This window comes from Faecalibacillus intestinalis (assembly GCF_003024685.1).
Lineage (GTDB): Bacteria > Bacillota_I > Bacilli_A > Erysipelotrichales > Coprobacillaceae > Faecalibacillus > Faecalibacillus intestinalis.
This window is the reverse complement of the sequence record NZ_PYLQ01000022.1, coordinates 1-44,303: the sequence shown is the minus strand read 5'-3', so window position 1 is coordinate 44,303 and position 44,303 is coordinate 1. Positions and strand designations below refer to the sequence as shown.

At 29.1% G+C, this 44,303-nt stretch carries 37 protein-coding genes and 1 other annotated feature; of the genes, 26 read left to right on the top strand and 11 right to left on the bottom strand.

Annotation, left to right across the window (positions count from 1 at the left end):
* Positions 1 to 306: 306 nt before the first annotated feature.
* On the bottom strand, positions 307 to 942 hold the full coding sequence (locus C7U54_RS12185; protein WP_107030481.1) for a DUF4230 domain-containing protein: 636 nt from the start codon (positions 940 to 942) through the stop codon (positions 307 to 309).
* A gap of 101 nt (positions 943 to 1,043) precedes the next feature.
* Positions 1,044 to 1,616, bottom strand: coding sequence for a PduL/EutD family phosphate acyltransferase (locus C7U54_RS12180; protein ID WP_022001384.1), 573 nt, complete (start codon positions 1,614 to 1,616; stop codon positions 1,044 to 1,046).
* A 270-nt stretch (positions 1,617 to 1,886) separates the two neighbouring features.
* Here C7U54_RS12180 and gltB point away from each other — a divergent pair, with 270 nt between their 5' ends.
* From gltB to C7U54_RS12160, 4 genes are all read left to right on the top strand, one after another.
* Positions 1,887 to 6,392, top strand: a complete 4,506-nt coding sequence (gene gltB / locus C7U54_RS12175) for a glutamate synthase large subunit (RefSeq protein ID WP_107030480.1) — start codon at positions 1,887 to 1,889, stop codon at positions 6,390 to 6,392.
* Between the two features lie 3 nt (positions 6,393 to 6,395).
* Entirely contained in the window at positions 6,396 to 7,868 is a 1,473-nt protein-coding gene (locus tag C7U54_RS12170) for a glutamate synthase subunit beta (protein WP_022001386.1), read from the top strand.
* Positions 7,869 to 8,084: 216 nt separating this feature from the next.
* Positions 8,085 to 9,518, top strand: coding sequence for a 6-phospho-beta-glucosidase (locus tag C7U54_RS12165; RefSeq protein WP_107030479.1), 1,434 nt, complete (start codon positions 8,085 to 8,087; stop codon positions 9,516 to 9,518).
* A gap of 231 nt (positions 9,519 to 9,749) precedes the next feature.
* The gene (locus C7U54_RS12160; protein ID WP_162297521.1) at positions 9,750 to 13,859 is read left to right on the top strand and encodes a family 16 glycosylhydrolase; all 4,110 of its coding nucleotides are present in this window, start codon (positions 9,750 to 9,752) and stop codon (positions 13,857 to 13,859) included.
* Between the two features lie 128 nt (positions 13,860 to 13,987).
* Here the strand turns inward: C7U54_RS12160 and C7U54_RS12155 are convergent, their stop codons facing one another.
* Positions 13,988 to 14,779: a tyrosine-protein phosphatase gene (locus tag C7U54_RS12155; protein WP_107030477.1), complete on the bottom strand. Its 792-nt coding sequence runs from the start codon at positions 14,777 to 14,779 to the stop codon at positions 13,988 to 13,990.
* 202 nt (positions 14,780 to 14,981) lie between these two features.
* Here C7U54_RS12155 and C7U54_RS12150 point away from each other — a divergent pair, with 202 nt between their 5' ends.
* The 11 genes from C7U54_RS12150 to C7U54_RS12100 all read left to right on the top strand — a co-directional run bounded on the left by C7U54_RS12150 (position 14,982) and on the right by C7U54_RS12100 (position 25,529).
* Entirely contained in the window at positions 14,982 to 16,736 is a 1,755-nt protein-coding gene (locus tag C7U54_RS12150) for a polysaccharide biosynthesis protein (RefSeq protein ID WP_107030476.1), read from the top strand.
* Positions 16,737 to 17,010: 274 nt separating this feature from the next.
* Positions 17,011 to 17,874, top strand: a complete 864-nt coding sequence (locus C7U54_RS14805; RefSeq protein WP_193448618.1) for a transposase — start codon at positions 17,011 to 17,013, stop codon at positions 17,872 to 17,874.
* Positions 17,875 to 18,036: 162 nt separating this feature from the next.
* On the top strand, positions 18,037 to 19,053 hold the full coding sequence (gene mutY, locus C7U54_RS12140; RefSeq protein WP_107030475.1) for an A/G-specific adenine glycosylase: 1,017 nt from the start codon (positions 18,037 to 18,039) through the stop codon (positions 19,051 to 19,053).
* 42 nt (positions 19,054 to 19,095) lie between these two features.
* Positions 19,096 to 19,860, top strand: coding sequence for an SseB family protein (locus C7U54_RS12135; protein ID WP_107030474.1), 765 nt, complete (start codon positions 19,096 to 19,098; stop codon positions 19,858 to 19,860).
* Positions 19,838 to 20,596, top strand: coding sequence for a ChbG/HpnK family deacetylase (locus C7U54_RS12130; RefSeq protein WP_022000944.1), 759 nt, complete (start codon positions 19,838 to 19,840; stop codon positions 20,594 to 20,596). Before C7U54_RS12135 ends, C7U54_RS12130 begins: the two co-directional genes overlap by 23 nt.
* Positions 20,589 to 21,128, top strand: a complete 540-nt coding sequence (locus tag C7U54_RS12125) for a DNA-3-methyladenine glycosylase I (RefSeq protein ID WP_032089481.1) — start codon at positions 20,589 to 20,591, stop codon at positions 21,126 to 21,128. Before C7U54_RS12130 ends, C7U54_RS12125 begins: the two co-directional genes overlap by 8 nt.
* A gap of 53 nt (positions 21,129 to 21,181) precedes the next feature.
* Entirely contained in the window at positions 21,182 to 21,958 is a 777-nt protein-coding gene (locus C7U54_RS12120; protein ID WP_107030473.1) for a hypothetical protein, read from the top strand.
* Positions 21,959 to 22,095: 137 nt separating this feature from the next.
* Entirely contained in the window at positions 22,096 to 23,181 is a 1,086-nt protein-coding gene (serC, locus tag C7U54_RS12115) for a 3-phosphoserine/phosphohydroxythreonine transaminase (RefSeq protein WP_107030472.1), read from the top strand.
* A 10-nt stretch (positions 23,182 to 23,191) separates the two neighbouring features.
* Positions 23,192 to 24,352, top strand: coding sequence for a phosphoglycerate dehydrogenase (locus tag C7U54_RS12110; protein WP_107030471.1), 1,161 nt, complete (start codon positions 23,192 to 23,194; stop codon positions 24,350 to 24,352).
* A 406-nt stretch (positions 24,353 to 24,758) separates the two neighbouring features.
* Positions 24,759 to 25,127, top strand: a complete 369-nt coding sequence (locus C7U54_RS12105; RefSeq protein WP_162297520.1) for an Rpn family recombination-promoting nuclease/putative transposase — start codon at positions 24,759 to 24,761, stop codon at positions 25,125 to 25,127.
* A gap of 27 nt (positions 25,128 to 25,154) precedes the next feature.
* The gene (locus C7U54_RS12100) at positions 25,155 to 25,529 is read left to right on the top strand and encodes a hypothetical protein (protein ID WP_107030469.1); all 375 of its coding nucleotides are present in this window, start codon (positions 25,155 to 25,157) and stop codon (positions 25,527 to 25,529) included.
* A gap of 31 nt (positions 25,530 to 25,560) precedes the next feature.
* On the opposite strand, the gene C7U54_RS12095 is transcribed toward C7U54_RS12100, so the two are convergent.
* A complete protein-coding gene (locus C7U54_RS12095) occupies positions 25,561 to 26,346 on the bottom strand; it encodes a polysaccharide deacetylase family protein (protein ID WP_022000735.1) in 786 nt (261 codons plus the stop codon).
* Between the two features lie 60 nt (positions 26,347 to 26,406).
* Complete coding sequence (locus C7U54_RS12090) at positions 26,407 to 27,663, bottom strand: patatin-like phospholipase family protein (protein ID WP_107030468.1); 1,257 nt, start codon at positions 27,661 to 27,663, stop codon at positions 26,407 to 26,409.
* A 108-nt stretch (positions 27,664 to 27,771) separates the two neighbouring features.
* On the opposite strand from C7U54_RS12090, the gene C7U54_RS12085 reads away from it, so the two are divergent.
* Positions 27,772 to 28,146 carry a RidA family protein gene (locus C7U54_RS12085; protein ID WP_022000733.1) on the top strand — a complete coding sequence of 125 codons (375 nt, stop codon included), beginning with the start codon at positions 27,772 to 27,774 and terminating at the stop codon, positions 28,144 to 28,146.
* A 41-nt stretch (positions 28,147 to 28,187) separates the two neighbouring features.
* Here the strand turns inward: C7U54_RS12085 and C7U54_RS12080 are convergent, their stop codons facing one another.
* Positions 28,188 to 29,030 (bottom strand): undecaprenyl-diphosphate phosphatase, encoded by an 843-nt coding sequence (locus C7U54_RS12080; protein WP_107030467.1) that lies wholly within the window; start codon positions 29,028 to 29,030, stop codon positions 28,188 to 28,190.
* A gap of 101 nt (positions 29,031 to 29,131) precedes the next feature.
* Here C7U54_RS12080 and C7U54_RS12075 point away from each other — a divergent pair, with 101 nt between their 5' ends.
* Entirely contained in the window at positions 29,132 to 29,716 is a 585-nt protein-coding gene (locus tag C7U54_RS12075) for a hypothetical protein (protein ID WP_032089489.1), read from the top strand.
* Positions 29,717 to 29,723: 7 nt separating this feature from the next.
* Here C7U54_RS12075 and trpS read toward each other — a convergent pair whose 3' ends face one another.
* Entirely contained in the window at positions 29,724 to 30,719 is a 996-nt protein-coding gene (gene trpS / locus C7U54_RS12070; RefSeq protein WP_107030466.1) for a tryptophan--tRNA ligase, read from the bottom strand.
* Between the two features lie 33 nt (positions 30,720 to 30,752).
* Positions 30,753 to 30,953, bottom strand: a binding site (T-box leader).
* A gap of 98 nt (positions 30,954 to 31,051) precedes the next feature.
* Between trpS and spx the strand changes: the two genes are divergently transcribed.
* Genes spx through C7U54_RS12055 form a run of 3 tightly spaced genes read left to right on the top strand, consistent with a single transcriptional unit; the run spans position 31,052 to position 34,044 of the window.
* Positions 31,052 to 31,519 carry a transcriptional regulator Spx gene (gene spx / locus C7U54_RS12065; RefSeq protein ID WP_022001087.1) on the top strand — a complete coding sequence of 156 codons (468 nt, stop codon included), beginning with the start codon at positions 31,052 to 31,054 and terminating at the stop codon, positions 31,517 to 31,519.
* A 24-nt stretch (positions 31,520 to 31,543) separates the two neighbouring features.
* Entirely contained in the window at positions 31,544 to 32,374 is an 831-nt protein-coding gene (locus C7U54_RS12060) for a hypothetical protein (RefSeq protein WP_107030465.1), read from the top strand.
* A gap of 20 nt (positions 32,375 to 32,394) precedes the next feature.
* Positions 32,395 to 34,044: a GGDEF and EAL domain-containing protein gene (locus C7U54_RS12055; protein WP_107030464.1), complete on the top strand. Its 1,650-nt coding sequence runs from the start codon at positions 32,395 to 32,397 to the stop codon at positions 34,042 to 34,044.
* 18 nt (positions 34,045 to 34,062) lie between these two features.
* On the opposite strand, the gene C7U54_RS12050 is transcribed toward C7U54_RS12055, so the two are convergent.
* On the bottom strand, positions 34,063 to 34,632 hold the full coding sequence (locus tag C7U54_RS12050; protein WP_032089493.1) for a CYTH domain-containing protein: 570 nt from the start codon (positions 34,630 to 34,632) through the stop codon (positions 34,063 to 34,065).
* 63 nt (positions 34,633 to 34,695) lie between these two features.
* Between C7U54_RS12050 and C7U54_RS12045 the strand changes: the two genes are divergently transcribed.
* Together C7U54_RS12045 and C7U54_RS12040 are read left to right on the top strand one after the other, a co-directional pair.
* Positions 34,696 to 35,475, top strand: coding sequence for an NAD kinase (locus C7U54_RS12045; RefSeq protein ID WP_107030463.1), 780 nt, complete (start codon positions 34,696 to 34,698; stop codon positions 35,473 to 35,475).
* Positions 35,472 to 36,281 carry an RluA family pseudouridine synthase gene (locus tag C7U54_RS12040; RefSeq protein ID WP_107030462.1) on the top strand — a complete coding sequence of 270 codons (810 nt, stop codon included), beginning with the start codon at positions 35,472 to 35,474 and terminating at the stop codon, positions 36,279 to 36,281. Before C7U54_RS12045 ends, C7U54_RS12040 begins: the two co-directional genes overlap by 4 nt.
* Positions 36,282 to 36,444: 163 nt before the next feature.
* Here the strand turns inward: C7U54_RS12040 and C7U54_RS14475 are convergent, their stop codons facing one another.
* Complete coding sequence (locus tag C7U54_RS14475; protein ID WP_117347462.1) at positions 36,445 to 36,654, bottom strand: hypothetical protein; 210 nt, start codon at positions 36,652 to 36,654, stop codon at positions 36,445 to 36,447.
* 512 nt (positions 36,655 to 37,166) lie between these two features.
* Complete coding sequence (locus tag C7U54_RS12030) at positions 37,167 to 38,360, bottom strand: FtsW/RodA/SpoVE family cell cycle protein (protein ID WP_107030460.1); 1,194 nt, start codon at positions 38,358 to 38,360, stop codon at positions 37,167 to 37,169.
* 76 nt (positions 38,361 to 38,436) lie between these two features.
* Here C7U54_RS12030 and C7U54_RS12025 point away from each other — a divergent pair, with 76 nt between their 5' ends.
* From C7U54_RS12025 to C7U54_RS12010, 4 genes are all read left to right on the top strand, one after another.
* Positions 38,437 to 38,784, top strand: coding sequence for a hypothetical protein (locus C7U54_RS12025; protein WP_022000671.1), 348 nt, complete (start codon positions 38,437 to 38,439; stop codon positions 38,782 to 38,784).
* 28 nt (positions 38,785 to 38,812) lie between these two features.
* Positions 38,813 to 40,789: a tetratricopeptide repeat protein gene (locus C7U54_RS12020; RefSeq protein WP_162297519.1), complete on the top strand. Its 1,977-nt coding sequence runs from the start codon at positions 38,813 to 38,815 to the stop codon at positions 40,787 to 40,789.
* A complete protein-coding gene (locus tag C7U54_RS12015; protein ID WP_022000669.1) occupies positions 40,786 to 42,021 on the top strand; it encodes an aminopeptidase in 1,236 nt (411 codons plus the stop codon). Before C7U54_RS12020 ends, C7U54_RS12015 begins: the two co-directional genes overlap by 4 nt.
* A gap of 194 nt (positions 42,022 to 42,215) precedes the next feature.
* Positions 42,216 to 43,802, top strand: coding sequence for a peptide chain release factor 3 (locus C7U54_RS12010; RefSeq protein WP_107030458.1), 1,587 nt, complete (start codon positions 42,216 to 42,218; stop codon positions 43,800 to 43,802).
* A gap of 174 nt (positions 43,803 to 43,976) precedes the next feature.
* Here the strand turns inward: C7U54_RS12010 and C7U54_RS12005 are convergent.
* Positions 43,977 to 44,303, bottom strand: a 327-nt coding sequence (locus C7U54_RS12005) for a transposase (RefSeq protein WP_146137638.1), incomplete at its 5' end; no start/stop codon positions are given.

The window sequence follows — 44,303 nt, the reverse complement described above, 5'->3', positions numbered from 1 at the left end:
TTATTGCCTTTACTAATGAAATGAGTGCTGCCACATGTAGGACATGAAAATCTAGATGGCTTGAATCTAATATCGATTTCATAATTAGATTCTTTATGATCTACAGTAAATGTTTCAACAACATCATCCTTGATATCAAATAGTTTTAATAATTCGTTGTTCATAATAATAATTTAATCAGGACCAGACAGTAAAATTGTATCAAAAAAGGGGATGATTCACATCCCCGCGAGAATTTAGAGGGTACTCCGCCTAATAATTTAGAGTGAACCTCTAAGCACCGGATAATTTAATATACCGAGTTTGTTACTCATCGGTTTTTGCATCTTCAATTGTAATATTTAATTTATAATGATCTTTAATTTCTGGAATAGCCTGTAGATATGTGGTTAAGGTTTGTTCAGCTTTTGTTTTAGACTTTTCTAAAATACCATTAGAAATAGCTTCTTTTTCATTTTTTTTCTTTTCTTTAGTCGCAAAAGATTTATAATCGTTAATACTTATCTGATTAAAAATATTTGATGATTCATCATATACTTCAATAGAGTTTTCATCAATTTCATGACTTAAAATTTTTGCAGCAGGTAAAGTAATATTTAATTGCTCATTATCGATACTTATTTTAGCCTGTTTTAAATCAATCCCTGCTTTAATAGATCCATCATATGTAATAATAAAAGTTTTTTGTGTTAAAGGAATTTTCCAACCATTAAAAGATAATTTATTAGAAAATTTTCCTACTTTGCTATAATCATATGAATAAAGTGCAAGCTCATTAATTTCAGTTAATTGATTTTTAATGGTTGTTGAAGTAATTTTATCATTGTTACTACCACTTGCATAATGAACACCTGCAAAAAAGATTGCAATAACTAAAACTATAATTGCTATAACACCACCAATAGCCTTTTTTGACTTTCCAAGAGTATCTAATATTTTCATGTCATCACCCACGAAGATTATATCATAATTTGTCGAAGTAAGATATTATAGGTATAAAAAAAGAATGATTTTAGAAATTATATCTAAAACCATTCTTTTTCTTATTTAACGATTTTACCGTAAACTTCTCTACCACAAGCTGCTGCATTACTTTCATCAGTATCAATATGCATAGCTGTTGCATATGAAGCGCTTACACGACAAACAACATCACCAAAGATCAAAGAACGTCCATCTGTATTAATTTCAACTTTAACGATTTCTTTATCTTTTACTCCAAATTTTTCAGCATCTTCAGGTGTTAAGTGAATATGTCTTTTTGCAGCAATCACGCCACAAGGAATTTCAACTTCTCCTGCAGGACCAACTAATTTACATCCAGCAGTTCCTTCGATATCTCCTGATTCTCTAATTAATGCTTGAACACCAATGCTTCTAGCGTCAGTTAAAGAAATTTCTACTTGAGTTTCTTTTCTTGTAGGTCCTAAAACAGACATATTTAATTCTCCTTTAGGTCCAATTACTTTTACTCTTTCAACACAAGCGAATTGACCAGGTTGAGATAAATCTTTTTTATTTGTTAATTGATGACCTTCACCAAATAAAGTTGCTAAATCTTTATCACTTAAGTGAATATGTCTAGCAGAAGTTTCGACAATAAACATATCTTCCATATTTTTCTCCTCTTTCCATATATTAATACTACATTTATTCTACTCTTTTTATCATTTAATGCCAATAAATTAAAAAAAAATAAAAAAAATTTTTCTCACTTTTGAAATAAATTTATTAATTTGCTAAAAAAAGATTATCAAATCATTGATAAAACATTAAAAAATGTATACAATATAACTGTTTTTTAGGAAAATCATAAAAAAAGTGCTAATCTTTACACATATTACTAAATGTGCTATTCTAACTGTACAAAAAAAGGAGGAACCTTTATGAACAAAGAAAATGTAGGTTTATATGATCAGTCATTTGAACATGATAACTGCGGAATAGGGGCCGTTGTTAATATCAAAGGATTAAAAACTTATAAAACAGTAGATGATGCTTTAAAAATCGTTGAACAATTAGAACATCGTGCTGGAAAGGATGCAGCAGGGGAAACTGGAGATGGTGTAGGAATCTTAACACAAATACCAGATGAATATTTTCAAAAGATTATTAAAGATTTTACATTACCTCAAAAAGGACATTATGGAGTTGGAATGTTCTTTATGCCTCAAGATGAAAAAGTACGTTTACGTGTCAAAAAAATGTTTGAAACAGTTGTTAAAAAAGAAGGATTAGAATTTTTAGGTTGGCGTGCTGTACCAACTGTACCTAGTGTTTTAGGGAAAAAAGCATTAGATGCCATGCCATATATTGTCCAAGTATTTATTAAAAAACCTCATGGCGTAAATTGTGGTTTAGATTTTGATAGAAAATTATATCAAGTGAGAAGAATTTTTGAACAAAGTCAATTTGAAGATACTTATGTATGTTCACTTTCAAGTCGTACAATTGTTTATAAAGGAATGTTCTTAGTACAACAACTTCGATTATTCTTTAAAGATTTACAAGATAAAAGTTATAAAAGTGCCATTGCTTTAGTTCATTCACGTTTCTCAACAAATACAATGCCATCATGGAAAAGAGCCCATCCTAATAGATTTATTGTTCACAATGGTGAAATCAATACAATTAAAGGAAATGCGAATAACATGTTCTGTCGAGAAGAAAACATGCAAACAGATGTTGTGGATACTTCAAAAATATATCCAGTTGTTGATGTCAATGGTTCCGATTCAGCTATGTTAGATAATACATTGGAATTTTTAGTAATGTCAGGTATGGAACTTCCAAGAGCTGTCATGATGTGTATTCCAGAACCTTATGAAAATGATAAAAGCATGTCACAAGCAAAAAAAGATTTCTATGAATATAATGCTACACTTATGGAACCTTGGGATGGACCAGCATCTATCTTATTTAGTGATGGAGACATCATGGGGGCTATCTTAGATAGAAATGGTTTAAGACCATCACGTTATTACATTACAAAAGATCATTATTTAGTATTATCTTCAGAAGTAGGATCATTAGATATTCCAGCTAAAGATATTATTTTAAAAGAAAGACTAAGACCTGGAAAAATGTTATTAGTTGATACTGTTAAAGGTGAACTTATTGAAGATGATGTTTTAAAGGAAACGTATGCAACAAAACAACCTTATGGAGAATGGTTGGAAAGCAATTTAATTAATTTAAAAGATATGAGAATTCCTAGTATTAGAGTAGAAAGATACGAAGGAGAAGAATTAACTAAATTACAAAAAATTCATGGTTATAGTTATGAAGATACAAACTATATTAAAAATTTAGCTTTAACTGGTAATGAAAATATTGTAGCAATGGGAAATGATACACCAATTGCAGCTTTATCAACAAAACATCCACCATTATTTAATTACTTTAAACAATTGTTTGCACAAGTAACCAATCCACCAATCGATGCTATTCGTGAAGAAATCATTACTTCAACAAGCATTTGTATTGGTCGAGATGGAAATATGTTGGAAGATAAACCAGAAAACTGTCATTTATTAAAAATCAATCACCCTATTTTAAGTAATACAGATATTTTAAAAATCAAAAACTTGAAAAAAGAAGGCTTTAAAGTAGGTGAAGTTAATATTACATATATTAAAAATACTTCATTAGAAAAAGCAATTGATCGTGTTTTTGTAGAAGTAGATAAACGTTATCATGAAGGATGTAATATTGTTATTTTATCAGATAGGGCAGTAGATGATAACCATTTACCAATTCCTTCGTTATTAGCTGTTGGAGCTGTTAACTCTTATTTAGTAAGAACTAAAAAACGTAACAGTTTAGCTTTAATTCTTGAATCAGCTGAACCAAGAGAAGTACATCATTATGCGACATTGCTTGGATATGGTGTTTCAGCTATCAATGGTTATTTAGCACAAGATACAATCTTTGATTTAATTGATCAAGGTTTATTAGATAAAGATTATTATGCAGCCGTTGATGATTATAATAGTGGTATTTTACATGGTATTGTTAAAATTGCTTCTAAAATGGGAATTAGTACAATTCAATCTTATCGTGGATCACAAAACTTTGAAGCAATCGGTTTATCAAGTGATTTAGTGAATAAATATTTTTCTAAAACAGTAAGTCGTATTGAAGGAAAAACAATTAAAGATATTGAAAAAGATGTCGAATATAGACATGATCAAGTATATGATCCACTTGGATTAGATGTAGACATCTCATTAAACAGTGCCGGCGATCATAAAGAAAGATCAGGAAAAGAAGAACATTTATATAATCCAGCAACGATTCATAAATTACAACAAGCAACACGTTTAGGTGATTATCAATTATTTAAAGAATATTCAAAAATGATTGATGAAGAAGGTGCACATCTTAATTTAAGAGGTTTAATGCAATTTAAAAAGACAAAATCAATTCCAATTGAAGAAGTTGAACCTGTGGAATCAATTGTTAGAAGATTTAAAACAGGTGCGATGTCTTATGGATCAATTTCAAAAGAAGCACATGAAACAATGGCGATTGCAATGAATAGATTACATGGTAAGTCAAACAGTGGTGAAGGTGGAGAAGATCCAGAAAGATTTAAACAACTTCCTAATGGTGATAGTAAATGTTCAGCTATTAAACAAGTTGCCTCAGGACGTTTTGGAGTAACAAGTGAATACTTATGTAGTGCCAATGAAATTCAAATTAAAATGGCACAAGGAGCAAAACCAGGAGAAGGTGGACACTTACCAGGTGGTAAAGTTTATCCATGGGTTGCCAAAACAAGACACTCTACACCAGGGGTTAGCTTAATTTCACCACCACCACATCATGATATTTATTCAATTGAAGACCTAGCACAATTGATTTATGACTTAAAGAACGCTAATAAAGAAGCACGTATTTCAGTTAAACTTGTATCAGAAGCTGGTGTTGGAACAGTTGCTGCCGGTGTTGCTAAAGCAGGTGCTGGTGTTATCCTTATTTCAGGATATGATGGAGGGACAGGGGCTGCTCCTAAAAACTCAGTTTATAATGCAGGTCTTCCATGGGAATTAGGTTTAGCAGAAGCTCATCAAACATTGATCATGAATGATTTAAGAAGTCGTGTTGTTATTGAAACAGATGGTAAACTCATGACAGGTAGAGATCTCGCAATTGCTACTTTACTTGGAGCAGAAGAATTTGGTTTTGCGACAGCACCACTTGTAACAATGGGCTGCGTTATGATGAGAGTATGTAACTTAGATACATGTCCAGTAGGGGTTGCTACACAAAATCCTATTTTAAGAAAACGTTTTAAAGGCAAACCTGAATATGTTGAAAACTTTATGCGTTTCATTGCTCAAGAATTAAGAGAATATATGGCTCAGCTTGGATTCAAAACAGTTGATGAAATGGTTGGTCGTAGTGATTTATTAGAACCTAAGGATGATGTTGAAAATATTGATTTATCAAAAATCTTAAATAATCCATTTACATCTAATAAACATAGTCGTCATGAAAAAAATAATGAATATGATTTCAAATTAAATGAAGTCAAAGATACAACAGTTCTTTATAAACAATTTAAAGAAGCTTTAGATAAACATCAAGGTAAAGAAATTGATGTCCATGTTACAAATATCGATCGTTCATTTGGAACACTCTTTGGATCAGAAATTACGAAGAAATATGGAACATCATTAGAAGAAGATACTTTCAAAGTTAACTGCTATGGAGCAGGTGGTCAATCATTTGGTGCTTTCATTCCTCAAGGTTTAACATTACATCTTTATGGAGATAGTAATGACTACTTTGGAAAAGGCCTATCAGGTGGTAAATTAATTGTGGTACCACCAAAAGATTCAACAATTAAACCAGAAGATAATATTATCATTGGTAACGTTGCTTTATATGGAGCAACATCTGGTGAAGTTTATATCAATGGAGTTGCTGGTGAAAGATTTGCCGTACGTAACTCAGGAGCACATGCCGTTGTTGAAGGTATTGGAGATCATGGTCTTGAATATATGACAGGTGGTATGGTTGTTGTTTTAGGAAAAACAGGGCGTAACTTTGCTGCTGGTATGTCTGGAGGTATTGCTTATGTCTATGATCCAGATAATACATTCTATGAACATGTCAATAAAGAACTTGTAGAATATAAAAATGTGAAATCACGTTATGATGAAGATCAATTAAAAGAAATGATTCAAAAACATTATCAATATACAAATTCAAATGTTGCGAAAAAGATTTTAGATGACTTTGGAAATGAAGTTGCACACTTCAAAAAAGTTGTTCCTCATGATTATAAACGTATGATGTCACTTATTAGTTCATTTGAACAACAAGGACTTACAAATGAACAAGCAAAAGTAGAAGCATTCAATGCTTTTAAGAAAGGAATGTAGATTATGGGAAAGCCAACAGGATTTTTAGAAATAGAAAGACAAGTATCAACAGAAGTTGAACCATTAAAACGTATTAAGAACTTTAATGAATTTCATAAACCATTATCTCGTGATGAACAATCATGCCAAGGAGCTCGCTGCATGGATTGTGGAGTTCCTTTCTGTCAAAATGGAAAAATGATTCAAGGAATGGTATCAGGTTGTCCACTAAACAACTTGATACCTGAATGGAATGATTTAATTTTCCATAAAAATTATAAAGCCGCTTTAAAAAGACTTTTAAAAACAAATAATTTTCCAGAATTCACATCAAGAGTATGTCCTGCTTTATGTGAAGCAGCATGTACTTGTGGATTAAATGGAAATCCCGTTACCGTAAGAGAAAATGAAAATGCAATTATTGAAACAGCTTATGCTTCCAATTGGATGCAACCCCATCCACCTAAACATCGTATTGATAAAAAAATAGCAATTATTGGGTCAGGCCCTTCAGGACTTGCAGCAGCCGATCAATTAAATAAAAGAGGTTATCAAGTAACAGTCTTTGAAAGAGAAGATCGTTTAGGAGGGCTATTAATGTATGGTATTCCTAACATGAAACTTGAAAAACATATTATTGATCGTCGTATTGAATTAATGGAAGAAGAAGGTGTTGTTTTTAAAACAAATGCCGGTATTGAAAATAAAAAACAAGTTCAACAATTATATAAAGAATTTGATCGTGTTATTCTTGCTTGTGGTAGTAAAAAAGCTAGAGATATTAAAGCACCAGGGAGAGATGCTAAAGGTATTTACTTTGCTGTTGATTATTTAACTGGAATTACTAAATCATTACTTAATAGTCAATTAGAAGATCAAACTTTTGTTGAAACAAAAGGTAAAAATGTACTTGTTATTGGTGGTGGAGATACTGGTAATGATTGTGTTGGTTCAGCTATTCGTTTAGGATGTAAAGCAGTTATTCAATTAGAAATGATGCCAGAACCACCTCATGAACGTTTGGATTCAAATCCATGGCCTGAATGGCCACGTGTGAAAAAGACAGATTATGGACAAAATGAATCTATTGCTGTCTTTGGACATGATCCTCGTCTTTATCAAACAACTGTTAAAGAGTTTATTAAAGATGATAAAGGAAATGTAAAACAAGTCGTTATTGTCTCACTTGAATCAAAACAAGTAGAAGGTCGCATGCAAATGGTTCCTGTTAAAGGAAGCGAAAAAACATTAGATGCAGATATTGTTTTAATTGCTGCAGGATTTGTAGGCTGCGAAGATTATGTTGCTAAAGCTTTTGATGTAAAACTTACACCAAGAGGAAATGTGGCAGATGAAAATTACCAAACAAATCAAAAACAATTGTATGTTGCTGGTGATATGCGTAGAGGTCAATCTTTAGTTGTTTGGGCAATTAGAGAAGGACGTGAAGTGGCACGTGCAGTTGATGAAGATTTAATGGGGTATTCTAATTTATAGGATATCAAAATATACTCACAATCATTGATAGAAAACCTTGGGATATTCTCGAGGGCTAAAAGTTAGAGAATATTCTCTAGCTTTTTTTGTAAATATTATTTACAATGATTACTTTTATAAGCTGATTTTTGTAAATGTTGGTTTAAATGATAAGAGAATATTTTATAGATTTATAACCTTATGGTATAATGATAAAAAAGAAGACGGAGGTAGTATATGGCTTTACAAAAAGACTTTTTATGGGGTGGAGCGTTAGCTGCTCACCAATTTGAAGGAGGAGTATTAAATACTTCTAAAGGATATTCTGTAGCGGATGTTATGACAGCAGGAGCACATGGAGTACCTAGAGAAATCACTGATGGTGTGGTAGAAGGTAAATATTATCCTAATCATGTAGGAATTGATTTTTATGGACATTATAAAGAAGATATCGCTATGTTTGCGGATATGGGATTTAAATGTTTTAGAACATCAATTGCATGGACAAGAATTTTCCCATTAGGGGATGAAGAAGAACCTAATGAAGAAGGATTACAATTCTATGATGATGTTTTTGATGAATTATTAAAATATGGTATTGAACCTGTTATTACATTATCACATTTTGAAATGCCTTATCATTTAGCTAAAGAATACGGTGGATTTATGAACCGTAAAACAATTGATTTCTTTGTTAAATTTGCAGAAGTATGTTTCAAAAGATATAAAAACAAAGTTAAATATTGGATGACTTTCAATGAAATCAATAACCAAATGAACTTTAAAAACGATATCTTTGGTTGGACAAACAGTGGAGCTCATTTTGGAAACTATGATAATCCAGAAGAAGCAATGTATATCTGTGGACATCATACATTAGTAGCATCTGCTAAAGCAGTAAAAATTGGTAAAGAAATCAATCCTGATTTCAAAATTGGAAATATGATTGCAATGGTTCCAATTTATCCATTTAGTTGTCGTCCAGCCGATCAAGTATTAGCACAACAACAAATGCATAATCGTTTCTTCTTCTGCGATGTACAATGCCGTGGACATTATCCTGCTTATGCTTTAAAAATGTTTGAAAGAAAAAGATTCAATATTGATATCACTGAAGAAGATAAAAAAGCATTAGCTGAAGGTACTGTTGATTATATTGGCTTTAGTTATTATATGACAAATGTTGTAGATTCAACAGTCACAAAAGATGTTTCAAAATCAACAGATGGTTCAAGTGAACATTCAGTTAAAAACCCATATATTAAAGAATCAGATTGGGGATGGGCTATTGATCCAGAAGGATTAAGATATGCATTAAATATGTTCTATGAAAGATATGAAAAACCATTATTTATTGTAGAAAATGGTTTTGGAGCAATTGATGTTAAAGAAGAAGATGGTTCATGCCATGATCCATATCGTATTGATTACTTAAGAGCTCATATCGAAGAAATGAAAAAAGCTGTTGAAGAAGATGGTGTTGATTTAATGGGATACACTCCTTGGGGATGTATTGACTGTGTTTCATTTACAACAGGTGAAATGAAAAAACGTTACGGATTTATCTATGTAGATAGAGATAATGAAGGTAATGGAACATTAGAAAGAAGCAAAAAAGATTCTTATGATTGGTATAAGAAAGTTATTGCTTCTAATGGTGAAGAATTATAATATAGAGGAACTTCCAAACGGGAGTTCTTTTTTACTAAAAGAAAATAAAAATATAATGTATTTACTAAAGAACAATCGAACTTATTTGATATAAAATTTTATAAAATAGCCCATTAGAATTTATTTTAGTAAAAAAATAGTTATAAATAATAAATAATAGATTGACTTTTACTAAAATTATGCGATAATACTCTAATGGAAGCGGTAACAACAAGAGAAAGGGAAAATTTTATGAAAAACAAAAAAATAAGTAAAGTTGTTTTATCAATATTGACATCAATGTCAATGCTTAGTTCGTATTCAGCAACGATCTTTGCTGAAACACCAAGTCAAGAAACCGGTGTTGCACATGAACATGATTTAATCGAATTAGAACGTAAAAGTGATTTAATTACAAATGGTGGGTTTGATAATAATGGTGGTTCATGGAAAAAAACAGGAACAGGTACATTTGGAAATGATAATGGAAATTATTATGGAAAGTTATCATCAAATTCTAATAATGCAGCAGTTTATCAAGTAGTAAGTTTTAAGAAAAATACAGATTATGTTGTTAAAGGAAAAGTAAAAATTTCTAATGCGAAAGGTCAAGTATTTTTAGCAGTAAAAAATGGTCAATTAAGTGCAGGATTAAAAGATAATAATGGAAAAACGATTGAAACGACGATTTCTTCATCAGAAGATAAAGCAGGTCAATATCAAGATATAGAATTTACTTTTAATTCAGGTGAAAATACTTCTGGATCTATTGCTTTTATTAAATGGACAGAAGAAAATGGTAACCAAGATATTATTCAAGAAGAAGTGTGGATCGATGATGTATCCGTTAAAGAAGTAAGCAATGCTTCAGAAGATGATCAATATGAAATGGTTTGGGCTGATGATTTTAATAAAGGTCAATTAGATACTTCAAATTGGGATTATGAATTAGGTTCAATAAGAGGTGTTGAACAAGAACATTATGTAAATGATCCAGAAAATGTTTATGTAAAAGATGGACAATTAGTTTTACAAGTAACTAATAGAGATAAAGAAGATCAATATAAAAATCCTAGAGGCAATAGACAAGTTATTTATAATTCAGGAAGTATTAGAACTCATGGGAAAAGAGAATTTTTATATGGAAGAATTGAAATGAAAGCAAAACTTCCTAAAGGAAAAGGTGCTTTCCCTGCTTTTTGGACATTAGGTTCAGATTTTACGTTAGATGGTAGAATTAGCAGTGAACAAGGTGCTTCGTGGCCAGTTTGCGGTGAAATCGATATCATGGAAATGATTGGTGCAGAAAATGAAGACTTAAATGGAAAAAGCAATAAGAAAGTTTATCAAACTTTACATGCTGGTTCAGCTGCAGATGTAGATCATTCAAAATCTATTTCAACATATACATTACCAAAAGGCATCTTTAATGATGATTATCATATTTTTGGTCTTAATTGGTCTAAAAATAAAATGGAATTTTATGTTGATAATAAAATTGTAGGATCTATTGATTATAGCAATAATGAAGAATATAAAAGATGTTTTAACAGACCACAATATATTCAAATGAATCTAGCAACTGGTGGAAACTGGGCTGGAGATGCTGGAGATAATCTTGCAGGGCAAAAATATGAAATTGATTATGTTTATTATGGTCAAAATGCTCAACAAAAAGCAGATTCTAAGGAATACTATGAAAATGCAATCAAAATCAATGGTGAACATGATGTGACAATGACAGAAGGTGAAACACCTAATTTATTAGAAGGTGTGACTTCTGATCAGGATAGTATTTTAGATTATTCAATTGATAATGAATATTCATTTAAATCAAAAGGTGGACTTACTTCTGTTGATTTAGTTTGTTCAGGTAAAAATGATAAACAAAGTTTAAAGAAATTAAAACCGGGTAAATATAACTTATACTATACAGCTAGAAGTAGTACTGATTCTACAAAACCATCAACAAGAAGAGCAGTTATACTTACTGTTTTACCTAATGGTAAACAAGATTTAATTGAATTAGATCGAGAACTTATTAAAAATGGTTCTTTTGAAAATGGAACAAATCCTTCATCTGGCTATGAAATAAATAGTCGTACATCATGGCAAGTCACAAATGCAAGATTTACAAAATGGCCAGGATGTTCATATGAAGGAAGCTGGTGTGGTTTTTTACCAGAAAATAATGGAAATGCTAATATTTATCAAACAGTTAATTTAAAGAAAAATACAAAATATAAACTAAAGGCAAAAGTGCAATTAACAGAAGTAGGACAAACAATGTTTGTCAACTTAAAAAAGAATGCACAATATCTTGTAAATAACAATGAAATTACAGTAAAATGTACAGAAGAAAATAAAGGACAATATCAAGATATTGAATTAGATATTGATACAGGAGACCAAGAAAGTATTTTTAATGGTAAAAATTCTACTGATTTAACAGTTTGTTTTATGAAATGGACTGAATCAACAAATGATGCTACATATAAAGGAAAAGTATTTGTTGATAATGTTTCTTTAACGGAAGTGACAAATGAAGATGAAAATTATAATCTTGTATGGGCTGATGAATTTAATGAAAGTGAATTAGATAAAAAGAATTGGGGTTATGAATTAGGACATATTCGTGGTTTAGAACAACAACATTATACAAATAGTAAAGATAATGTTTATCTTGAAGATGGAAATTTAGTTATTAAAGCAACAAATAGAAAAACAGAAGATCAATATGAAGTAACACAAGGAGATACAACAAGAAAAGTTATTTATGATTCAGGAAGTGTAAGAACTCATGGTAAACAAGAATTCTTATATGGAAGAATTGAAATGAAAGCTAAATTACCTAAAGGTCAAGCAGTATTTCCAGCGTTTTGGACCTTAGGTTCTGATTTTCATTTAGATGGTAACATTGCTCAAGGTATTGGATGGCCTGATAGTGGTGAAATAGATATCATGGAATTAATTGGTAATGGAACTGCTGGTGGGGTTAATGGTAATAAACAAGTTTATCAAACACTTCATTATGGTACTAATGGTGAAGATGATGGAAAGTATGCTGGACATGGTACTTGTTATACATTACCAAGTGGTATCTTTAATGATGATTATCATGTTTTTGGAATCAATTGGTCAAAAGGAAAAATTGAATGGTATGTAGATGATCAAATTGTAAGAACAGTTGATTATAGTGATGATCAAAGAGCTTTAGAATGTATCGATAGACCGCAATATATTGAATTTAATTTGGCTTTAGGTGGAGCTTGGCCTGGTGCTGCAGGTGAAAACTTAGCAGGAACAAAATTTGAAGTAGATTATGTTCGCTATGCTAGAAATGAACAACAACAAAAAGATGCGGATACTTTCTATGCAAATGCTTATAAAATTAGTGGTGAAAAAGATGTTACGATGACAGAAGGAGACATGCCAGATTTATTAGCAGGTATTACTGTTGATGAAGGAACTGTTGTTGATTACTCTATTAATGATGAACCAATGTTCACAAATGTTGGTGGAAATACACATGTATCACTATTATGTACAGGTAAAGATGATCAAGAAGCCTTAAAATCATTAAAACCAGGAACATATAATTTATATTACACAGTATATGAAAAAGGAAATACAACAAAGGCAAGAACAAGAAGAGAAGTTTTACTTACAGTTGAAGAAAGAGTTTTCGAAAAAGATTTAGAAAAATCTGGATTAGAATTAAATGGTTTCGTTGGTGATACATTAGATACAATTAAATTACCTGAAGGTTGGGTATTTGAAAATCCAAAAGAAAAAATCACAAAAGATACAAAAGAAGTAAGTGTTAAATATTCAGAAATTGATGGTAAAGTTGGAACAGCTTTAATTAATGTTCAAGAAAGAGCACAAATTATTGCTGGTGAAAATAGTAAATATGATGTTAAAGATTCAAAACCATTGAAAATTACAATGAATATTTCTAAAGAAAATGTTTTAAAAGTATTTGTTAATGGTAAAGAATTAGATACAAAATACTATACAATTGAAAATGTTTCTAACAAAGTAAACATTATTTTAAGTGAAGAATATTTAAAAACATTAGATAATGGAGAATATACTATTAAAATTACTTCTACATTAGGAAATGTTGAAACAACATTTACAGTAGATAATTCTAAAGACGACAATACAAATCAAAAACCAACGACTGATAAAAAAGATGATGCAAACAATAAAACAAATAATGTTACGACGACTGTTGTCAAAAATACAACTCAAAAGAGTACAAAAACAGGTGATCAAACACCAGTTGAATTACTTACAATCGGATGTTTGGTATCATTACTAGCAATTATTATCTTAAAAAAGAAAAAAGTATTTTAATAAATTACAAAAGAAGTTTAAACAATAAAAGTTGTTAAACTTCTTTTATTCTATGCTTATAAATTGACGCTTACTTTTTAAGTTTTTATAGGAATAAATAAAAGGAGTCTTTGTTGACTCCTTTTGAATTATTTAGATTTAAGTTTTTTAGCTAATTTTTTAAAAAATGATTCTCTTGCATAGACAGGTTCTAACCATTCATTTTTTAAAATATGTAAAGGATTTTCTGACATTAAAGTATGAATAGCATGATAATTATATTTTTTTTCAAGTAAATAAAATATTTTATTTAAACAAGGTTTTCGAGAACCAGTAGCTCGATGCGTATCTGTAGCAATTACATGGATCAAGCCTTCATCTAATAGTTGAAAAGCTATTTTTTTAGCTTGTTTACCATGATATCCTAAAAAGCTTGTAGCATTTACTTGAATAATACAACCACTTTCAATAAAACTATTTACTCTTTCAATATCTAGTCCATTTTTAAAATATCTTTCAACATGAGCAATAATAGGAGTATAACCTTTAAATTGTACATCATATAATCTTTCTTCTATTTCTTGTTCATTTCCTATTTCTTTTCGTACATCAAATTCTACTAATACATATTGTGTGTTTTCGATAGGAATAAAAAGATTTTGATCTAGAGCTTTTTGATAATCATGATTAAGAAATAATTCACAGCCATCTAATATATCAATATTATATTCAGTTGCTAGCATTCTTAAATCATCAATTCTTTGAATAAAATCATGAATATCATCTTTAGTATGAACACCAGGAGTTACATGTGGTGTAGCAACGATTGCACTTATTCTATTTTCTCTAGCAAGCTCTAAAGCTTTTCTTGCATCTTCATAAGATGGCATACCATCATCAATATTCCAAGCATAATGACCATGTATATCAATAAAAGACATGAAATCTCCTCCAATACTAATTGATATTATCTATCAATTAGTTTGAAAAATCAATAGAAATGAATTGTATTAAGGATATTGATATGGTAGTATTTGAATACAAAAAAATGAATGATAGTGTCGTTGAGTGTCAAATAATGTCGTTTAGTAAAAAGAACAAAATAATTATTGTTATTTTTATTTTGGACATTATAATGGTCATATAGAATTAAGCTTTTTACGATATTCTTATTATTTATTAAGTGGTTTAATTGTAAGTAGCTTAATCTTTTTTGTCTTATTAAGATTATATGACAGTTTATGGAGATATGCTTCTGTCAATGAATTATTAAATGTTATTATAGCATCAGTTTTAAGTACGATTTTTTATTGTATTTTATGTACGATTTGTCCGGTGACACCACCTATTAGTACGGTGTTCCTTTATTTACTTATCTTGCTTATGCTTGTTGGTGGAGCTAGATTTGGATATCGTTTTTTAAGATTATATGCTACTAGACACCATTTATTAGGTAGAGGAGAACATATAGAAAGTCGTGTCATGATTATTGGTGCTGGTTCAGCTGGTGAAAAGATTTTAAGAGAAACATTAGTTACACCAAAAATCAATAAAGAAGTGGTATGTTTTATTGATGATGATTTATCTAAAAAAGGAAGAAGAATCCATAATGTACCTGTTGTTGGAGGAAGAAATGAAATCTTGCAACAAGCTGAAAAATATCATGTAGATGAAATTTATATTGCTTTACCTTCTATTGATGATAAAGAAGTTTCTGAAATTTTAAATATTTGTAAAGAAACTAAATGTAAATTAAAAAAATTACCTGGTATTTATCAATTCTTAAATGATGAAATTACTTTAGAAAAATTAAAAGATGTAGAAGTTCAAGATTTACTTGGAAGAGATCCTATTAAAGTAAACTTAGAAGAAATTATGGGATATGTTCAAGATAAAGTTGTCATGGTTACTGGTGGTGGAGGATCTATTGGTAGTGAGTTATGTCGACAAATTGCTAAGAGTCATCCTAAACAATTAATTATTGTAGATATTTATGAAAATAATGCTTATGATATTCAATTAGAATTACAACGTAAATATCCTAAATTAAATTTAGAAACAATGATTGCTTCTGTTAGAGATCAAAATAAGATCAATGATTTATTTGCTTATTACCATCCAGATATTGTTTATCATGCAGCAGCTCATAAGCATGTACCTTTAATGGAAGATGCACCACATGAAGCAATTAAAAATAATGTTTTTGGAACTTTAAATGTTGCTAAAGCTGCAGATCAATACGGAGTTAAAAAGTTTATTTTAATTTCAACAGATAAAGCTGTTAACCCAACCAATATTATGGGTGCTTCAAAAAGATTATGTGAAATGATTGTTCAATCATTTGATAAGAAATCAAAAACAGAATTTGTAGCTGTACGTTTTGGAAATGTATTAGGATCTAATGGATCAGTTATTCCATTATTTAAAAAACAAATTCAAAATGGAGGGCCAATTACTATTACTCATCCTGATATTATTCGTTATTTTATGACGATTCCTGAAGCTGTTTCGCTTGTATTACAAGCAGGAGCGTATGCTCATGGTGGGGAAATCTTTGTCTTAGATATGGGAAAACCTGTTAAGATTTTAGATATGGCTAAAAACTTAATTAAATTATCGGGATTAGAGCCAGATGTAGATATTGAAATTAAATTTATCGGTCTAAGACCTGGTGAAAAGTTGTATGAAGAAATGTTGATGAAAGAAGAAGGTATGCAAACAACACCTAATAAGATGATTCATATTGGTAAACCTATTGAGTTATCTCATGATTTCTTTGATCAATTAGATCATCTTTATCAAGTGGCTTATGATGAAGATAGTAATATTAGAAAAGAAGTTCATCAAATGGTTGATACATATCATTATGATGAAAATACAACACATGGTATCAAATAATCTAACAATCAAATGTTAGATTTTTTTGTATATTAAAATATTAAATAAAAGACCACTTTTCTCATAACTACAGTATTTAGGTGTTAAAAGAGTTGAATAAGCAGCTTCATTTACTATTTTGTTCTACAATATATTTGTAATCAAAATAGAAAGTTGAGGATATAACTAGAGTACTGTAAAACCTAAAAAAATTTCTTTAGTTGACTTTATTAATCAATTTGGTCAAGAAGATCGACAAATTAATTTCTTTTTGAATTTAAAATGGCCTACTGGCTTGTCTTGCGATAAATGTGATTGTCATGATTATTACTTAGTCAAAAGAAAGAATGTTAAGAATGGCTATCTCCTCATTTGTAAAAAATGTGGACATCAACATTCTTTATTAGCTAATACTATTTTTCAGGATTCTAATCTATCTTTGCTTAAAATTCTTATTGGCTTATATGTTTTCTTTAATTCCAATAATGGAGTTAATGGAAATCAATTGGCTAATTACATGGATGCTAATGTGAAAACTGCACGTAAATTTAGTAAAAAATGTAGAATTTTGATGGCTGAAAGTAATAATTCTAAGATTTTACAAAGCTCATTTTATGAAATCGATATTCTTGAAATTGGTGGACATCATAAAGGAAAACGTGGGAAAGACTCTGAAAATAAGCAACCAACGCTTTTAATATTGTCTACTTTAGAAGATAACAACTATCCCCAATATGTTAAGCTTCATACTTTACCGAACTATAAAGGTGAACCTATCGAAGAATATCTCAAAGAAAAATGTTTGTTTGACCCAACTATAGTAATCAACTGTGATAGAGATAAAGCATTTTTTTGCTTAAATAAATTAGCACAGTTAGAAAACAGTGTTGTAGATTATACAAAGGAAAATCATAAATTAAAGTGGTTGAATACTTTTACAGGAAATATTCAATCAAATATCAATCACTTATATAGATTAGTTAAAAAACGTGATTTACCATTATTCTTATCCGAACAAGAATGGAGAATAAATCATCGATATTCAGGTAAAAGAATTATGGATAAAGTGAAAAAGTATATTAGTATGTCAACACCTGTTACTTTTAAACAAATAACAAATTCTGTACTTGCTTATGAAAAACAATTTTTGTCTGCTTAGTATGAGAAAGGTGGTCTTTTATTAAAATTAAATAAGAAATCATTAATTGGATTTTTGATTCTTGTTGGTGGAACATTATTAATGTTACTTTAAATATGGCGAAAGCCATATTTTTCTTTTCAAAAGAAATAATATCCTTTAAAATAAATAAAGGTGAAAAGAATGCAAAAACAATTAATACAATGGTATCAACAAAATAAAAGAGACTTTCCTTGGAGAAAAGACCAAGATCCATATCATATTTGGATCAGTGAAATTATGTTACAACAAACAACGACAGAAACAGTTATCCCTTATTATGAGCGTTTTCTAGAAAACTTTTCTACAATTGAAGAACTTGCCAGTGCTTCTTTAGAAGAAGTCTATAAAATGTGGGAAGGTTTAGGATATTATCGACGTGCGAAGCATTTACATGAAAGTGCTCAAATAATTGTTGAAAAATATCAAGGGAAATTTCCTTATGAATATAATGATATTTTATCTTTAAAAGGAATTGGAGAATATACTGCCGGTGCTATTAGTTCAATTGCTTATGGAAAGCAAGTTCCAGCTGTAGATGGCAATGTTTTAAGAATTATCAGTCGTTATTATTTGCTTAAAGAAAATATAGCAGAAACAAAAGTACAAAAGAAAATCTATCAAATAGTTCAAGAATTGATTTTAAATCAAGATGCTTCTGCTTTTAATCAAGGAATGATGGATTTAGGAGCAACGATTTGTAAACCTGTCCATCCACTTTGTTCTCGTTGTCCGATTCAAAAAGAATGTTTAGCTTTTAAAAATAAACAAACGGATGTTTTACCTATTAATATAAAAAAAATAAAAAAACAAGAGATAAGTTATATTACAGGAATCATCACTTATCAAGATAAATATTTACTTATTCAAAATCCACCAGGAGGATTATTAGAAAATTTTTATGGTTTTGTACAATATGATGTTGAAAGTCCCTATAGTTTTGTTTCTTCTTTTCAAGAAAAGTATCATCAAGATTTAATAATTCAAGCACATATTAAAGATATTAAACATGTTTTTAGTCATCGTACATGGTTTATGCATGTTTATCATTTTGTTTTAGAACATGAAATAGAAGGAATGTATACTTTAGAGGAAATAGAGGCTTTACCTTTATCAACTGCCCATTTAAAAGTTTTAAAAGCGTATCTAAAGTTCATGTAAAATACAAATAAAATAAATATAATAGTTAAAGGGTGTGATGCTATGAAATTATTTAAGAAAGAAAGTAAAATTGAAAAAGAGGAGTACTTTTCTTTTTGTGTTGAAGGAATTTATAAACATAAAAATGGTGAATTGTTTGTTTTAGGAATAGTTGATGGAATTATACAAAAATTAGATTCTTTATTTTTGATAGGTCCTTATGGTTATGAAGAAAAAGTAGAGATTCAAGAATGGATAGAAGTAGATTCTAAGCAAAATTATTATGCATTATTGATTGATCAACGTTTTCAAGAAGAAATAGATCAAGGGTATATCTTTACGAATAAAAATAATCATTTAGCTTCTTCTCGAGAAGAAGTTTATAATCCTTATCTTCAATTTTTATTAGATCAAGTTAATCGTCAACACTATGATTATTTAGATATTTTATTTGAACAACTTGCGACAAGAGCTTATTTTTTAGCTGTATTTGATTATCAAGATTTTCCTATTTATCAAATAAATGATAAAAAATATTATCCAATTTATACAAGTCAATTAGAAATGAATAAAGATCAAAAATGTAAAAATAAAAAAGGTTCAGTTTATAGTTTTGATGATTATTCTAGAATGTGTTTAAATCAAGATAAACTTGATGGAATTATCATTAATCCTTATCATAAAGAAAGAAGTATTGTTTTAAATAAAGATGTTATTCAACATATTAGAATAATTAAAGAAAAAAATATAAAAACATATGCGAAAGCTAAAAGTTATCTTAAAGATAGGAAAAGGAGACAAAAGTATGAAATTGATTATGAGAGCTGATGATTTAGGATTTAGTGAAGCAGTCAATTTAGGAATTTATAAAGCAGTTAAAGAGGGTGTTATTACAAGTGTTGGGATGATGACAAATATGGAACATGCAAACCATGGGTATGAACTTGTAAAAGATTTTGATATTGCTTTAGGGCAACATACAAATATTTGTGCGGGAAGACCCTTAACTGATCCTAAGCTTATACCATCTTTAGTTCAAGAAAATGGTGAATTTTGTTCATCAAGAGAAATTAGAAGTAGAAAAGAAGATACAGTAGTTATTGAAGAAGCTGAGATGGAAATTGAAGCACAATATTTACGTTTTAAAGAAATCACTGGAAAAGATCCTGATTATTTTGAATGTCATGCTGTTATTTCACAAAACTTTTTTATAGCTTTAAGAAATGTGGCTAAAAAATATGGTCTTTTTTATGAAAATGTTTTATTTGATCAAGAGTTTGAAAAAGAAAATAATATTTATGGTATTGCAATGGCCAAGCTTAATGAACAAATGCTTTATGATCCAAAAGAATATATTGAAAACAGTTTAGAATTTATTAGAAATCATGATGTATCCGTGATGGTTTTCCATCCAGGGTATTTAGATCAATATATTCTAACACATTCATCTTTTACGCTTATTAGGGCAATGGAATGTGATTTTCTATGTTCATCATGGTTAAAAGATTGGCTTAAAGAGTATCAAATTGAATTAACTGATTTTAGAAAGGTTAAAAATGCATAGATGTTCATGGGTCAATGATGATCCTCTTTATATTGATTATCATGATCATGAATGGGGAAAACCTGTTTATGATGATCAAAAATTGTATGAAATGTTTTTATTAGAAACATTTCAAGCAGGGCTTTCTTGGATCACTATTTTACATAAAAGAGAAGCTTTTAAAGAGGCTTTTGATCAATTTGATGTTAATAAAATAGCAATGTATGATGATTGCAAAATAAATGAGTTAATGAATAATCCAAAAATCATTCGTAATTCTAGAAAAATTAAAGCGGCAGTTAAAAATGCACAAATATTTATTGAAATACAGAAAGAATATGGTTCTTTTTCTAAATATTTATGGGCTTATACAAATGATAAAATTATTTATGAAAAAAAAGAGAATGAAACAACGAGTACGTTATCAGATCAAATTTCTAAGGATTTAAAGAAAAAAGGCATGTCATTTGTAGGAAGTATTACAATCTATTCTTATTTAGAAGCAATTGGGATTTATAATCATCATGATAGAAATTGTTTTTTACATCTTTAAAGAACAGTTTCTTTTTTTGTATTATTAGGTATAATAAAAATAAGGTGAGTTTAATGCAAAAAAAGAGACAATTAAAAACTTGTATTGTTGTTGTCGTTTTAATGTGTCTACTAACGGTTTCCATGACATTTCAAACAATTTGTGTAAAGACAATCAGTGATAATTATATTAATTCACTTATTGTCAATCAAATTATTGATTTAATTATAGACGAAGAAACAGATGCAAATTTTCAACAAATAAATCAGTTACAAAATAAAATAAAAAAGAGTGATGCTCTTTATCAATTAAATAGATATGCTTTTGATCAATCTATGCGAAATACCAATAAAAATAAAATAAAATTAGATCAAAAAGAATTACAAAAATTTTCTACATCATGTAAAAAAATGATCAAAGATGAATTGAATATATCTATTGAAGAAAAACAAATTATGAATATTTTAAAACAAAATCAGTTTTGGAATAAAATGATTCATCGTATGAAAAATAAGTTAAGTTATTTTTCAAAAATCTTTGTTTTTATTTATTCGATTATGCAATCAATATTTTTTAGAATAATTATTTTATTGTGGATATTGTTATGTTTTTTTAGATTATATAATTTAAATAAATCAGGTTTTTCTTTGGTTTTTTCAATAGTTCTTTTAGTAAAAGGCTTGATTGATTATATGATGATAGGATTAATTGAAATATCAAAATCTTTTTATATTAAGATGTTAAATATTCCTATTTCATCTATAAGTATTGATTCTTATTTGATTGTGGCAATGGTATCTTTAATGATTGGCATGATTCTTTTTGTTTGGCATATATATAAGGCAGAGTAATCTGTCTTTTTGCTTATATTTTTTTATCTCTTTGATAATAAATTATAAATTGTATGATTTTATACAATTTCACTAGACAAACAAAATTGTATACAATATAATGTTAGCAATACAAATAAGAAAGGAAGGTTTTATATATGACCGAAAAAAGAGTTTACAATTTCTCAGCAGGTCCTTCAATGTTGCCTGTTGCTGTACTTGAAAAAGCAGCAAAACAAATGTTGAATTATGAAGGCAGTGGTATGTCTGTAATGGAGATGAGTCATAGATCCTCTTCCTACTTAGATATCTTTGAAAAAACAAAAGGATTATTAAAGAAAGTGATGAATGTTCCTGACAATTATAAAATTGTTTTTATTCAAGGGGGAGCAACTCAACAATTTTCAATGGTTCCTTTAAATCTTTTAAAGAATGGGAAAGCTGATTATGCGATTACAGGTGCTTTTAGTAAAAAAGCAGCTGCAGAAGCAAAAAAATATGGGGATATTCATATTGTTTATGATGGTAGTAGCTATGATTTTAAACATATTCCAACACAAGATGAATTAGATTTATCTAAAGATGCATCTTACTTACACATCTGTGCCAATAACACAATTTATGGAACAGAATGGAAATATGTTCCTGAAACAAATGGCGTACCAATTATTGCGGATATGTCATCTAATATTTTATCAAAACCAGTAGATGTAAGTAAATATGGGATGATTTATGCGGGTGCTCAAAAGAACATGGGAATTGCTGGATTAGGAGTAGCAATTATTCGTGAAGATTTACTTCAAGATGTTGCCCAAACAACACCTGTTTTATTAGATTATAAATTGATGATCAAAAATGATTCAATGTATAACACACCACCAGCTTATGCAATTTATGTTTTAGGACTTGTTCTTGAATGGATTGATTCTTTAGGTGGATTAGAAGTTATGAAAGAAAGAAATGAAAAGAAAGCTAAATTAGTTTATGACTATTTAGATCAATCGACTTTCTATAAAGCACATAGTGATAAAGAAAATAGATCACTTATGAATGTGACTTTTACAACACCAAATAAAGATTTAGATGCGAAGTTTGTTAAAGAAAGTATCGAAGCAGGCATGACAAATTTAAAAGGTCATCGTTCTGTAGGGGGAATTCGTGCTTCTATTTACAATGCAATGCCATATGAAGGTGTTGAAAAACTTGTCGCATTTATGAAAGAATTTGAAGAAAATAATCGATAAGGAGTCAAGTATGTATAAGGTTAAATTGATGAATAAAATATCTTCAGTAGGATTGGATTATTTTAATGAAGATTATGAATATGGGGAAACGTTAGAAAATGAAGATGCTATTTTACTTAGAAGTGCATCTTTACATGAATATGAATTTACAAAAAATGTTAAAGCGATTGCGAGAGCTGGTGCGGGGGTCAATAACATTCCTGTTGAAAAATGTTCAGAAAAAGGAATTGTTGTTTTTAATACACCGGGGGCAAATGCGAATGCGGTAAAAGAACTTGTTTTATGTGCTTTATTTTTATCAAGTCGTAAGATCGTTGAAAGTATTGAATGGGCCAATACTTTAAAGGATGATGAAAATGTAGGAAAGACAGCAGAAAAAGGAAAATCAAACTTTGTAGGGCCTGAAATCGAAGGTAAAAAATTAGGGGTCATTGGTCTAGGTGCTATTGGAGTTTTAGTTGCAAATGCAGCTAATAAACTAGGAATGGAAGTTTATGGATATGATCCATTTATGTCTGTCAATTCTGCTTGGGCTTTATCAAAACATGTACGTCAAGCAAAAGATATGGATGAAATATTTAAAACATGTGACTATATTACTGTCCATGTACCAAGTACTAAAGATACAAAGGGTATGTTAAATAAAGAAAAGTTTGCATTAATGAAAGACGGAGCACGTTTATTGAACTTTGCTAGAGGGGATTTAGTTGTAAACGAGGATTTATTAGAAGCAGTTGAATCAGGTAAATTAAGTAAATATATAACTGATTTTGCTTCACAAGAATTAATTGGAAAAGATAATATTATTGTATTACCTCACTTAGGAGCTTCTACTCCTGAAAGTGAAGATAACTGTGCGAAAATGGCGGTTCAAGAATTAAAAGATTTCTTAGAAAATGGAAATATTAAAAATTCTGTGAATTTCCCAGCTGTTAATCAACCAAGAGAATCAAAAGTAAGACTATGTATTACCAATAAAAATATGCCAAATATCTTGGCACGTATTTCTAAATTATTTGCTGATCACAACTTAAATATAGAAAATATGGTGAACCGTTCTCGTGGGGATTATGCTTATACATTAATTGATACAAATGATGATGTACGTCTAGATATTATTGAACGTATCGAAGCAGCTGAAGGAATTATTAATGTAAGAGTGATTAAATAAAACTTTATAAACGTATTTCAAGAAGTCCTAAAGGACTTCTTTTTTTAGACTATTTGTCTATTGAAAGAAGGAAAAGAAAAAGATAAAATGATAATAGAAATGAGACAAATATGAAACAAATATGAGACGAATTATCTTTAAGCATATGATACAATTAAATCAGAAAACTCCTTATAAATATTATAAAAAATAAAAATAAAAAGCGATGTATGAAACCTTAATATAAAAAATCATATAAGGAGGAAAGAGGATGTGCATTAAATAAAGAAATACCAGTGATAGTGCCTGTAAAAAACTACTTAGAGATGAAGGATGCTTTGCCGATCTCTGTAATTATGCTTTTTTTCAAGGAAGACAGATTATTAAACCCGAAGAACTTGTTTCAAGAGAAAATGATCTGTCGACCTTGATAGGAAATGTAGATGATCCAACAGAGATCAAAAGATATCGGGATGTCGTAAGAAAAGCAGGTATCCATGGAGATTATGTGATTATCGGAATTGAACACCAAAGCACTTTTGATAAAAATATGATTTTTCGCATACTCAACTATGATGCAACGACTTATATCAATCAAGTTGAAAGTAAAAAAGAAGTCTATCCAGTAGGAAGCTTTGTGTTCTATACGGGAGATGAAGAATGGAAGTTGCCAGAAACATTAAAAGAAACATTGAAAAGTATACCATCAGAGATGGAACCTTATATCAATGATTGGAGACTACCTGTTATCGACCTTAAAACAATGGATGCAAGAAAGCTTACGAATCGAAGATAAAGAGATGTCGTAGAAATTAGTCAAAGTATGTTTGCAGGAAGTTATGAAGGATTAAGAGAAAATCGTAAAATTGAAACAGAAAGCTTCATGATGGCTGCAACATTTACACGTGCAAATATTAGAAGAGAAGATTTACCAGAAGGAGATGAAATCAATATGTGTAAGGCAATGGATCAATTATTTCAAAGATTTGAAAATCAAGGAATGGAGAAAGGAGAAACTATTGGATTTGAAAAAGGAAAACTCAATTCTTTAAAAGAACTGCTTAAAGTGAAACTAGGAACTTTATCAAGTCCTTTAGAAAAACAACTCACAAATACATCGCTAGAAAAATTAAATGTTCTTACATTAAATATCTTTAACATCAATAGTGAAGAAGATGTTTTAAAAATTATCAATTAAAAGAGCTATACGATTCATTCGTATAGTTCTTTTATTCTATCCACCATTTAAATAGGGGGAAGGGCATATTAGAAAACATAAGATAACGTGGAAGCAAATATTGTTTATCATTGCGTGTCATATGTCTATTTTGATTGTAACTAAAGGCTAGTTTAACAGAACTTGATTTGAGATAATCTTGCGCATTTTGACAACTGACACCATATGGAAAGGCAAAGTAATCTGTTGAAACAAGGCCTTTGTTTTTTTCAAAGTCTCTTTTTATTTCATTTGTTGTCATGGTTTCTATTTTCTTTTTATAGGGTAAATGGCCAATATGGTGCATATCATAAGAATGACTGTAGTATTCAACATATTGATCATTTTTCAAATCATTTGTTTGTAAGTAAAGTAGGTTATTGGTTTTTGTTTTATAACCAATGACAAAGTTTGTAGCTTGCAAATTATATTTTTTTATAATAGGTTTAACAATAGTGTTAAAGTTTTTATATCCATCATCAAAAGTTAAACATACAGCTTTTTTAGATACTTCTTTTTTTCCATGATAATAGGCTTCAACATCTTCCATGGATAGGCATTGATAATTATTATCCGCTAAATATTTCATTTGTTTTTCAAATTCACTTATAGACATAAAATAAGGATTTGATGCATAGTTTTCTTTTTTTTCTTGTTCACTTACGACACCATGATATCCTAAGATAGCAATTCCATCTTTACCGTTTTCATGAATAATGATGTCTTTTGTCATCCAGCCAAGTCCGATTGCTATGTAACAAACAAGAACACATAAAATGACTTTTAATATATTTTTCATAATATTCCAACTTTCTATCAGTACTAGTTTATAGAAAAACAGCATTGATGTCAAAAAAAGCTATGAGACTTCATAGCTTAAGACACAAGTAATAAACATCGCTAGGACAAATTCTTTTAAGAAAAGATTTTCATAATTTAAGTGTTCTTCTTTTTTATTTATAAAATAAGATAAGTAATTTTTAAGAATTTGATGATTTGTGAGATCCTTAAAAGATTGGGCGATATTTTTAAAATCAATTCTTTCTATTTCTCTTAAATCAGGTTTAATTTGATTTTTGATGTCTTGAATAATATCTTTAAAATGATAAACCTTTAAATCATCGTAATCATGTTCACTCATATAAAGTTCTAAACCTAAGATAAAATAATCTTCTAATTTTAAGTAATCTAAATACGTATTTTCTTTTAATAAATCAAGAATAGGTGTTTCATTAGAAATTGTAAGTAAATGATGATTGTATTGATTTTCATAGTTTAAAATTTGATTATGAAAAGATAAAGCTATTTCTTGAATATTTTCTTCAGGATAAAAAGCAAAACGATGCCCTTTTAATTTTTTAAATGTTTTTAAAGTATCAAGATAACCTAAGCGTATTCTTTGATCCAATAGCTCTCGATTAAAATCAAGAAAGCCACCTAAATGCTTAGACGGTCTAATAAAAGTGATATTTTCACGATGTAATAAATAGGGATGGGTCGCTTCTTGATTGAGTTCAATTGCAATAATTTTTTGTGCTCCCATTTTTAAAGCAAGAGAGATAGGTAAATTATCATAATATCCGCCATCAATATATCCTTGCTTATCTATATAATGAATAGGAAATGCAGGAAAACATGAGGCTGAAGCAATAGCATATTCTACAATGTTATCTTCGCTCATATCATCTACTGTGATTTCTAATGGTTTCATAGAAGGAAAAGCAACAGTGCATAAACCATATTTGATAGGTGAACTTTTCGCTTTTTTGCCATTATAAAGACCTTTGATTAATTGAACAAGTGGTTCAATATCAGCACCTTTTTTATCAAGATAGGACTTTAAAAAAGGACCTATGTTAGAAGAATTGTTCATTAGATTTTCAATTGAAAAATCAAATTGAATAGGATGCTTTAAAACCTTTTCTAATGATAAAGTATCCCATAATTCATAAAGCTTTTGATAATCTTCTTGAGCTACAAGTAGCCCATTTAAAGCACCAATAGACGTACCAGTAACAATATCAAAATGATATCCTAATTCTTGTAACGCTTTCATGCATCCTGATTCATAAGCTCCTTTAGAACCGCCACCTGATAAAACTAATCCATATTTCATAAAAACACATCCTTTTCAATAATTATACTTTTTCATAAAAAAAATACAACTTTATCATTTTAATATATGAAGAGTTTGTTATAATTATATGGCAAGGAGGATTAAAAAATGAAAAATGTAGTGAAAACAGATCAAGCTCCAGGAGCTATTGGTCCATACAGTCAAGGAATACAAGTAGGGGATATGTATTTTTTCTCAGGACAAATTCCTCTAGTACCAAGTACAGGTGAAATGCCAGAAGGAATCGAAGCACAAGCTCATCAAGCTTTAAAAAATGTGAAAGGATTATTAGATAGCCAAGGATTATCATTTTCAAATGTTGTTAAAACAACTGTCTTTTTAGATAACATGGATGATTTTACAACAGTAAATGGTATTTATGCTGAATACTTTGTAGAACCTTATCCAGCAAGATCTGCTGTAGAAGTTGCTAAACTTCCTAAAGGGGCTTTAATTGAAGTAGAAGTTATCGCTAAAAAATAATTAAAAAAGAGATTTCGTTTTTGAAATCTCTTTTTTGTATATTATAAGAAAAGAATTGCAATAATTCCTACTATAAAACAATAGTAAGAAAAATAATTCAATTTTCTTTTATTTAAAATACTAAACAATAAATTAAGTGCTAAATAAGTAACGATTCCACTGACAATAAAGCTGATTAAATATGGAAGCCATAATGCAGCGACAGTTGAACTTGTTAAAAAATGTTTAAGTTTTAAAATGATTGCTCCAAAGCTTACCGGCATAAACATAAAGAAAGAGAAATCTCTTGCTGCTTTTTGATCAAGACCACCAAGCATTCCACCAGTAAGTGTTGATCCACTACGAGAAACCCCAGGAAGTAAAGCAAGTAATTGGAAAAATCCCATTCTTAATGCATCCCATAAATTCATGTTTTTTGTTGTTCTTTTTCCTTTATATCCAAATTTGTGAATAAGCATTAAAAAACAAGAAGTTAAAAGTAAACAACAACCTACTAATTTAGGATTAGAGAAAGCATGTTCAATATAATCATTAAAAAGAACACCACCAATTGCTGCAGGAATTGTAGCAACAATTAATAACATACAAAATCTAAAATCAGGTAATAGTTCATCTCTTTCTTGAGGTTTAGCAATATACCCGAAAAAGGATTTGATTAAACGAATAATATCTTGGCGATAATAAAACATGATAGCAATGAGCGAACCAGTATTAACAATAACTTCAAAAGTAACATCATTCATTTGTGGAACCATTAAACCAAGTTTTTCAAAAATACTTTGGAATAAAACTAAATGTCCACTACTTGAGATAGGAATAGGTTCACTAAAACCTTGAATAGCACCTAAGATTGCATAGACAATAATATCTTTAATTAAACTCATAATTTCACCTCGTCACCCATTATATATGAAAATATTATAAAAATATACAAAAACATTTTTTTAATGGAGATGACATATAATAAAGAAAAAGGAGGAAGAAAATGATTGTTAATTGGGTTAAAGAAGATGAAGAACTATTAGAGCCATATGAATGGTCAAATGGTGATGATATCGAAATCATTTCAACACTTTCATGTTTTAAAGTAGATCAAAAAACACTCCATGATTTTATTTATGGATGTTTACACATTTTTGATCAAAAGTTGTGTCAAAAAGTATTTGCAATAGGAGATGGTCATTATGCTTTAGCGATTGAAACAGATGATCAAGGAAAGCTTTGTTATCGAAGTGTTTTTGATTTTTGTGATCGTGATAAAATGAATAAAAAGATTGCTGCTTTAGAACTGTCTAATATTCATTATCAAATGTATGATGAAGGAGAAATGAAAGAATATGGTCTAACAAGAGAGGAAAGGTTAAAAAAGCAATTTATTGAACAAAGAATTGATGAACTTTATATGGAAAATTATGATGATTTTTTGATGTTATGTAGACAGTTAAATATCGAAGATGCACAAAGTATCCAAAAATATAATCATTTAAAAAATAAAATAGCTAAGGGCTATACATTTATACATGAAATCCTATTCTATGAATTTACTAAAAAGGAATACAAAAAGAAATAAGCAATGCTTATTTCTTAATTGTAATTCCTATTTTTCTTTCAACTTTCGCAAGTTTTTTTCTTGCCATATAACGTGCTTTATCAGCACCTTCATTTAAAATTGTATCGATATAGTTACCTTGATTGATTTCATTATATTTATCATGGATTTTTTGTAACTCATTACCTACAACTTCAGCTAGATCTTTTTTAAATTGACCATAACCAACACCTTGATAACGTTCTACAAGTGCATCAATAGATTCACCACTTAAAATAGAATAAATAGTAAGTAAGTTTGAAATACCAGGTTTATTTTTAACATCATAGTAAATAGCGTTATCACTATCAGTGATAGCAGACATGATTTTCTTTTTAGAAATATTAATATCATCTAAAATATAAATACATCCTTTACCTGTTTCATCAGATTTAGACATTTTCTTTGTAGGATTTTGTAAGTCCATAATACGTCCACCTACTTTTGGAACAAGTGGTTCAGGTAATTTGAAAGTTTCACTATAACGATTATTAAATCTTTCAGCAATATCTCTAGCAAGTTCACAATGTTGTTTTTGATCTTCACCAACTGGGACATAATCTGGATCATAAATTAAAATATCAGCATTCATTAATGAAGGATAATTAAAAATACCAGCTCCAATAGATTCATCTTTTTTAAGTTTGCTTGCTTTATCTTTATATTGAGTCATACGTGATAATTCACCCATTGACACCATACATCCTAAATACCAACCAAGTTGAGCATGTTCTAAAACATCAGATTGTAAAAATAGTGTGACTTTTTTAGGATCTAATCCAGCTGCTAAATATAAAGAAATCAAATCTTTTGTATTTTTTCTTAAATCCTTTGGTTCTTGATAAATTGTCATACTGTGTAAGTTAGCAACAAAAACAATCATTTCATATTCATCTTGATAAGAAACAAAAGGTTTGATAGCTCCTATATAATTTCCTAAAGTTACTCTTCCTGTTGGCTTGATGCCACTCAACATTCTTTTCATAAATTTTCCTCCTTAAAATAAAAAACGTCCTTAAAAAAGGACGTTATAAACGCGGTACCACCTTAATTCGTATAAAATATACGCTCTTGATTTTAACGCGATTAGCGACAAAAGACTTGTGCCTTTTGTAACTCCAGAACCCCAATTTCTATTATACCAATGGCTTATTTCCATCAACCATAAGCTTTCTATAACATTTAATATAATTTACTTATGTTCCTTCAAAGTCTTTAAAAACATTATAATGAGCTCATCTATAAAAATCAAGATATTTAAAAAAAGATATACAAAGTTTAAAATTGTTGTATAATTATTTACAAAGGAGTGATTGTATGATACGTATATATACCGCCCCAAGTTGTGCTTCTTGTAGAAAAGTAAAATCTTGGTTAAATGAAAATCAAATACCTTATGTAGAAAAGAATATTTTTTCTACTTTATTAAAAGAATCAGAACTTCGAGAATTATTAGAACGTAGTGAAAATGGTACGGATGATATTATTTCCAAAAGAAGCAAAATTATTAAAGAAAATGATATTGACATTGATTCAATGAAAATCAATGATTTAATTAAGTTTATACAGGAAAATCCATCAGTTTTAAAAAGACCAATTATGATTGATGAAAGAAGATTTCAAGTTGGTTACAATGCTGAAGAAATAAGAGTCTTTATTCCTAAAGAACTTAGAAAGTTAGCTGAATGTCATGATATGGATCGTTGTCCACAATTCAGCAATAAAGATTGTTTGAATTTTAAAAAAGAATATGAAAGGGATAGAGAAAAGGAATCAAGCCATTAGATTGATTCTTTTTTAGGAGACAATATGAAAAAAATATTAAAAGTTATAATGACACTTATTTTAATTTGTTCATGTTTTTATCTAGCAATTTCATTATTTATGAATCATTTGATTATTAATGATATGGTACCAACAGTTGTTAAATCAACGGCTGTAACAAATGCTTTAGAAGATACTTGTCAAAATGTTTTAAGTATGATGAATATGGACGAAAGCCAAAGTCAAGCACTTGTTTCTTCTTTACAACAAGATGAAAAAACGCAAGAACTTGTTAATGAATATATTGATACTGTTTTAAATAATCAATCATCTACTCTAGATGAAACTTTATTAAAGCAAGTTTTAGAAGATAAAAAAGATGAGGTATATTCTATTTTGAATCCTTCAATAAATGAAGAAACGTTTACAACACTTTATGATCAAGCTATCAATCAAATGGATTTACAAGGTTTACAAGATAAAGTATTAAGTCGAGTAGAAAATACGATGGAACAATCTGGAGAAACATATAAGATCGTAAAGAAAGTATATAGCTTTAAAAATTCTACACATATTATTGTGAGTGCTATTTTATTAGTTATTTCTACAGCCTATCTTATTTTTATTTCAGTTCAAGAGAGATTGATTACAAAATGTTTATCAGTAAGTTATATGGTTTGTGGAATTATGACATTCTTGATTTCTTTTACGATAATTTTAGGATTAACAGCAATGGCATCTTCTACAATGACAATTCAATTAACTTCTATTAAATATATGTATATATGTGGAGCTAGTTATTTCTTTGTAGGTATTATTTTATTAATTGTAAATGCTTTTTTAAAAAAGAAAAATCATTATCATTATTATTACTAGTATAAAAAGAAGGGGTATTTATGGATAGATTAGATGCAAAGGCTATAAAGACGTATAAAGAAATTATACTTATTTTAGATCAATGTATTGATGATTATTTATTTGTGATGGATATTGATCGAGATAATTATTTTATTTCCCCACATGCTATGAAAAGATTTAATATACCAAGCTATGAGTTTAGTGATTCTTTACCAGCACATAAAAAATTTGTATATAAAGATGATTTAGAAATGTTATTATCTGATATGAATAAAATGGTTTCAGGTAAAAAGAGTTTTCATAATTTACAATATCGTTGGATTGGAAAAGACGGTATTCCTATTTGGATCAACTGTCGAAGTAAATCGATTAAGGATCGTGATGGGAATGTTAAATATATTATTGGCTGTATTAATGAAATTGGAAAAAGACAAGTTGCGGATAATGATAGTGGTTTGTTAGGTGAAATGAGTTTTAAGAATTTGATTTATCCAATTCATGAAGATATTAATCAAGGTTTTATTTTAAGAATTGATATTGATGATTTTAAAAATATTAATGAAAATTTCGGTGTAAAATATGGAGATGTTGCTTTAAAACAAGTTGGAAATTGTATTAAAAAGTTATTAACTAAAAATCAACAACTTTATAGGATTGTCGCTGATGAGTTTATTGTGATGGATGTTGTTGGCAGTAAAGAAGATGCAAGAGATCTTTATAAAGCAATACGTAGAAGTATTACACGTTATGTAGAATCTATTAATTATGATATTTATTTAACGATTTCTGCAGGTATTCTAGATTTTCATGATTATCCTAATAAAAGTTATAATTCTATTATGCAATGGACAGAATTTGCTTTAAATCAATCGAAAATAAATGGAAAAAATACATATACGATTTTTAAGCAGGAAGCTTATCAAGAGTTTTTAAGAAAAAATAAATTAACAAAAGAATTACATAAAGCAGTTAACCAACAATTTAAAGGATTTGAAGTTTATTTTCAGCCAATTATTGATATGAAAACAGAAAAGATTCATAGTATGGAAGCATTGCTTAGATTTGAATGTGATGAATTTGGTAAAATTTCACCACTAGAATTTATTCCATTATTAGAGGAAAGTGATTTGATTATTCCTGTAGGTAGATGGGTTTTAGATCAATCATTAAAAGCTGTAAGTATGTTTTCAAATATTAAAGTACAAATTAATATGTCTTATGTTCAAGTGTTAAAAACACCAGCATTAAATGATATTTTAAATATTATAAAAAATTATAAAATAGAAAATAATCAATTGGTTATAGAACTTACAGAAAGTGGTTTTATTGAATCTAATAAAAACTTTATTGATTTTTGTAATGGTTTAAAGAAAGAAAATATCTTACTTGCTTTAGATGATTTTGGAACAGGATATTCTAATTTCCACTATCTTTATAATTTAAAACCAGATTATATAAAAATAGATCGAACATTGATGAAAAATGCACTTTCAAATGAGTATGAAAATATGTTGCTAAAACATATGGTGGATATGGCTCATAGCGTAGGTGTTAAGATTTGTATTGAAGGAATAGAAGAAAAGGAAGAACTTGAACGTATTATGTTATTAAAGCCAGATTATATTCAAGGATTCTATTATGGTAGGTCGGTTTCTTTAAGTGTGTTTATGGAAAGCTATGAAATATAAAACGAATAAGTATGTGACTTATTCGTTTTTTAATGTTTCTAACATTCGTTTGATTTTACTTAAACAGTTTTGTTTATATTCTAAATGATAAGGTTGAATGATTTTTTTGAATGTTTGAAGTCCTTGATCATAATCCTCCACTTCAAATTCTATTTCATAATCATGATGATGGTTATATTCATTTTCATCTAAGGATAAAACACCATCGGGTAAAATAATATCATGACGTGTTGTTTTTAAATAATATCCACATGTTAAATCTTTGATATAAATATTTTCTTTTTCTAAAATATCAAAGATTTCATTATTGATATGTTGATGATTAAAAATAGCATCTTTAATTTCTTTATTAATATCTATATTTAATTCATTCAGACCAATAGTTGAAGGTCTTTTCAATGTGAGTTCGTAATGACCTTTTTTTTCTCTAATTCTGAGTGAGTATTTTTTCTTTTCCAATAGAGGATGAAAAAGATAATAATTGGTTTGTTGATAACTGTCTTTGATTTGATTTTTATAATCAGATAATATTTTTTTAAATATATTTTCTTTTAATAACATTTTAAATTCAATTTCTAGATGTTCCATATGATACCTCTTTGCTTAAATGCTCTAGATATATTATAATACATCTATACGGAGGGAAGAAAGATGAAATATGCATTAATGGTTAGAAATGATGATCTTTCTAAAAAAACAGCTTTGAAAATTAAAGAAAGTTTACAAAACTTTTTTATTTATGATGAAAAAAATCCAGATCTTGTTATTTCAATTGGAGGAGATGGAACTATTTTAGAAGCTGTACATCAATATTTAAATGTTGATTGTTGTTTTGTAGGTATACATACAGGAACCTTAGGATTTTATACAGATTACCAAATTGATGAAGTGGATCAATTTATAAAAGATGTGACTTCTAGACAATTTAAGACGATGAAAAGATATATGTTAGAAATTAAAATTAATAAAAAAGACTCTTTTCAAACATATTATGCTTTAAATGAATTAAGATTAGATCAAGGTTTACAAGCACAGGTTATTCATGTGTATATTGGTAATGTTTTATTAGAAGTTTTTAGAGGGAATGGTTTATGTGTTTCAACTCCTTCTGGATCGACTGCTTATAATAAATCTTTAGGTGGTTCTATCATTTATCCAGGTATTCCTTTGATGCAACTTACAGAAGTTGCAGGAATTCATCATAATGCATATCGTTCTTTAGGTTCAAGTTTGATTTTAGATGAAAGTCAAACGATTAAATTAGTTGGAAATCATTTTAACCATTCTTTGATTGGAATCGATCATATTCATTTAGAATTAGAGGATGTTGAAAGTATTGAGATTACGATTGGGCGTAAGTCTGTTCGTTTTATTGAATATAAAGAAATGTCTTTTATTAAAAGAGTTAGAAGGGCATTTATTAATTCATGAGTTATCAAATTGAACAAACGATTTTATTAAGAGATTATTTGAAAGAATTACCAATTAGTCAAGCAATGATTAAAAGGATTAAAAGGGAAGGTGATTTCTTAGTCAATGGAAAAAGTCAAACAGTAAGATGTTTACTTCAAAAAGGAGACTGTTTAGAAATTATTTTTCCAATAGAAAACTCAAATATTCAACCAGAAAATATTCCTTTAAAAATCATTTATGAAGATGACTATTATATAATCATTGATAAAGAAAGCCAAATGCCTTGTATTCCTACTAAAAGATATCAAATCCATACTTTATGTCATGCATTAATGTATTACTATCAACAAATTGGTTTAAAAAGTACAATTCATTTAGTAAATCGTTTAGATAAAGAAACATCAGGATATATGTTGGTTGCTAAAACATCACAAGCTCATGCATTGCTTTCTAAAGATATTAAACAAGTAGAACGTGTTTATCATTGTTTAGTTGAAGGAATTTTAGAAGGGGAAGGCGTTATTGATCGACCTATTTTAAAAAGTAATGATTCTATTAAAAGAATTGTTGATGATCATGGTAAGTATGCTAAGACGTATTATAAATCTTTAATGCATAAAAAAAATCAAACACTTGTAGAATGCAAATTAGTAACGGGAAGAACCCATCAAATTAGAGTACATATGGCTTCTATTGGTCACCCTTTAGTGGGAGATCTTCTTTATGGGTCAAATGAAGATTACTTATTTTATTTGGATAGTGTTGAAATTAGTTTTATTCATCCTTTTACCCATCAGAAAATACATTATAAAAAGGAGAGTTAATCTCCCAATGGCATGAACTTAAGATATAATCTTAGGTTCATGTCTTTTTATTTTTATCCTTTTTTTATAATAGTATCTAATATTTCTTTTTGTGTAGTATAGGATGGTGATGTTATGTTTGTAAAAGTTGTAAAAAATAATAGAGGTCGTCCAAATACCTCTTTTATCGCAATTGTTGAATCTTATCGTGAAGATGGGTAAATGGAGGTAATGTTTGAAAGTGTTCTTTATCGTAGTCATAGCCCATTAAATGACAAGTTCCTTCATTCCACCAAATAGAAAGGACATTTCCATTTTCATCACATTCCATAGACCATCTAGCTTCATCTAATGAACCATAGACAGCATCTGCACTATTTTCATTGGTAAACATCCAAATAGTAAGATCTTTATCTTTAGGATCTTATGAGTAGGGTTCACTAGATATTTTAACGAGTGTGCCATCTTTTTTCTGTATTTTTGTTCAATGTTTTTATCTTTAGAAAGTTTTTCGATAATAGTGTTGTAATTAATAAATTGAGTAACATTTTGTTGATTGTTTTCGCTAATATATAGACTATTATAAAGTTTCATTGTTACAGAAAAACAATTATGTTGTTCTTTTCCAAGTTTTAAAAAATAGGAAGGACCTATAATATCACGGAAGATATCTTTTTTAAGTCAACGACATAAACGCCCATATATTTAGGGGCAATTAATTTTAAAAATTGTTGGTTATCTTTTTTATCTTGAAGTATTTTATTGATTTTAATTGAAAAACGATTTTGTTGATGAAGATCCATCTCTTTTTTTTGTCATACTAATCTCCGTTTCTTTATACAATTCGGTTTATTTTAACATAATTGACATATTTGCACAAAAAAAGCTGTACTTTGTGTTACAGCTTTAATCTATTTGATTATATTTAGCGATACTTGTTTGGCGATGGATATCAAAACACATTCCAATTGCAATCATGTAAGATAAAAGTGAAGACCCACCATATGAAAGAAACGGTAATGTGATACCAGTGATAGGGAGTATTCCTAAAATCATAGCGATGTTCCAAAATTGTTGGAAAATCATACATCCAAAAATACCAGCAATAAAATATTTATCACTTTGATGCGTTGCTTTTAAACCAACATACAAAATACAAACATCTAACGCGAGTATAGCAATGAGCGTAATGATGGCTCCCACGAATCCAAAGCCTAAAGTAATAACAGAAAAGATGAAGTCTGTATGAGCTTCTTGTAAAGAAATAATCACTGTGTCAAATCCATGACCAAAAAGCCCAGCTGTTCCATAAGCCATCATCGCATTATAAAGTTGGTATCCTTGATTTTGATAAGTTCCTTCAGGATCGACCCAGCCATAAAAACGATCAAGTTTATGTCCTGTGATAATTGAAGAAAATATATCTTGACGATAAATAAATAAGTAAGTAAAAATCACAAGAACAACTGCTAAACAAGCAAATCCTACAATATACCATTTCTTATTAATTCCTGATGCAAATAAAATAACAACCACTGAAAAAGCCATAATCAAAGTAACACCAGCATCATTTTGTAAATAAGTTAGAATCATTGGTGGTAGAGAAATAGCTGCTACACGACCAATTAACTGTAAATCGGTATCAAATGTATGAATTAAATATTTTTCATTATGTAAAGAAACAGTTTTAGACATACATATAATCATTACAACTTTCATAAATTCAGAAGGTTGGAATGAAAATCCTGGAAAGTTATACCATGATGTGGCACCATTTAGATCTTTTGCAAAGGGAATGATATGCATTCCTAATTTATAAATAGCAAATCTTTGAATAACAAGACCGACTAAAAAGACAATCAAGATTCCATAAAAAATCCACATTCCCGAATAAATTCGATCATTTCCAAAACGATTGATTAAAAAAATCAAACCGACACCAATCATATAATAAAGGAGTTGTTTACTCCAATAGCCTGTAGGATTGGGATAAGTAATATAACCAGCTGCACATTTAATTGTATAACAACTAATAAGACATAGAATAAATAAAATGATGGCAAGTGGCCAACAAATTGTAGAATCTAAATATTTTTTCATTTTGTCACCCCTAGTGATTTATAGTATACTATAAATATATCATAAAAGAAAATGTTTATTAAGAAAGGAAATAGATATGTCAGATTATTTTATTTATGTTTTAATTGCAATTATTGTAATTGTTGGAGTATGGTTTATTTTTGCAAAGGTATTAAAAAATAAAAAACCTAAAGAAGTTACTTTAAAAGATATTCCTATTGATTTAGAAGCTTTAATCCATGCTTTAGGGGGTATTGATAATATTAAAGAGAGCCAAAGTCAAGGAAGTAAAGTACGTTTCTTTGTAGAAAATGATGATTTAGTAAAAGTAAATGTTTTAAAAGAATTAGGTGCAAGTGGTGTTATTCAAGCTACAGGCAAAGTTACTGTTATTTTAGGAAAGTTCTCTGATGAAATCAGTAGAATAGTAAATGAAAAGAAATAACGTTCCAAGTTGTATTGGGGGTGAAGGTATGAAAGAAAGAATTCACTTATATGAACCTTTTTTTCATCATTATTATATTGATGAAATTCTAAATGATTATGAATTAGAAACTTTAATTCGTGTAAAAAAAGATGATTATCAACAATCAGTTGCCTATATTAAATTAATTTCTATTTATTCACATCATGCAAGTATTGATGAATTACAACAACAAGTAGATTCCATTCAAATGATGATGGAAACTTATGAAGATTATCATGAATTTGAACAATATTTGATAGAAAATGAAGAACATCAAGTGATAGGAATTGATTTATGTGCACTTACTTATAATCATCATTATGATGAATTAGATTTAGAAGAATTAACACCTGATCAATATTATCAAGTAGGATTATATTATTATGACCAAAAAAAATATGATCAAGCATTAGAATGTTTCCATTTAGGAGAAGAATGTGAAGATTCTGATTGTTTATGTGTGTTAGGTTATATGTATGAAAAAGGACAAGGGGTCAAACAAAGTAATCAAATGGCCATGACATATTATCGTCTAGCAAGTGATTTAGGTAATGTTGTTGCTTCTTGTAATCTTGCTTATTTTTATGAATATGGGATAGATGTTGACCAAGATTATGAAAAAGCTTTTGAACTTTATTCTTTAGGAGTCGATGAAGGATTTCCAAGATCTTTATTTTCAACGGCTTATTTTTTACAAAATGGGTATGGTGTAATTCAGGATCTAGAGGAAGCTTTTTTACGTTATGAAGAAGCAGCAGCCTTAGGACATAATGATGCGATTTGTGCTCTAGGTGAATGTTATGAATATGGTCAAGGAACAAGACAGGATTATCAAAGAGCTTTACATTATTATGAAAAAGCTGCTTATGAAGGGAATAGTCTTGCTAAATATAAATTAGGACGTTTTTATGATTTGGGTTACGGTTGCAATGAAAATTATCCAAAAGCTTTTCATTGGTATCAAGAAGCAGCAAAAGATGGTTTAGAAGTAGCAATCACAGCGATGGCAACCTGTTATGAATTTGGTAGAGGGATAGAAAAAGATAGTCAAAAAGCTTTAGAATATTATTTAAAAGCAGCGAATATGGGCTATATGAATGCGCAATTTTGTTTAGGGTATTTTTATGAAATGCATAGTGAATATCCAGAAAGTGAAAAAAATAGTTTTTATTGGTATTTAAAAGCGAGTCATCAAGGAGATGGACAATCAACGTTGGCTGTGGCTTATTACTATGGTCAAGGAATTGGAACTGTTAAAGATGAAAAGAAGTCTTTTGAAGCTTATCAAAAAGCAGCCAATCTTGGAGAAAGAGAAGCGTTTTATTATTTAGGTGTTTGTTATTTAGAAGGAAAGGGTGTTTTACAGGATAAGGAAAAAGGAATTGCTGGCTTAATTAAAATAGAAGATCAGTATCCTGTTGCAGCTTATTTAATAGGACAGTATTTTAAAGAAAAACACGATGATCAACAAGCAATTCAACATTTTAAATTAGCAATTTTAAAAGAAGATGAGGAACAGTCTTTGTATCAATTAGCACTTTATGGTGAACAAGGAATAGAAGTCAGTAAAGAGGAAATGCTTGATTATCTTTTAAGAAGTGCAAAAAAAGGTTATTCACCAGCACTTGTAAAATATGCTTATTATTTAGAAAATGGAATTTATGTAGAAAAAGATTATCAGATGGCTTATGAATATTATTTATTAGCTTGTCAAAAACAAAATAGAGAAGGTTTTTATCATTTAGGTAGATGGTTCTTTTATGGGATAGGACAAAAAGAAGATAAGCATAAAGCAATGCAATATTATCAACAAGCTAGTCATTATCATTATTCAAAAGCAAGCTTTATGCTAGGTTATATGTATCATTATGGTGATGGTATTTCTAAAGATTTAGAAAAAGCTAAAGAATATTATCAATTAGCACTTCAAGAAGGATATCTTGAAGCACAAAAGGAATTAGATAAATTAGAGGTGGAAAAATGAGTTTTGAAACAAAATTAGAAAAATATGCAAGATTAATTGTTCAATCAGGTTTGAATGTTCAAGAAAAACAAACCGTTGTCATTAGTGCATCTATTGAAAGTTATCAACTTGTAAGAGAGGTTACTAAACAAGCTTATCTTGTAGGTGCTAAAGAAGTTGTTGTTCATTATAGTGATGAAGAAGTCACACGTATGAAATATGAAAATATGGAAGTAGAAGATTTTAATCACGTACCTACTTGGTTTTCATCTTTTAGAAATGATTATGCGTTAATGAATGCTTGTTTTCTTTATGTTGATGATGAAGATCCTGAAATGCTTGCAGGTATTGAACCTAAAAAGATTTCTAATTGGCAAAGAGCAGTTAAAAAGGCATGTAAGACATATTTTGATTTATCCGATAATATGACAAATGCTTGGTGTATCGTAGGTGGAGCTACGCAAAAATGGGCGAATAAAGTTTATCCTGATATGTCAAATCAAGAAGCGTTAGATAGTTTATGGAATGCTATTTTTAAAGCAGCTAAGATTGATGATGAACATGATCCTGTCGAATTATGGAATCAACATCGTCGTTCTTTTGAAAAACGTGTTAATTATTTAAATGGTCTAAATTTAAAGAAACTTTATTATAAAAATAGTAAAGGGACTGAAATTACAATTGGTTTGAATGATGATTATTTATTTGCTGGTGGGGGAAGTTATTTAAAAAATGGTGTTTATAATTTTCCTAATATACCAACAGAAGAAATCTTTACATCACCTAATAAGGATGATGTAGAAGGAATTGTTTTTAGTTCTTTACCTTTAAGTTATGGTGGAAATATTGTTGATGAATTTTATTTACGTTTTAAAGATGGTCAAGTGATTGATTTTGGAGCTAAAGAAGGATATGAGGTTTTAAAAGGAATTATTGATAGTGATGAAGGAAGTAAACATTTAGGTGAAGTTGCTTTAATTCCTTATCATTCACCAATTAATGAATTAAAAACATTATTTTATAATACTTTATATGATGAAAATGCTTCATGTCATATGGCTTTAGGTATTGGATTTTCTGAATGTATTAAAGGTGGGATTGATATGGATAAAAAAGAATTGTTTGAAAAAGGGGTCAATGATTCTTTAGTTCATGTTGATTTTATGATGGGGACAGAAGATTTAATGATTGATGGTATTTTAGAAGATGGCAGTCATGTAAAAATCTTTGAAAATGGAAATTTTGTATTTTAATGATCTGTGGGGATTGCTCCCCACTTTTTAATTAGTAAAAAAGATTTCTATTATATATTATTTAAAAGAGGTAATTATAGGGAGTGGGCTTTCTTTTTTATTAAATAATAGTAGTAATTCTGTTCATTTTGTGGTAATAATTGTACTGTTGAAATAAAAGATAAAAAAATAAATATAAATTATGGGAGGATGCAATGGAAGATTTAAGACAACAAATAGAAAAAAGAAGAACATTTGCGATTATTTCCCATCCGGATGCTGGTAAAACAACTTTAACAGAAAAGTTCTTACTCTATGGAGGAGCCATCCAACAAGCAGGAACTGTTAAAGGAAAGAAAAATAGTAAGCATGCGACAAGTGACTGGATGGAAATTGAAAAACAAAGAGGGATTTCAGTTACCTCTTCAGTATTACAATTTAATTACCAAGGATATTGTATTAATATTCTTGATACTCCAGGGCATCAAGACTTCTCAGAAGATACATATCGTACTTTAATGGCAGCGGATTGTGCAGTCATGGTCATTGATGCGAGTAAAGGGGTCGAAGATCAAACACGTAAGTTATTTAAAGTATGTACAATGAGACATATTCCAATTTTCACTTTTATTAATAAGATGGATAGAGAAGCAAGAGATCCTTATGAATTAATGGAAGAAATTGAACAAGAATTAGGAATTGAAACTTGTCCTGTTAACTGGCCAATTGGTTCTGGAAAACGTTTTGCAGGAGTTTATGAAAGAAATGATCAAGAAGTCATTCGTTTTATTCCTGTAGATGGTGGAAAAAAAGAAGTTGAAACAGAAATTTTAAAAGCAGATGATCCAAAATTAAAAGAGTATGTGGAAGATGAACTTTATGATAAATTACAAGAAGATATTGAATTATTAGATATGGCAGGAAATGAATTTAGTTTAGAAGCTGTACGTGCTGGTACGTTATCACCTGTATGTTTTGGATCGGCTCTTACTAACTTTGGGATTGAACCATTTTTAAAACATTTCTTAAATATGACAACCCCACCAACTCCTAGAATGGCAGATGGTGAAGTGATTGATCCTTATCAAGAAAATTTCTCAGCTTTTGTTTTCAAAATTCAAGCGAACATGAATGCTAGACATCGTGATAGAATGGCATTCTTTAGAATTTGTTCTGGTAAATTTGAAAAAGGAATGGAAGTTTATCATTATCAAGGTAAGAAAAAAATCAAATTAAATCAGTCAAAACAATTAATGGCAGATGAACGTAGTGAAGTAAATGAAGCTTATGCAGGAGATGTCATTGGTGTTTTTGATCCAGGTATTTTCTCTATTGGAGATACTATTACAACAGGTAAAAAGCATTTTGCTTTTGAAGGAATTCCAACATTTGCACCAGAGCATTTTGCAATGATTCGTAATAAAGATACGATGAAAAGAAAACAATTTGTTAAAGGGGTTGAACAAATTGCAAAAGAAGGAGCAATCCAAATCTTTACTGAATTAGGTGGCGGTATGGAAGAAATTATTGTAGGAGTTGTTGGTGTTTTACAATTTGAAGTTTTAGAACATCGTTTAAAGAATGAATACAATGTTGAAATTTATAAATCTCCTCTACCTTATCAATATATAAGATGGGTCAAAGAAGGAACTGATTTAAAATCATTAAATCTTTCATCTGATACAAGAAAAGTTCAAGATTTAAAAGGGCAACCATTATTATTGTTCACTAATGATTGGGGCGTAAGATGGGCTCAAGATAAAAATAAAGATTTAGAATTATTGGAATTTTCTAAGAACTAAAAGTAGGGCGCTCTAAATAATCGAGTGCTTTAGCGAAATTCGCTCTAAATTATTAAGGGGGATATTGATGTGGAATCAGTATTCCCTCTAAAATATTCAGTGCTTTTTTAAGAGGAAAATTAGGATGATGTCTGGTCCTGGTGTTCCTCCTTTTATTTGTTTTCTATTTTTATTTTATTTTTTGTAGGCTCCTCTAGGATTGCCTATACGTTTTATTCTGTCTGTATGTTCATTCATTGTGTAAGTTTCATATTTGTTTTGAGAATATAGGATTCTGTTTCTTGCACGTTGAAAATTGGACATACCATTTGCATTGGATAAGATCTTCTTTACATAATTGTTTTTACCTTCACATGGTCCATTAGATATACGTCTGTCATTTATCCATGTAAAAGAGTTGAGTATTTCTTCTTTCCAATGTTCAAGCGTCACCGCAACACTTATACTTTCTTCCACATGTGTATGTTTGAATTTTTTAATTACTGCATTGAGTTCCTTTCT

Coding starts and splice junctions, on each gene's coding strand:
- C7U54_RS12185 (WP_107030481.1), bottom strand. CDS start 942: ATGAAAATATTAGATACTCTTGGAAAGTCAAAAAAGGCTATTGGTGGT.
- C7U54_RS12180 (WP_022001384.1), bottom strand. CDS start 1,616: ATGGAAGATATGTTTATTGTCGAAACTTCTGCTAGACATATTCACTTA.
- gltB (WP_107030480.1), top strand. CDS start 1,887: ATGAACAAAGAAAATGTAGGTTTATATGATCAGTCATTTGAACATGAT.
- C7U54_RS12170 (WP_022001386.1), top strand. CDS start 6,396: ATGGGAAAGCCAACAGGATTTTTAGAAATAGAAAGACAAGTATCAACA.
- C7U54_RS12165 (WP_107030479.1), top strand. CDS start 8,085: ATGGCTTTACAAAAAGACTTTTTATGGGGTGGAGCGTTAGCTGCTCAC.
- C7U54_RS12160 (WP_162297521.1), top strand. CDS start 9,750: ATGAAAAACAAAAAAATAAGTAAAGTTGTTTTATCAATATTGACATCA.
- C7U54_RS12155 (WP_107030477.1), bottom strand. CDS start 14,779: ATGTCTTTTATTGATATACATGGTCATTATGCTTGGAATATTGATGAT.
- mutY (WP_107030475.1), top strand. CDS start 18,037: ATGCAAAAACAATTAATACAATGGTATCAACAAAATAAAAGAGACTTT.
- C7U54_RS12135 (WP_107030474.1), top strand. CDS start 19,096: ATGAAATTATTTAAGAAAGAAAGTAAAATTGAAAAAGAGGAGTACTTT.
- C7U54_RS12130 (WP_022000944.1), top strand. CDS start 19,838: ATGAAATTGATTATGAGAGCTGATGATTTAGGATTTAGTGAAGCAGTC.
- C7U54_RS12125 (WP_032089481.1), top strand. CDS start 20,589: ATGCATAGATGTTCATGGGTCAATGATGATCCTCTTTATATTGATTAT.
- C7U54_RS12120 (WP_107030473.1), top strand. CDS start 21,182: ATGCAAAAAAAGAGACAATTAAAAACTTGTATTGTTGTTGTCGTTTTA.
- serC (WP_107030472.1), top strand. CDS start 22,096: ATGACCGAAAAAAGAGTTTACAATTTCTCAGCAGGTCCTTCAATGTTG.
- C7U54_RS12110 (WP_107030471.1), top strand. CDS start 23,192: ATGTATAAGGTTAAATTGATGAATAAAATATCTTCAGTAGGATTGGAT.
- C7U54_RS12100 (WP_107030469.1), top strand. CDS start 25,155: ATGTTTGCAGGAAGTTATGAAGGATTAAGAGAAAATCGTAAAATTGAA.
- C7U54_RS12095 (WP_022000735.1), bottom strand. CDS start 26,346: ATGAAAAATATATTAAAAGTCATTTTATGTGTTCTTGTTTGTTACATA.
- C7U54_RS12090 (WP_107030468.1), bottom strand. CDS start 27,663: ATGAAATATGGATTAGTTTTATCAGGTGGCGGTTCTAAAGGAGCTTAT.
- C7U54_RS12085 (WP_022000733.1), top strand. CDS start 27,772: ATGAAAAATGTAGTGAAAACAGATCAAGCTCCAGGAGCTATTGGTCCA.
- C7U54_RS12080 (WP_107030467.1), bottom strand. CDS start 29,030: ATGAGTTTAATTAAAGATATTATTGTCTATGCAATCTTAGGTGCTATT.
- C7U54_RS12075 (WP_032089489.1), top strand. CDS start 29,132: ATGATTGTTAATTGGGTTAAAGAAGATGAAGAACTATTAGAGCCATAT.
- trpS (WP_107030466.1), bottom strand. CDS start 30,719: ATGAAAAGAATGTTGAGTGGCATCAAGCCAACAGGAAGAGTAACTTTA.
- spx (WP_022001087.1), top strand. CDS start 31,052: ATGATACGTATATATACCGCCCCAAGTTGTGCTTCTTGTAGAAAAGTA.
- C7U54_RS12060 (WP_107030465.1), top strand. CDS start 31,544: ATGAAAAAAATATTAAAAGTTATAATGACACTTATTTTAATTTGTTCA.
- C7U54_RS12055 (WP_107030464.1), top strand. CDS start 32,395: ATGGATAGATTAGATGCAAAGGCTATAAAGACGTATAAAGAAATTATA.
- C7U54_RS12050 (WP_032089493.1), bottom strand. CDS start 34,632: ATGGAACATCTAGAAATTGAATTTAAAATGTTATTAAAAGAAAATATA.
- C7U54_RS12045 (WP_107030463.1), top strand. CDS start 34,696: ATGAAATATGCATTAATGGTTAGAAATGATGATCTTTCTAAAAAAACA.
- C7U54_RS12040 (WP_107030462.1), top strand. CDS start 35,472: ATGAGTTATCAAATTGAACAAACGATTTTATTAAGAGATTATTTGAAA.
- C7U54_RS14475 (WP_117347462.1), bottom strand. CDS start 36,654: ATGTTTACCAATGAAAATAGTGCAGATGCTGTCTATGGTTCATTAGAT.
- C7U54_RS12030 (WP_107030460.1), bottom strand. CDS start 38,360: ATGAAAAAATATTTAGATTCTACAATTTGTTGGCCACTTGCCATCATT.
- C7U54_RS12025 (WP_022000671.1), top strand. CDS start 38,437: ATGTCAGATTATTTTATTTATGTTTTAATTGCAATTATTGTAATTGTT.
- C7U54_RS12020 (WP_162297519.1), top strand. CDS start 38,813: ATGAAAGAAAGAATTCACTTATATGAACCTTTTTTTCATCATTATTAT.
- C7U54_RS12015 (WP_022000669.1), top strand. CDS start 40,786: ATGAGTTTTGAAACAAAATTAGAAAAATATGCAAGATTAATTGTTCAA.
- C7U54_RS12010 (WP_107030458.1), top strand. CDS start 42,216: ATGGAAGATTTAAGACAACAAATAGAAAAAAGAAGAACATTTGCGATT.